Source organism: Rhodanobacter sp. FW104-R8, assembly GCF_001617365.1.
Taxonomy (GTDB): Bacteria; Pseudomonadota; Gammaproteobacteria; order Xanthomonadales; family Rhodanobacteraceae; genus Rhodanobacter.
In genome coordinates this window covers 1-50,326 of sequence record NZ_LVJR01000120.1, presented here as the reverse complement: position 1 = coordinate 50,326, position 50,326 = coordinate 1, and the positions used below count along the sequence as shown (strand labels likewise).

The following is a 50,326-nucleotide window of genomic DNA, read 5'->3' as shown; positions in this document are numbered from 1 at the left end:
GCTTGGACATGACACTCCTTTTTGACCATGATCGGTCTTCTTAGAAGTGTCCGCGTTAACGGGGTAGAACCCGGCTGTCGCAAAGGCTCCCCCGCAAGGGGTGAATCCTGAATACGCGCAAGACGCCTTCTTCAAGGCGTTGCTCAACGCGACGGTTTACGCCCATGTACCGATGGAGACCCCGCCTGAAGGTGTCATGCGTTTCATTCAGTTCATACGCCCTGACAACGGACAAACCATGCTGCCGTTCTTCAGTGACAAGGGGCAAGCAGAAGAGGCAGCGAGCAACGCAGCGCTCATCGTGGCGATGTCGGGCCGAGATCTGTTCGAGCTGACGCAAGGTGCCTCGCTGATGCTTAACCCGAACGTGGATGCGATCGCGCTCTACCCGCCAGAGATCACAGCCATCTTGGAGGGAAGAGCACTTGGCAGTTTCGCCATGGACGAGATACCTGCGGAGACCGAGGTCCTGATCGGACCACCGTCTGTGTCGACGGTTGCACTAAACATGATCCTACGCAATCTGTTCCAACAGGAGGCCACGGTAAAAGCGGCTTTCCTGACGGAGCTGCATCGTCAGGACGAGAGCGCAGCAGTCATCCTGCTCCTTACCGTCGTGGCCGCCAAGGCGCATCAGGAGCGCCTCCTCCAGCTGGTTGCACTCGCATTCAAAGCAGGAGCGCTGAAGCTTGCCCTGCCGATCGACATGAGGTTCTTGGAGCCAGGTGAGTCGCTCGACGAGATCTGCAACGGCGGTGTGCAGATTTTCGGAGCTTGATGGAAACACTGTAACCGCGCGTTTGCCGCATCTATAGGTTCAGTATCACTTCGGCGAGTTCATCCAGGCGCGCTTTGCGCTGCCGCCATGTCGGCATGTGCCGATCAAGCAGCTTGAAAAATCGCGGGCTATGGTTGTGCTCCTTGAGATGACACAGCTCATGGAGGATCACGTAGTCGATGCAATCGCGCGGCGCTTTCACCAGCCACGGATTGAGTGTGATCTTCCCCGTCGGCGAACAGCTGCCCCACTGGGTTTTCATGGCCTGCAAGCGCATCCGAGGCGCCAATTGCTTCCAGCGAATGGTCGCGAGCATATCGTCGACGCGTGCGGCGAAAACCGAGCGGGCACGGGCGCGATACCAGGCCTCCATGGCCTCACGAACCGACGTCGGCGTCGGCTCGACGCAGCGAACCTCAAGGTGGCTTCCGCACAACTTCACGCCGGCGTCGGCCGCGTTGGCAGGAATCACTTTCAGACGATAACGACGACCGAGGTACATCACGGCCTCGCCGCTGACGTATTCGCGTGGCAATACATGAACATACCGGCGGCGGAAGCTGGCGAGATGTTCATGCACCCACCGCGCACGCTTCCGCACCGCGGCGAGTACGGTCGGTCGCGAAGCATCAGCCGGGGCGTCCACGACGACGCAGCCAGACGGCTCGACGTGGATGGCGATGCTTCCGCGACGGCGCTGCGGCTGCCTACGTACTGCGAACCGGATGATCTCCTCACCGTACTGGATGCTCCAGCCGGCTTCATGAAGCAACACTTCACGCACGGCTTAAGCCCACCCGCACGATCTGGATGATCTGGTCGACCACGGCCTTCGCCTGATCCAGGCCCACTCGCGCGAAGAGCTTTGGCAGCAGCGCCTTGCGCACCGCCGCCTCGATGTTCTGTGGGTTGAGCGAGTTCTCGGCGATGGCATCGCGCACCACCTGATCTATCTCCACGACGAGATCGGTGTACGCCCGGTGCTCCGCTTCCCCCATGCCGTCAAAGGCTGCGTCGCCCAGCACCAGCTTCAGGGCGCCAAAGTAGGCCATCGCGTGCCGGTTCTTCGCCAGCGCGGGCGGCATGCCAGGGGTTTCACGTGCCTCGACCTTCTGCTCGAAGGCCTTGAACAGTGCGTATTGCTTCAACGGATGGTCGAACATGGCCTCCGCCTCGGCGATGGCCTGCCGCAACAGTTCACCGAAAACTTTCTGTGCGTAGGGGTCGTCGGCGAGCTCCTGCTCGATGGTCTTGCGCACGCGCGTCTTGATAAGGTCGGTTTCGTTGCGGGTCTTTTCTTCGGACCAATCCTGCGGATCCTCGATCTTGCCCAGCTCATGCACCAAGTACACACCTTGCGGATCGCGCACCTCGCGGCCGATCACCTGCCTGTCCACCAGCTTGCGGATCTGCTCCTCGTAGACGCTGTAGTCAATTGTCTCCATCGCGTCACGACGGGCAATCAGGCGCAGACTGGAAAAGAAGCGCAGGTCATCCTTGTAGCGACGAATCAGTTCCTCGGAGAAGCTCTGGTCTTCGAAAAAGCCGCGCGAGGACAACGCCGTCTGCAGGCACAGGCCGAATTCGGTCAGCGCCTCTGAAAAATCGTCACGCAGTTTCTGCCGCGCGTCATACTCCTCGCCATCGCCTCCCTTCACAAGATGCGGCTTCAGGATCTCGCGGTACTGCTCGGTGTCCTTGCGGTTGGCCACGCTTTTGAAGAAGGACCACAGACGCTCATGCAAGGCAGGCAGGCGTTTGTACTGCGTGCTGAAGTCTTGGTACAGGCCATCGAGGTCGGCCAGCTCATAGCCGCCCTGGGTGCGCGCCTCCAGATCCTGATATGCACGCACCGCCACATCCAGCTCCTTGAGGATTCCGCGGTAGTCCACCAGCACCCCGTAGCGCTTGGCATCATGCAGGCGGTTCACGCGCGCCACGGCCTGGATGAGGTTGTGACCCTTCAGCGGCTTGTCGATGTACAGCACGGTGTTGCGCGGCGCATCGAAGCCAGTAAGCAACTTGTCGACCACGATCAGCAGGTCGGGCGAACCATCGCCGCCGAAGTCTTGCAGCACCTGCTTCTCGTACTCCTCCGGATCAAGCTTCTGATCCACGATGTTCTGCTTCCACCACTTCTGCACTTCCGGCATCGCGTCTTCGTCGATCTCGGCATTGCCTTCTCGCGTATCAGGGGCAGAGATCACGACGGCGCTGCTTACCAGCCCGGTATCGTCCAGCGCCTTCTTGTAGCGGATCGCGTCCAGTTTGCTATCGGTGGCCACCTGGCCCTTGAGGCCCAGCTCCAGCTTCTTGATGTTTTCGTTGAAGTGGGTGGCGATGTCCCATGCAATCAGCTCGATGCGGTTGGCTGCACCGTAGATGGCCCGCTTGCTGGCAAACTTCTTCTTGAGATCCGAACTCTGTGCCGACGACAGCGCCGCGGTGATCTTGTCGAACCAGCGATTGACCGCTTCTTCGTTGATGTCCAGCTCGGGTACGCGTTCTTCGTAGAGCAGCGGTGCCACAGTTTCGTCCTCCACCGCGCGCTGCATGGAATATGCGTGCACGATGGCACCGAACTTGTTCGCGGTCTTTTCGTCCTTCAGCAAAGGCGTGCCGGTGAAGGCGATGTAAGCTGCCTTCGGCAGCGCCTTGCGCATGCGTTCGTGGGTTTCACCGCCGTGGCTACGGTGACCTTCGTCCACCAGCACAACCAGGTCAGCCGAGTCGTTGCGGCACTCAGGAAGTTTGGAAGCCGTGTTGAATTTCTGCACCAGCGAGAAGGTGATGCGTTCGGTGCCGTGGCCGATACGCCGCGCCAGCTCGCGACCGGATGTGGCCTTGCTATGCTCGCCTTCTTTACGTGTGGCGATGGCCGAACCGAACGCGCCGCCGGTAATGAAGTTGCGTGCCAGCTGGGTTTCCAGGTCGACGCGATCGGTCACCACCACCACCCGGCACTCCTTCAATCCGTCGTTCAACAGCAGTGCCTTGGTGAGGAACACCATAGTGAAGCTCTTGCCCGAACCCGTGGTGTGCCACAACACACCGCCCTCACGCCCGCCATCGGGCCGCTTCTGCGCGATGCGCGCCAGCAGCGCACGGATGCCGAAGAACTGCTGATAGCGAGCGACCACCTTGCCCACCTTGCGGTCGAACAGCACGAAGCCGCGGAGGAACTCCAACAGGCGAGCCGGCGCAAGCAGCCCCGCGAGCAGGCGATCCTGGTCGGTGGGTAGGATCGGCTGCGTCCACAGCGCCTCGAAATAGACGCGCAGCCTGGCTGGCCTGCCGTCGAACAAGGCGCGTTGCGTATCCAGAGGCAGCGCGCGGTTCTTGATCGCCGCCAGCTGCTTCTCGTCGAGCTGCTCCTCGCGCCAGCGCGCCCAGAACTTGGTGGCTGTATGCGTGGTGCCGTAGCGGCCATCGGTCTGGCTGATCGACAGCAGCAGCTGCGCGTAGGCGAACAGCTGCGGAATCTCGTCCTGGCGCTGATTGCGAAGGTGCTGGCTGATGCCCTCGGTCACCATCGCCTTGCCGACCTGGCCGGACTCGGGCCGCTTCGCCTCGATCACCACCAGTGGCAGGCCGTTGACGTAGCAGACGATATCCGGCGTGCGGTGATGCGTGCCTTGCGCGGACAGCAGCTCGCACTCCTCGGTGACATCCCACAAATTCGCCGCCGGGTCGGTCCAGTCGATGATGGCGATAGTCGGCTGGTGCTTTTTGCCGTCCGGCATGAACTCGGTGACGGTGATGCCCAGCGCTAACTTGTTGTACAGCCGCTCGTTCGCCGCCAGCAACCCTTCGGCCAGCGGCAGCGCGAACAGCTCGCGCACGATCTGGTCGATGGCGCTGGGCGACAGCGGGTAACGCTCGCCTTTGTAATCGAAACGGCGGCTTTTCAGCATTTCGATCAGGCGTGGCTTGAGCATCACTTCGCGGGTGCTGCCGCGCAGGCTCAGGCACTCGGCAACCGTGAGGTAGCGCCAACCGAGATTGACTAGCAGATGCAACGCGGGAATCTGTGCGCTGGTCTGTTCGCGGGTATCGGGGGCGCTGTCGTTCATGCGGACGCGGCCTCTGGTGAGGCAGGCAGACGCACGCGGCGCTTGCCGGTGAGGAGTTGTTGCATCAGGGCGGACTTTTCGGTTCGGAGCCTCGCGATCTGTGTTCTGATGAGGTGCTGTTCGCGTTCTGTCATGTTCAGCGCGACTGCGATACGGCGTTGGGTATCGACGTCGGGAATGTGTAGGCGAAGCTTGAAGAAATCACCTATCGGCACATTGAGCAGTCCGTGGTTGCGTGCCCCCTCCTGAGCGATGCCAGCAAGGCAGTCATCGAGCATGCCGGCATCGAAGTAGTGGCGAAAAAAGTCCGCGTCGACCGCGATGCCTTCACGGAAACGAAAGCAGAGGTAGAGGCTGGAAACCACGCCTGACGCATAGCGCGTCAGCGGCTTGATGGCGCCCATGGGGTAGTTGGCCGAGTAACTCTTGTTGTAGGCGAACTCTCCCTGTCGTAGCAGCGTGTATCCCGTCAGGTCTACGCTGGATACGGACTTCTTGAAATAGTCGCGTTGATTAACCAGTCCAAGCGCGCCAGAGATCGTCAACACGTTGGTGTTGCCTTCCGTGTTCTTACGCGAGACTCGCTCGAACACCTCGTCGAAATCGACAAACGACCAGCCGCGCTGCTTTGTATTCGCTTGGCGGTCGTGGATCAGAAGCCTTCCAAGCAACCCCTGCTTTTGCTCAAGGCTGTTTGCCAACAGCCGTTCGGTGGTGGCAATGGCGGCATCCCAGGTGGCCAATGCAGCTGCGATTCCACGTTGCTCTTCCAAGCAAGGGAGTAATACCGGGAAGGCCTTCAATTGGGTGGCGTTGATGCTTGCGAGGTTCGTGCTGCGTTTTGCGCAACTCAGAAAATAGTTCCGGCCGTACTCACTAGCCGCCATAGCGGCAAGAAACCCAGAATCGAGGCGGTTCTGGTCGGGTCGAACGACAAAAACGTGGTTTTGATGGAGGCACAATGGAATTTGCTCGCGCCAGACATCCCCCCGGCCGAGCTTGTCGAAGTCGCCACCTTCCGTCATCAAGACGTCGCCACGCTTCAATCTATAGCGGTCGATTTGGTCGCGTTCGACCCAGATCGTCTTGACCTTGGCCAGATTCAAATGCCCGTCTTGGACGTTCGCCACGCGGAGATAGGGAAGCTCTACTGGATCTTTCAGGCCAGTTTTTCCCTTTGCCAAACCGGTTCGCACGTCCGCAATGCTTTCCAGCCTGGTGCGCCACCAATCCTTAGGAAGCATGCTTGCCTCCCTTGCACCTGCATTCTCTACGGCCGCTAACGCCGCGGTTTTCCGCCGTTTCGTGTTGCACGCACTCATGCCTTGCCCTTACCGATGCGCTTGTTCCGCTCGCGTTCGATCTGCTTGATGCTTTTGTCTGGCACCGGAAGCTGTTCGGGCATGGTGCCGCCGATGTCGGCAATGGCCTTGCGGACCTTCGTGCCCACTTCGAAGTGGGTGCGATTGGCGGCCGATTTTCCCTGGACGCCCTCGTGCTTGAGCTTGTCTTCGGTCTGGGTGGCGCGGAACAGGTTGGCGGCCAGTTCGGTACTGCCCATGTGGTCAAGGATCTTCTGGCTCTTCTTCAGCCCCTTGCGCGCGTGAATCTCCTTGTTGCCGAGCCCGCCGTAAAGGCCCTGGTAGCCATGGTTCTGGAACACGGCGTAATCAACGGGAGTTGCCACGCCGGCTTGCTGTGCGGCGGCGGCAAGGTGTTTGTTGTGCTGCGAGAGCTCGTCGCGCAGCATGAGTCGTCGTTGATCCTCACTGAGTGCCGAGAATGCGTTGGCGGAATCCACCTGCTGGATGCGCTCGTAACCCACTTGCGCCAGCCAGCGCTTGAAAGGCTCTGCCTTGGGCGAGGGGATGGACTGAATGACCCGCAGCACGCCCTCCATGTTGGCGCAATTGAGCAGTTGCACGCCGCCCGGGGTGGTCAGACGAAGGGGGGAGGCAATTTGCCCCCACCCTTCGGCTAAACCCGCGTCCCGCTTGCGTAAATCTTTCAGATAGCCCTCAGGCTGAACCGAGTCGGTCAGAGCGCCGACCACGTCGACGATGGCGAACCACCATTCGCCTTCATGCCAGGTACGACGAACGACCTGGCTTTCAAACGCGGTTGGCGCGTTGTCGGCGGGTGTTTTCTCTTGCTTACTCATAGCCCAGCTCCTTCAGGTAACCGGCCATCTGCTCTTCCAGCCTGGCCAGCTCGGCCTTCAATTCCCGTCGTTCCTTGCGCACGGCCATCAGGTCGATTTCTTCCTCCTCCTCGAAGGTGTCGACGTAGCGCGGGATGTTGAGGTTGTAGTCGTTCTCCGCGATCTCGGCCGGCGTGGCGAGATAGGCGTACTTGTCGACGTTGGCGCGGGCCTTGACGGTGTCGAGGATGCGCTGCAGATCGATGTCACGCAGGAAATTCTGGTTCTTGCCGTCTTCGTAGTCGCGGCTGGCGTCGACGAACAGCACCTTGTCGTCCGTCTTCTTCTTGCGGAAGACGAGGACGGCGGCGGGAATGCCGGTGCCGTAGAACAGCTTTTCGGGCAGCCCAATCACGATGTCGAGCAGGTTCTCGTCGATCAACTGCTTGCGCAGTCGCCCTTCGGCCGCGCCGCGAAACAGCACGCCATGCGGAACCACCACGGCCATGCGGCCGGTGCGTGGCTTCATGGTTTCGATCATGTGCAGGATGAAGGCGTAGTCACCCTTGGTGCGCGGTGGAACGCCACGGCGGAAGCGGCCGAAGGGGTCAATGTCTGCACCTTCATGACCCCACTTCTCCAGCGAGAACGGCGGATTGGCCACGACGATGTCGAAGTGCTTGAGGCTGGCCGGCTTTGTTGAGTGCTGCGACGCCGATTTTGATTTCCCGCGTACCGCCGAGAACGGATCCCGCGTGGTTTCACCATCAAGCAGCTTGGGGTTGCGGATGGTGTCGCCCCACTCGATGCGATGGTTGTCCTCGCCATGCAGAAACATGTTCATCTTGGCCAGCGCCCAGGTGCTGCCTATGGCTTCCTGGCCATAGAGTGCGTATTTGCGCGAACCAGACCGCTCGCGGATCAGGCGGCCGACCTTGAGCAGCAGCGAGCCCGAGCCACAGGTGGGGTCGCTGATTTCGTCACCCTCCTGCGGGTCCATCAACCTCGCCATCAGGGTGGAGACTTCCGGCGGCGTGTAGAACTCGCCCGCCTTCTTGCCGCTGCTGGAGGCGAAGTTCTTGATCAGGAATTCGTAGGCATTGCCGATGATGTCCAGCGTGCCGACGCGACTGGGACGTAGGTTGAGCTCCGGCTTAGCAAAGTCTTCCAGCAGGTGGCGCAGGATATCGTTCTTCTGCTGCTCGTCACCCAGCTTGGTCGAGTTGAAACTGATGTCCTGGAACACGTCGCGCAGCTTGCCAATGTTGGCTTCCTCGATAGCGTGCAACGCCTTGTCGATGCGCTCGCCGTTGCCTGGCGAGTGCCGCTGCTCATGGAGCGCGTAGAAGTTGGCCCGTGACGGCAACACGAAACGCTCGTTCTTGAGCATCTCCTCAATCAACTCGGGATGATCACCGTACTCGGCCTTGTAGCCGTCGTAATGGTCCTGCCAGACGTCCGAGACGTACTTGAGGAACAGCATCGTAAGGACGTAGTCCTTGTAGACGCTTGGATCCACGGTGCCACGGAATGTGTCGCACGCCGACCAGACGGCAGCGTTGATGATGTCCTGGGCGATGTCTTTCACGCTCATCTTCGATCCTCTACTGATTCAACCGAGCAGCTGCTCGGCGACGGCTGCCAGTTCCATGTCACGATTCCGGAGCAGGGATTGCAGCACTTGTTGTTCGGCGGCGGCGAGCTTGGCCAGAGCGACGACCGCCTGTTGTTTGCCGATGGGGAACACCTTGATGGGGACGGCCTCGAGTACCGGCTTGCGGATGCTGAGCTGGGAACTGCCTTCGGCGGCTTGTGCCCAATAGCGCTGGACGGGCCCTTGGTTGAGTTGCCACGCCAGGAACTCCGGAAGCACTTGCCCATGCTGCTTCAGCCGCAACACATACAGGTGAGGGGTACAGACCGTGCGACCAGGTAGCCCGGTTACCACGCAGGCGTAGTTCGATGCCCCTCGGGCGGTGAACAGGAGATCCCCTTCCTGCAGCCAGTCGGGCTCCTTGCGCCCACGGATTTCGGTGCGTACCAGCTCGTCGCGATTTTTGAGACCAGTCGGCGATACATCTTTCATCTGAACCACGGCAACGGAACCGCCTGGTGTCTCGGTGATCGCACTTCGGAACGGGTGACCTTGGCGGATATCGGCCAAGGCTTGGAGTTCTGTTTGATATGCGTCATTCGACATGATGCGAATATTACTTGACATGCGCTAGATAGACAACTATGTTCTCGCATAAATTAAGCATCAATCGTATTGATGCATTTAGTGGTGATCGAGATGGCAAAGAGCGAAAAGACATCCAGCCGCGTGTCGCATGAAGCCTCAAGCGTCCTTCGGAATCCGGGTTCAAGCAGCACAGCCAAGTCCTTGGCCGGTAGCGTCCTGGCGCAATCGCGAACTAACAAGGAAACCTCGACCTCTGTTGCCAGCAAGGCCGCCAAGGCGCTGGACGACGGCCGGACAAATCGGGTCACGAAGACTTTGGCGGGTAGCGCGCTCACGCAGAGGAAGAAGTAGACGCTGATCCCCGGCCAAGCAATCGCACTTCTGATGATCAATTGAATCAACGCATGTGCACTGGATATCCAGGCCGCAGTGTGGAGCGACCGCCCGAGGCTACGGTGACTTTCCTACACAAGCATTGAGTTGGACGCTTTCGGGACTGATCACGGAGCCCGCCAGAATCCGGATCCCAACAAGATTACCTTCGGAGGAATTGTGCTAACGCTAATCAAAGTGCAGGTCTGGAAATACAAGTCCATTGAGGACTCGACGCCTGTGGCGCTCGCAGACGACGTGACAGTACTGGTCGGCAAGAACGAGTCCGGCAAGACCGCGTTCCTCGAAGCGCTGCACAAGGCCATGCCGCTCGGTACCGCCAAGTACGACTTCGTCGCCGACTACCCGCGCAAGGACTTGGTGCACTACCGGCCGCAGCACGACGCCGAGAATTATCAGCAAGTCGTCGAGCTGACATTCCGCATTGAGAAGGCACTGGCCGATAAGATCAACAAGGAAGCCTTTGGGGGCGCCGAGATCGTCGCTGCTGGTACCACGTTTACACGCGACACGACCATCGCCAACACGAGCAGCATCGGATTCCAGATTGACCAGAATGCGGCATTGGCTGCCCTGAAGCAGTCGCTCGGCGACTTGGAGCACAAGGACGAAGTCTTCGCCGGAGCGCGCACACTCGTCGATGTGCTGACAAAGATCGAAGCTCTGACTTTGCCAGCGGATAGCAAGCTCGCCACTTTCGTTACGCAATGGCGTGCTCGCGACGTCAAGGATTCCGGCTGGGATCTCGTCAAGGGATATATATGGAGAGCGTACCTTTCGCCGGCACTGCCGAAATTCCTCTATTTTGACGACTACAAGCTGCTTGAAGGCAAGATCAACTTGCCGGCGCTGCAACAGCGTGCAGCCGCAGGCAAACTGACGGATGCCGACGAAACGGCGCAAGGCCTCTTACAACTTGCCGGCACAACGCTACAGGAGCTGATGAGCGACGAAGGCTACGAAACCGCAAAAGCCAAGCTAGAGGCAATTGGGCTGAACATCACGCAGAAAATCTTCGAGTTCTGGAAACAGAATCAGGATCTGGATGTCGAGTTCGATCTCAAAAGCGACGCCAAGGATGTTGCGCCATACAACAGCGGCGTCAATCTTTACATTCGCATCAAGAACCGCCGGCACGGTGTGACAGTTCCGTTTGACCAGCGTAGCAAAGGCTTCATCTGGTTCTTCAGCTTCCTGGTCTGGTTCGACGCCGTTCAGTCGCGCGCCGCGACAAAGGATGCTCTCGTGCTGCTTCTCGACGAACCGGGCCTGAATCTGCACGCGTTGGCACAAGCCGACTTTCTAGCCTATATACGCGAGCTGTCGGAGCAGCACCAGATTATCTACTCGACGCACTCGCCGTTCATGGTGGACAGTGCGCGCCTTGAAGATGTGCGTGTCGTCGAGGATCGCATCAAGGATGGCACTAAAGTTACCGGCGACCTAGCTGGCTCGTCGGACGAAAGCGTGTTTCCCCTGCAGGCCGCGCTCGGATACTCCATTGCGCAGAATCTGTTCATCGCAAAGAAGAACATATTGATCGAAGGTCCCGCCGACCTGATCCTGCTGCAGCATGTGAGCGCATTGCTGGAAGCCGAAGGCAAACAAGGCCTGGGGGACGCGATCCTGGTGCCAGTCGGCGGCCTAGACAAGCTCGCCACTTTTGTCGCACTTCTCGGATCGAACAAGCTGAAGCTTGTGGTGCTACACGACCGCGCCGCCACCCCACACCAGAGGCTTGAGGACCTGGTCCGCCAGAAGCTCATCGAACGCAAACGTGTCCTTGACTTTTCGATGTTCCTTGAGTCGCAGGCGGGCGAGGCCGACATCGAAGACCTTCTACCGGCCGACGCCTATATCGCAGCGTTCAATCAGGCCTACGCCAAGGAACTCAACGGTGTCACTTTGACGGTCGCCGAGCTGAGCGAGCAGCCACGCATGATTGAACGCATCAACCATTGGCTGAAGACGAAGAGTATTACGCTGTTGAAGGATGGTGGCTTCAACCACTACCGTGTCGCCCAGGCCGTGCTACCGGCGCTGACGGCCACGGGACTCAAACCTGATGCGCTAGGGCGTTTCGAGCGACTTTTTGCAAAGGTCGTCGAGGTGCTGTAACTGCCTTCGCCAAGCCATCCAGCAACATACAGCACTAAGTGACACTCAGTCGTGGGCATTCCACGATCCAACGCTATGGACCATAACGAAAAAACGGCAATTCGTGTCAGAACCCGAGACGGCATAAAGCGTCAAAAGTGACACTTTATGGTGATTTGTCCACCGCGTCGGTTCGTTCGCAAAAGGATGGTGCGCCCGGCGGGATTCGAACCCACGACCCCTGCCTTCGGAGGGCAGTACTCTATCCAGCTGAGCTACGGGCGCATGCAAAGCCGCGCGCGGGCTGTGGCCGGAGGCCGGCACCGCGGGGGAGCGCAGTATAGCCGAGTTGCCGCCGGACGGCATGCGCGGCACGGCGCGGGGTGGCGCTTCGGCCGTGCCCTCGCTCCGGCGCCCTCTCCCGTCAGGGGAAGGGCGCAAGGCGCGGCATCAGCGGGCCTTGAGCAGCTCGCCCAAGGTATCGGGCCGGCTGGCGTCGCGGACCAGGTGCGGGTACTTCAGGCCGTCGTGGTAGTCGATGCGCACGGTCTGGTACTGGTCGAAGTTCTTCACCAGCAGCTCGACCGGCTGGTTCTTGTCCTTCGCGGCGGCGGTGACGGCATCCTTCAGCGCGTCGGGATCGTAGTCGTGGCTGTTGACGGCGACCACCGTCATGCCGGGCGAGATGCCGGCCTTGAACGCGGGGCTGTCCCACAGCACGTCGGCGATGCCGCCGTCCTTGCCCACCGAGAGGCCGAGCGAATAGGTGAGGTCGGCGACGTGCCGGCGCGCCTCGATCGCCTTCAACGCGGCGGACGGCTTGTCGGTGTAGACCAGCTTCCAGCCGTGACTCTCGATGCCGCCGGTCAGCGGACCGTGGCCGTCAAGGCGGCTGCGCAGGTAGCTGGCCCAGTCGAACGGCTGGATGTCGTTGAGCGTCTTCACCACGTCCTCGAAGGTGTAGGTGTTGACGTCCCACTGGCCGTTGTCCATGCCGAAGAACGCCTTGGCGAAATCGTCGATGGCATGCTTGCCCTTGCTGAGGTCGCGCAGCTTGGCGTCGACGTCGAGCCAGATCATCTGGCCGGCGGAGTAGTAGTCCTCGCTGCCCTGGTAGTTGCGGTACGGCAGCGGCGCGCGCTTGGCGATGATCGGGTCGTTGGTGGTGTCCTGCACGTTGCGCCAGCTGGCCAGGCCGGGACGGCCGCGGTCGTAGGTGGCGGCGACGAAGGCAAGCATGTCGTGCGCCTGCTCCAGGTTCCACAGGCCCGAGCGTGCCGCCATCACCTGGCCCCAGAACTGGGTCTGGCCCTCGTAGACCCACAGCAGCGAATCCTGCATCGGCACGTTGAAGTTCGGCGTGGCGAGGTCGGCGCCGCGGCGGTACTTGCCGTCCCACGAGTGGTTGAACTCGTGCGGCAGCAGGTCGCGGCCCAGGGCGTTCTTGTCCAACTCGGTGAAGTAGCCGGTGCCGGTGCCGTTCTCGCTGGAACGGTGGTGCTCCAGGCCATTGCCGCTCATCTTGTCGCTGAGCGAGAGCAGGAAGTCGTAGTGGTTGTAGTGATGCGCGCCGTACAGCTTGTACATCTGCTGCACCAGGTTCTGGTGCAGCTTCAGCTGCTGCGGGGTGATCTCCAGGTACTTCGGCGCGTCCGCCACGATGTTGAGGTGCACCGGCGCCTTCGCGCCCGGGTCCAGGTCCACGCGCTTGAAGTACTTGCCGGCGTAGATCGGCGAATCGACCAGGTCGTCGTACGCGATCGGCTTGAAGTGCACGGTGTCGCCGTCGCGCGAGGCCACTTCCAAGGCGCTGCCGAACTGCCAGCCGGCGGGGAAGGTCACGCTGGCCTCGGCCATGATGCGCCCGGCGAAATAGCCGGCCGGGTACACCGTGTTGGCGTTCCACTGCAGGTTCAGCATTTCCGGCGTCATCACCACGCGGCCCTGGCGGGTGCTCTGCGGCGACAGGAACTGGAACGACACCTCGACGCTGCTGGCGCCCTCGGGCACCTCGACGTGGAAGGCGTAGACGTCCAGCGTGTCGCGCTTCCACGGCAGCGGCTTGCCGTTCGCGGTCACCACCAGGCCGGCCAGCTTGTCGACCGGACCGCTGGGCGAATGGTTGCCGGGCAGCCACTGCGGATACAGCAGGGTCAGCGGCCCCGGCTGCGCCGGAATCACCTCGTGCACGCGGAAGATCCGGCGCGCCACGTCGGTAGCGTCCACTTTGATCTTCAAGGTGCCCTGATACGGCACATCCCGCGGCGCAGGGACATCGGCAAGCGCGGCGAAACTGGCCAGGCCGAGAGCGGCGGCGGCGAGGGCGGAAGCGAGGCGGGTGGCTTTCAATGCGTTCTCCGGGTGGAAAATGGGAGCCTGCCGGGCGAGCCGGGGTCTGCGTCGAGAGGCCGTCCAGGCCAGGCGGGCTCCGGGAATCCGTGCCGCAAAGACTGCCGCGGCAGGCATCCGAGGCGTCGATGCTAGACCGGCAACGCCGGGCTTCACCCCTGCCGAAGGTCACGAGCATGGCTCGCGCACGAACCCGTTCCGGCCCATGGCCGGGATCTGGCATCCATCTTGCTCGGCTTGGGTCGAGCCTCCCGGCTCTCCATCCGAAAGAACCCGCATGCACGCCTTGTTCAAGCACCTCCGGCAAGCCGACGACACGGAGCAGCGCCGCGAGTACAGCCACTACCTGGCACGGCAGATGGGGCCGATGATCCACGCCCTGATGCTGGTGGGCGCGCTGGCCTATCTGGTGGCGGTCACCGCCAGCACCCTGGTGCGCCACTCGCCGTTGCCGCTGTGGCTGCGCCTCGCGCCGCTGGCGCCGCTGCTGCTGGTGGCCGCATCGACCCGGCACGTGCGGCAGCCGCGCCTGCTCAGCGCGCTGACCTTGCTGTGCGTCCTGCTGCTGGAGATCGGCATCAACCTCAACGGCATGGACGACATACACCGGCAGTCCGTGGTGCTGCCCGGGCTGCTGCTGCCGGTGGCGTCGTCGGTGATCTGGCTGGGCCGCTGGGATTTCGTCGCCGCCATGCTGCTGTGCGCGCTGGGGCCGCTGCCGATGCTGCTGTTCGGCAACGCCGACAGCGCGCAGGTCTTCCAGTACCTGGTCTACATGGCGATCGCGATCGCGCTGTCGACGGTGCTGCGCGCGTTCATGGCGCGCACCCTGTTCGAGCAGTTCCGGCTTGAGCGCCAGCTGCGCGAGCAGGCCAACACCGATGGCCTCACCGGCCTGCTGGTGCGCAACCGCTTCCTGGAACTGGCGCGACTCGCGCTGGGCGATATCCGTCGCCGGCAGCAGCCGGTGTGCGTGCTTTACCTGGATGCCGACCACTTCAAGCCGCTCAACGACGACCACGGCCACGCCGCGGGGGATGCCGCGCTGATCGCGCTGGCCACGACGATGCGCCGGCAGATGCGCCAGGGCGACCTGATCGGCCGTATCGGCGGCGAGGAGTTCGCGATGCTGCTGCCCGGCCTCGACCTGCAGCAGGCCGGCGCACGCGCCGAGCAGCTGCGCCAGTCGATGCACGAGATCCGGCGCCCGGACGGCCCGTTGACCGTGAGCATCGGCGTGGCCGAATGCGGCCAGGCCGACGAAGCCATCGAAACCCTGCTGGCCCGCGCCGACCAGGCGATGCGCCAGGCCAAGCGCGACGGCCGCGACCGGGTCGTCATTGCCTGACCCCGGCCGGGTTCAGCCTCCGGCCGCCGCCAGCTTGCTGCGGCGGATGCCGTAGGCGAAGTAGATCACGCAGCCCACCGCCATCCAGACGATGAAGCGCTCGTAGGTGATCCACGGCAGGCCGTAGATCAGCGCGACGGAGAACACGATGCCGAGCGGCGCGGTGAACCACACCGCCGGGGTCCTGAAGTTGCGCTGCAGGTCGGGGCGGCGCACGCGCAGCAGCATGATCGAGGCGCAGATGATGATGAAGGCGCTGAGCGTGCCAATGTTGACCAGCTCGGCCACCTCGCCGATCGGCAGCAAGCCGGCGACCAGCGCGGTGAACACTCCCAGGATCAGGGTCGGCCGCGCCGGCGTGCCGAAGCGCGGGCTGACCCTGGCGAACCAGGTCGGCAGCAGGCCGTCGCGGGCCAGCGCGAACCAGATCCGCGCCGCGCCCAGCATGAAGGCGAACAGCACGCTGGTGACGCCGATCACTGCCGCCGCCGCGATGGTCACGCTGAGCCAGTGCAGGCCGATCTGCTCGAACGCGTCGGATACCGAGGCCTCGCCGCCCAGCCTGCTGTAGTGGCTGATGCCGGTCAGCACCAGCGACACCGCGATGTACAGCACCATCGCGATCGCCAGCGACAGCAGCACCGCGCGCGGCAGGTCGCGCTGCGGGTTCCTCGACTCCTCTGCCGCGGTGGTCAGCGTGTCGTAGCCGAACACCGCGAAGAACACCACGCTGGCGCCGGTCAGCACGCCCTGCCAGCCGAAGTGGCCGATGCCGGTGGCGGCGTCGACCACCCGCGCCGGCACGAACGGGTGCCAGTTCGCGGTGTCGATGTAGAACACGCCGACCAGCACCACCAGCAGCACGCCGATCACCTTGATCGCCACCACCAGCGTGTTGAAGCGCGCGCCCCACTCGGTGCGCACGGTCAGCAGCACGGCGACCGCCAGCGACACCGCCGCGGCGATCACGTTGAAGCGGTGGCCGTCGCTGGGCGCGGCGATCGCCGTCGAACCGTGCAGGCCGAACAGCTGCTGCAGGTAGTACTCCATGGTCTGCGCGCTCATGCTCTGCTGCGCCCACTCCGGCAGGTGCGCGCCGGCCGAGGCCAGCAGCACCTGCACGTAGCCGGACCATCCGATCGCCACCACCGCCACCACCAGCGCGTATTCCAGCAGCAGGTCCCAGCCGATGATCCAGGCGGCGAACTCGCCCAGCACGGCGTAGCCGTAGGTATAGGCGCTGCCGGTGACCGGGATCAGCCCGGCGAACTCGGCGTAGCACAGCGCGGCGCAGGCGCTGCCGAAGCCGGCGATCAGGAAGCTGATCGCCACCGCGGGGCCGGCGTTCATCGCCGCCTGCTGGCCGGCCAGCACGAAGATGCCGACGCCGATGATGCCCCCGATGCCGATCGCGGTGAGCTGCCACAAGCCCAGCACGCGGCGGAAATCACCACGCGTGCCGGCCTCCGCCTGCAACTGCTCGACCGTCTTGTGGCGCACCAGCTTGCTGAAGAATCCCATCGCCCGCCCCCCGAGTTGGCAAACGGCGATCATAGCGAATGCGCATGCGGGCACACAGCGCGGTGCAGCACGGTCGCCGCCGAAGGTCCACGCGAACCCGACAGGGCGGGCACGACTCGCCACCTTGTCAAGACAAACAGCCGGCGGGCCGTGCCCGCCCTACCGCAGCGGGGCGGTTGCGAGTTCAGCGGGAACGGCGGCCACGCCCGCGCGGGCCGATGACGAACGCAGCCATGGCAGTGCGACTGCACTGAGTCCGAACACCACCGCGATCGCCAGCGCGATCCGGCCGTCCAGATGGACGATGCCGAACCAGCGTCCGCTGAGCAGCGGTACCACGGCGGTGGCCAGCACGCGCACGCCTTCCGCCCATGGCGCCCAGCGCCGGCCTTCCATCAGCGCGCCGGTCACGCACAGGCCAGCCACCAGGTAGACCGCGTAGCCAAGCAGCGCCGGCAGGCTGGCCGTGCCGGCCATGCCGAGGAACTGCGTGGTCATGCCCAGCAGCAGGGCGAATTGCAGCAGCACGTAGAGCTTCAGCGACCGCGGCAACGGCGGGTCGTAGCGCTCGGTGGGCAGCGCGAATGCCGGCTTCGGGTAGCGCGCTGCCACGTCGGCGGGACGCCAGCCCGGCGGCTTGATCCACACCAGCAGCTTGTCGCGCCAGCGCCGCGCGTGCCAGGCGTCCACCGCGGCATGCCAGTACACCTCGGCGTTCGCCCACAGCGGATTCCAGCTGTGCAGCGGCGAACGGGTGCCGTACACCGGCGGGTCGCCGTCGTCCTCCTCCACGAAGGTGCCGAACAGGCGATCCCACACGATCAGGATGCCGCCGTAGTTGCGGTCGAGGTAGCGGTCGTTCACCGCGTGGTGGGCCCGGTGGTTGGACGGCGAGCAGAACACCCGGTCGAACCAGCCGAGCCGGCCGATCTGCTCGGTGTGCACCCAGAACTGGTACAGCAGGTCGATCAGCGCCACCACCACGAACACCTTCAGCGGCACGCCGAGCACGGCCAGCGGCAGGTAGAACAGCCAGCCCAGCAGCACGCCGCTGCCGGTCTGGCGCAGCGCGGTGGACAGGTTGTAGCGCTCGCTCTGGTGATGCACCACGTGCGCGGCCCACAGGATGTTCACCCGGTGCCCGCAGCGGTGCAGCCAGTAGTAGCAGAGGTCGTACAACAGCAGCGCGCCGAGCCACACCAGCAAGTTGTTCTCCGGCAGCGCGAACAACGCCAGGTGCCCGACGCACCAGGCATAGATGCCGATCGTCAGCAGCTTGCCGAACACGCCGACCAGCTGCGAGATCACCCCCAGCCCGATGCTGTTGATCGCATCGTTGGTGGCATACGCCTCGCGCCCGCGCAGCTTCGCCACCAGCAGCTCGATCCCGATCAGCAGAAAGAACACCGGGGTGGCCCAGGTGATGATGAGTTCCTGCGTATTCACTTCGCCGCCCCCGCCTTGCTCGCCGTGTCGACGCGCCGCACCGAGCGCGCGATCCACCACAAGGCCAGATAATACGCCGACAGCACCCACAGGCTGGACCACGGGATCGCACCGTGGAAGCGGTTCCACGCCAGCACGCTGTCACTGAGCATGAACGCCAGCGCGCCGAGCGCGGCCAGCCGCGCGGCCGGCGCCTGCACGTCGCCGCGCCGGGCGAACACCCGTGCCCGCCCCAGCGCCTGGCCAGCCATGGCCGCCAGCACCGCCACATAGACGATCACCGGCGCGCGCAGCGGCGCACCGATCGCATCCCACAGCAGGGCCAGGTTCGCCGCGCCGTAACCGAGGCTGGCCAGCAGCAGCCATGGCCGCGCGCCGAAACGGCTGTCGTCGAGGAACGCGGCGATGAAGCACAGGTGGCCGCACAGGAATGCCAGCAGCCCCGGCACGAACAGGTCGCCCGGCAGCATCAGCAATACATCGCCCGCCAGCGAACAGGCGATGCCGGCCAGCACCCGCCGCCGGTAACGCGGCGACGCCGCGGGCCGCGCGCGCCACGCCAGCACGAAGATCAGCGCGGTAGCCAGCGGCTTGCCGATCCAGTGCAACCACAGCCAGCCCTGGCCAGCCCCGCCCGTCGCCAGCAGCGCGCCGGCGATGGCCGCAGCCGCCGCGCACGAGGTGGCGAACGCGAGCCGGCGCATGCCGGCGGGCAACAAGGAGCGGGAAGCCGTCGCGACCATGCAGGGCACCGTGGACGATACCCGGCCGATCATAACGAGGGCGCCGCCATCGCAGTGGATGGCGGCGCCCGGCGCGACCGGCGACCGGTCAGAAGCGCACGGTGGCGGTCAGCATCGCCGCGCGCGGCGCACCCACCTGCAAGGTGGCGAACTCGCCGGTCGGGTCCGTCGCGGTGAAGCCGTTGGAGCCGATCGTGCCGTAGTAGTGCTTGCCGGCGAGGTTGGTGACGTTGAGCGCCAGTTTCAGGTCCTCGGCCACGCCCAGCTTGCCGAAGTCGTACGCCGCGGCGGCGTTGAACAGCCAGTACGACGGCACCGAGGCGTCGTTGACGTAGGTGTAGTAGCGCTTGCCGGTATAGTTGGCGGACAGGCGCAGGTCCCACGCGCCCGGCGTCCAGGCGATCTCCGAGGAGAACAGCTGCTTCGGGCTGTCGACCACGGTCTTGCCCCGGGTCGCCACCACGGTGGTGCCGTTGAGGTAGTCGCTGTCGTAGCGCGAGCGGTTGTACGACAGCGCGTTGTACCAGCGCAGGTCGCTGGCCGGCTTCAGGATGAAGGTCAGCTCGGCGCCGCGGCTGGTCACCGAGCCGACGTTCGCATAGGCAGACGGGCAACCCTGGATGCCGGACGAGCACTGCTGGATCGCCAGCAAGCGGTGGTCGAACTTCACGTCGTACAGTGCCAGCGAGCCTTCGAACAGCTCCTCAGCATGGCGCCAGCCGGCCTCGACGGTGCGCGACTGCTCGGGCTTGAGCTTGCCGCTGATCACGTCGAACGCAGCCTGGGTGGTGGCGAACGGCCCGCTCACGCCGGCCTGGAAAGCGGCGATGTTCTGCGCATAGGAGGCGAACAGTTCATCCTGTCCACCCAGCTTGTAGCTGGCGCCGAGCTGCGGAAGCAGCGATTTGTCCGCGGTCAGCTCGCCGTTCGCGTAGCTGCCCACCACGGCGTGCGTGCGGGTGCGCGTCTGCGGGCTCTTGACGCCCACGTCGACGTGCAGCCTGCCGTCGAGCAGGGTGATGCTGTCCTGCAGGTACAGCTGGTGCGTCTCGGTCTCGTAGTGCTGGTAGAACTTGCGGATGTTCGGGTTGTGCAGGAAGTACTGGTCGTCCACCGGGCCGGCGATGAAATAGAAGTTGCGCTGCACCGTGTGGTGGCTGTTCTCGTACCAGAAGCCGCCTTCGAGGTGGTGGTTGCCGAGGTCCCAGCCCAGCGAGGCGATCGAGCCCCAGCGGTCGATGCCGTACTCGGTGGTGCGGATCGAGATCGGCGTCTCCTGCGGCGTGCCCGCGAACGAGGTCTGGTACGGCGTGAACCAGTGCCCCTGGCCGCGGTTGCTGTGGTAGTAGCCGGTGGCCTTCAGGCGCACGCCCTCGGCCAGGCCGAAGTCGCCGAACAGGCCGGCCAGGCTGTCGTCGCGCAGGCCGCGGCCGGCGTAGTACGCATCGTCCAGGTTGTTGACGCCGCCGGTGAAGATGCCCTTCGCCGCGTTCACCGCGCGCTGCCAGTCCGGCGCGTAGTTGTCCCAGTTCCAGCCCAGCCGCCGCTGCATGTCCAGCGACAGGTCCTGGTAGTCGGTCTCGTTGCGGCTGGACGTATTCAGCAGCGCGGCGAGATGGTTGTCGCCGAAGTCGTATACCGCCTTGCCGTTGAACTGCTGCTGCTTCTGCGCGCCGTCGCCCTTCCACTTGTCGCTGTCGGCATAGGCGCCGGAGAGGTACATCGCGAAGCCCTGGTGGTCGCCGGTGTCCAGCCGCGCGTAGGTGCGCAGTGCGCTGTCGCTGCCGACGCTCTGCGCCAGCGTCACGCCGTAGTTGCTCGTCGGATCGGTCGAGTAGAACTGCACGGTGCCGCCGAGGTTGCCGGTGGAGGCGGTGCCCAGCGCGCCGATGCCGGCGGCCAGCTCGGCGCCGCCCAGGTTCTCGGCGATCAGCGCGCGGCTGATGTGCAGGCCGTTGTTGTTGCCGTAGCTCATGTCGCCCAGCGGAATGCCGTCCAGCGTGAAGCCGAGCCGGGTCTGGTTGAAGCCGCGCAGGCTGATGCGGGTGGACCACTCGTAGTTGCCGAACGAATCGGCCGATTCGAAATGCACGCCCGGCAGCTTCGCCAGCAGCTTCAGCGGGCTGGAGCCCGGCGGCAGCACCTTCACGTCCTGCACGGTGATGCGCTGGACCTGGCGGGTCTCGCCCTGCCCGATCACCGACACCGACTCCAGCGTGCGGGCCTTGTCGGTGGTGGGCGCCGGCGCATCGTTGTCAGCCGGTGCGGCCAGCGCCGCGCCATCCAGCACGGCGAACAGCGCCAGGGCAAGAGCGGTCCTGCGGAAGAAGCGTTTGTTGATGGACATGCGCATGCATCCTTTGGCGCAGCCGCCCGCGATCGCGGGAAGCCACGACATCAATATGTGGAATGGGATAACAGCCGCCCTCAGCGACCGTACGCACAAGCATGGCGGTGTTTTGTGTATGGAGCCTTACAGCCGAATGTCATCTTTTCGGATGGACGTCCGTATGGTCGACGCGAATTCAGCGATGATCGCGTTGTCGACCAGGACCGCGTGACGGCAGCCCGCACACGCGCCGGCGCGCCGATATCGGCGCGCGAGCCGGCGGGAAACGTTCAGCGCCCGTCCAGCGCCTTGCGCCCGATCGCCGGATCGTCGGTGAAGAACGCATCGATGCCGGCGTCGAGGTAAGCACGGATCTCGGCGATCGAGCCGGCCTCGTTGAACGTCTTCGGGTCGCTGCCCTGCCGGAAGTTCTTCGCCTGGAACTGGTTCTCCGGGCGGAATGTGTAGGGGTGCAGCTCCAGCTTCGCCGCGTGCGCGTCGTGCACCAGCGAGGTCGGCCGGCCGAGCGTGCCGTCGCCGGCCAGCGGGATGATCGCGCGGATGCTCGGGCCGATCGCATCGGCGTAGCCGGCGATCTCGCGCAGGCCGGCCGGCGTCGTCATCCCGCCGTAGGTCAGCCGGCCGCCGGCCGCGGCCACGTCGTACGGTTGCTGGTCGGCGTCGTCGATCAGCTGCAGCAGGCGGATGTTGCGGTGGTCGCGGCCGAGCTTGCTGCGCAGGTATTTGAGGTTGGCGATCTCGAACGACTGGATCTCCACCGGCACCGTGCGCGTGTACGCGTGCGCGGCGAGGATCGCCAGCACGCGATCCTCCATCGGCAGACCGGCCTTCTGGAAATACGTGCCGTGCTTGATCTCGGGAATGATGCCGATCAACCGTCCCTGCGTTGCCGACTCGGCGGCGACGAAGTCGATGATCTCGTCCAGCGTGGGGATCTGGAACTGGCCGTCGTAGCGGGTGCCGCGCAACTCCGGCAGGCGTTCGCGCGCGCGCAGCGTCTTCAGCTCGGCGAGAGTGAAGTCCTCGGTGAACCAGCCGGTGACCGGCTGGCCGTCGATGGTTTTGGTGGTCTTGCGCGCGGCGAATTCCGGATGCCGGGCGACATCGGTGGTGCCGCCGATCTCGTTTTCATGGCGCGCCACCGGCACGCCGTCCCGCGTCATCACCAGGTCGGGCTCGATGAAGTCGGCGCCGTCGGCGATCGCCTTGCCGTAGGAGGCCAGCGTGTGCTCCGGCCGCAGCGCGCTGGCGCCGCGGTGGCCGATCACCAGCACCTTGGCGGCCAGCGGCGTCTCGGCTCCCGTGGCGTTGGACATGCCGGCGAATCCGATCAGGAGGACGGCCAAGCATAAGTGTTTCGCGAACGAAGATGACGGCATGCGTGCGGTTCCTGCAGATCGGCGGGATGCCCGGCCTGGCGGCACGGGCAAGGCACCGACTCTGCCGGCCGCATGTGTAACGGTCTTTACAGCGGCGAGGCGGCCGCGGCGGAGCCGAGCTTCAGCCATTGCTGCCAGTTCGGCTGGTCCACCGGCACGCCGTCGGCGTTGCAGCTGCCGAGCCGGCACAATTCGGCGCGCAGCCGCGGCGTGTGCTGCACCATCACGTGGAAGATCACGTTCTGCTCCAGCTCGCCGTGGAACGCCGCGGCGCCGGGGCCGGTGGCGAAGATCGCCACGTCCTCGCCGCCGTGCGTCTCGGCCTTCAGCGGCACGGTCGCTTCCTGCATGTAGTCGGGGTCGGTGGTGTCGACCTTGCGCAGGTCGGGGCGGCCCTTGCCGATCGCGTCGTACTCGCGCGGGTTGTGCGGGTAGCGCTTGCTGCCCTCCGGCTGCCGCTCGCTGGCGCCGGTGTTGCCCGGGCCGTTGGCGAAGCCCAGCGTGGTGTACGGCAAGCCGGTGGCGTCACGCGCCATGCCCGGCGCGCTTTCGTCGTCGAAGCTGTCGGTGTGGCCCACGACCTTGCCCAGGATCGGGTTGCCGCGGCGCGGGTAGCCGGCGAAGGTCATGGTGTGGCTGTGGTCGGCGGTGACCACGATCAGCGTCTCGGCCGGGTCGGTGTGCTGCAGCGCGGCCTGCACCGCGTCGGCGAAGGCGATCGTCTCGTCCAGCGCGCGATACGCGTTGCCGGCGTGCAGCGCATGGTCGATGCGGCCGCCCTCGACCATCAGGAAGAAGCCGTTCGGGTTGCGCTTCAGCACTTCGATCGCGCTGGCCGTCATCTCGGCCAGACTGGGCTCGCCGGCCTTGTCGTGCGGGCGCTCGTGCTCGTAGTTCATGTGCGAGGGTTCGAACAGACCGAGCAGGCGCGGCGTGCGCGCAAGGTCCAGCGCCTTCAGCTGCGCCGCGTTCCACACGTACCTGCCGTCCGGGTGCCGGGACGTCCATTCGCCGATCAGGTCGCGGCCGTCGAGGCGCTGGCCCACGCTGGTCGGGTATTCCGGGTCGTCCGCGCCCGCCGGCATGAATTCGGTGCGGCCGCCGCCCATCGCCACGGTGAGGCCGCCGGCGACCGGGAAGTCGATCAGCTGCGCGGCAAAATCCTTGCACCCGGCGGCCTTCGCCGCCTCGCTGAGGTCGGCGTCCACCTCCCAGTTGCGCTCGGGCAGATGGCCGTAGGTGGCGGCCGGGGTGGCGTGGGTGATCCGCGTGGTGGTGACCGCGCCGGTGGCCATGCCGGCCGAGGCCGCCAGCTCCAGCGCGGTGACCAGTTCCTGTCCACGGCTGCCGGCGCAGTCCTGCCGCTTCGGCACCTGCGACACGCCGATGTAGCCGGCGCGGGTCTTCACCCCGGTCATGATCGCGGTCATGGTGCCGGCCGAGTCGGGCGTCTGCTGGTCGGTCTCGTAGGTGCGACTCAGCGCGCTGAACGGAAACTTCTCGAAGCTCAGCCGGTAGCTCTCGCCATCCGTGCCGGCGCGCTCGCCGGCCAGCACGTGCGCGGCGGCGATGGTGGGGATGCTCATGCCGTCGCCGAGGAACACGATCACGTTCTTCGCGCGCTGGCCGTTCGCGTTCGCCTGCGCGGAGGCCAGCGCGGCCTGCGCCGCGCCGCTGCGGAACCACCACGACGCCGTTTCGCCCTGCGGCCGCTGGATCGCCGGCACCGCGATCGTGGCCGTCGACGCCGACGGCGCGGACAACGGCTGGCTGGCGCAGGCGCCGAGCAGGGACAGGCAGGCGCCCAGCAGGGCCGGACGGAGGCAGGACAGGAAACGGGGCATGCGGATCTTCTTCATGGGGCGTCGCGTGAACAGCCACGCGAATCGCCCGCGATCCTAATCATGGCATGCGAACTTTCCGTGGCACCGGCGTGACCGGGGCCGACGCGCCATCGGCGCCGTACATCCTGCGATATGCCTCGCCCAGCTGCGCCTCCGCCCCGCCGTCCCGGTGCGCCTGCTCGAACACCTCGTTGATCTGCCGCTCGGCCGCGTGGAGGTGGCGCAGGAAGCGCCGGGTGCCGTCCGACAGGTCGCTGTCGGCCATCCGCTGTTCCATGCCTGGGTCGGAGGTTTCAGCGGATTCGGGCTTGCGCTTGTTCATGCCGGATCGCAAGCAAGACGCCTGCCAGCGTTGTCCGACGCCCGCGGCACGCGGTCCATGGCCGCCGCGACGGCCTGCCCCGCTGCCCGATCGCGGCCGAAACTGCCGCTCCCGGTCGCCCGTGGCGAGAGCGCGTCGCCGCCCGTTCACTGGTAGACGTGCAACCGCCCGATCGTCCACGCGTGGTAGGACGCCAGCAGGCCGGGCACCGCGCAGTCGTCGTAGCGGCCGTCGCAACGGTCGCGCAGCCCGGTCGACGCGGCGAAGTACGCGTCGGCCGGCACGCCGGCGGCCTCAAGCACCATGCTAGGCAGGAACGCGATATCGAGCAGCGGGTACTGCGGCAGCGGCGGCCCGGCGAAGTTGCTCTTCAGCATGTAGTAGGTGAGGTAGTCGCGGTACGGCTGCAGGTCGGCCGGCAACCGCCGCGGCAGGTTGCGGATCAGGCCGTTGAAGGAAGGCTGGTGGTCGCCGAAGTGCAGCAGCACGGTCGGCTGCGGACGGTCGAGGAAGGCGTGCTCCAGAGCGCGCATCGCCGTGTCCGAGGCGTGCAGGCGCGCCAGGTAGGCGTCGAAGTTCAGCGCCGCATCGCGCGACAGCCCGCGCAGCAGGTTGCGGTAGGGCTTGGGCAGCTTCGACATCGGCTGGTGGTCGTGCGGGCCGTGCTGGTTCAGCGTCAGGATCATCACGAATACCGGCTGCCCCGGCGTCTTCACCTTGTCGTAGATGCGTTTCGCCGCCGCGAACATCTGCGCGTCGCTCTCCTCCCACTCCTCCAGGCCCAGCTCGTCGGCGCCGTACAGGTGGTCGAAGCCATAGGCCCGGTATGCGTTGCGCCCGTTGATGAAATCGGCGCCGGTGGGATAGATGCCGATGGTGAGGTAGCCGAGCCGGCGCAGCTGCAGCGCCAGCGCGTCGCGTACGTTCGGCGCCAGCACGTAGGGCGCGTACATGCCGCCGGGGCCGAAGATGTCCTGCGGCATGCCGGTCAGCGCGGCGAACTCGCTGACCCAGGTACCGCCGCCGAAGGTATGCACGCGCAGCATGCCGTGCGCGCGGGTGCGCGCGTCGGGGCGGAACATCGCGGCACGGCACGCCGGCATGCCGCAGGCATCGAAGATCGACGGGTCGAACGTGCTCTCCTCCAGCACCTGCACGATGTCCGGGTACGGTGGCGCGCCGCCCGCGCGGCCCGATGCGGTGGCGCCCCAGTCGCCCTCGGCCGTGGCCTCGTCGGCCATCGGCGGCAGTTGCACGCCGGCGTCGTGCAGGTTGACGAAGAAGTTGGTCAGCTGCGCGTCGTCGGACATCTTCTCCCACGCGTTGCGCGAATGGACCTGCGCGAACGGCCCGGTGGGCAGCAGGCACAGCCAGAACGCCAGCGCATACAGCGCCGTGCCGCCGACCCGCATGCCGGCGGCATGGCGCGGCCGCAGCGGCGCCAGCACGCGCCAGTCCCAGCGCCATGCCAGGTACAGCAGCGGCAGCAGCGCGACCACGCCGAAGGCCGCGACATACAAGTGCGGATAATGCAGCAGCGTGTCGAGCAGGCTGCTGCGCACGTAATAGACGAAGTCCGACGGCATCAGCTGCGAGTCGAGGTAGCGCAGCTTCAGCACCGCTACGGACTTCAGCAGCAGGAACAACCCGCCGCCGACCAGCAGCGCAGTGGCGAAGCGGCCGAAGGCGAACAGCAGCATGCCGAAGATGCACAGCATCAGTCCCGCGATGAAGGCCCGCTGCAGCGGGAGCGGCTCCTGCCAGGCGGTGCACGCGACGCTGAGCGCGAAAAAGGCCAATGCGCACAGCGCCACCGCACCTGTTCGCGCAGCACACAACGGGATTCGAGGCATGGGTCGGAGTCCCCCTGCAGGACCGGATGTCACCTTGGCGTCATCCTACTGACTTGCAACGGCAACGGATCGGACACCGGGGCATGCCGTTCCACTGCCGTTGGGGATCGCACCGGGGTGCGGGCGGCCTCGCCCCGGGCCCGCGGGGGAAAGCCTCCGCGGCGCCGGCAACCCGTCATGCCGATCTGCTACCTTCCCGCGGCCTGGACCCCGCACTTCACGGAACCCCCATGTCGCCACGCCCGTTCCCGTTCGCCGCCCCGCTGCTCGCCCTCGCTGCCGCCGCCCTGCTCGCCGGCTGCGCCGGGCTGCCCTGGCAGGGCGGCAGGACGCCCGACGGCGCGCGCGCGAGCGTGGCGATCCTGGAGACCACCGACGTGCACGCGAACGTGCTCAGCTACGACTACTACAAGCTGAAGCCGGACGCCTCGCTCGGCTACGAGCGCACCGCCACGCTGATCCGCCGCGCCCGCGCCGAGTTCCCCAACACCTTCCTGTTCGACAGCGGCGACACCATCCAGGGCAGCGTGCTGGCCGACTACCAGGCGCTGGTGAAACCGGTGACCTGCGCGCAGGAGCTGGCGATCTACCAGGCGATGGACGCGATGGGCTACGACGGCGGCACCGCCGGCAACCACGAGTTCAACTACGGCCTGCGCTTCCTGTCGCAGGTCACCGGCACGCCGATGAACGTCGATGGCGGCCACCGCGAGCGCTGCGCCGGCCCGCGCTTCCCGCTGGTGCTGGCCAACGTCTACAGCGCGCGCGACGGCAAGCCGATCTTCCAGCCGTGGACGGTGGTGACAAAGCACATCGAGGCGTACACGGCCGACGGCAGCAAGCTCAGCGTGCCGCTGAAGGTCGGCATCATCGGCTTCACCCCGCCGCCGATCATGGACTGGGACAAGCAGAACCTGGCCGGCAAGGTCACCGTCAGCGGCGTGATCGAGGCCGCGCAAAAGTACCTGCCGGAACTGCAAGCGCAGCATCCCGACCTGGTGGTGGCGATCCTGCACGGCGGCCTGGACACCGCGCCGTACACCCCGGACATGGAAAACGCCGGCTGGCATCTGGCCGGCGTGCCCGGCATCGACGCGTTGCTGCTTGGCCACTCGCACGCCGAATTCCCCGGCCCGCGCTACGCCGGCCTGAAGGATGTCGACGCCCAGCGCGGCCTGGTGCGCGGCGTGCCGGCGGTGATGGCGGACTTCTTCGGCAAGGACCTGGGCGTGATCCGGCTGGTGCTGGACCGCAAGGAAGGCCGCTGGGTGGTCGACCACGCGGAAAGCCACAGCGAGGTGCGGCGCATCTGCCCGCAGAAGAACGCGTGCGTGCCGGCCGACCCCGCGATCGCGCCGCGGGTGCGGCAGGCGCACGAGGCGGCGATCGCCTACGTCAACACGCCGATCGGCGAAAGCGCGCTGCGCATGAGCAGCCACTTCGCCGACGAAGGCAACATGACCGCGCTGGCGCCGGTCAACGCAGCCCAGGCCGACTACGTGCGCAGCGAACTGCCGCGCTCGCACCCCGAGCTGGCGAACGTGCCGGTGCTGTCCGCCGCCGCCGCGTTCCGCACCGGCTTCGGCGGTCCCGACGACTACACCGACGTCGCGCCCGGCCCGCTCACCCTGCGCAGCGCCGCCGACCTGTACTTCTATCCGAACACGCTGGCCGCGGTGAAAATCGACGGCACCGGGCTCAAGGCCTGGCTGGAAAAATCCGCCGAACGCTTCAACCGGATCGACCCGGCGAAGGCCGGCGAGCAGGCGCTGATCAACAGCCGCTACACCGGCTACAACTTCGACCAGATCCAGGGTGGCATCCACTACGTCATCGACGTCTCGAAGCCGGTCGGCCAGCGCATCACCACGCTGACCTTCCAGGGCAAGCCGGTCGAGCCGAGCCAGCCGTTCGTCGTGGTCACCAACAACTACCGCGCGAGCGGCGGCGGCCATTTCCCCGGCCTCGACGGCAGCAACATCGTGCTGGCCGCCCCCGACGGCACCCGCGAGATCCTGGCGAAGTGGCTGGAACGCCACAAGCGGATCGGCGCGAAGGACCTCGAACCGACGTCATGGCAGTTCGCCCCGCTGAAGACCCGCGGCCCGGTCGTGTTCACCGACGCCAGCGGCAAGCAGGCCGTGGCGCGCGAAGCGGGCCTCGGCAACATCCGCCAGCTGAAGGATCACGGCGACGGCACCGCGACGTATGCGATTGACTTGTCGCACTGACGCTGGCGCGCGCGGGAAACCGCACTGACGTCCGGGTTGCTCGAACCGAGGGGCTGCATGGTTCGCCGCCCTTCCCTTCTGCGCTGGTATGCACACTAGAAGAGCAAGAGCTTTCGTCCTCCTTCGGAGGGCGAGTCACTTTCTCTCGCTTGCCCGAGAGAAAGTAACCAAAGAGAGGGGCACCCCGCTTGGCGCTTGCCGGGCTCCTGCCCGGCAAGTCCGTGAGTCGGGGCCGGGCTTTTCGAGCAGGCTCGGGCAACTGCTCCTGCGTTGCCTCAACTCCGGCATCCATGCCGTCGCCTGCCCGTGCGAAAAGGCGTTGCCATCCCTGGCAACGCCCGCTGGCGCGGCCTGTCGTCCCCAACTCACCGCCGCGCAAGGGACCCCGGGTAGAGCAGCGGGCCATCCTGGCCCGCACTTTTTAGAAAAGCCAAGGCCGCGCTGCCTGCGCCTTCAATGTTGTTGGCAATTGCCATCCCGCCGCGTCACACGCGCCAAAAACATCTCGCGCTCCGCTCGTTGAGTCGGCCTCAGGGCCGGCCTGCGGGAGATCCAATACAGTACAGACTTGATCGGTCCGGAATGTCCGCTTGCGACCCGGAGCGGACATTGGGGAAGCTGCCGATATTGCGTAGCGCGCTATGCTCCAAACCGCATCACAGCAACGTGGTCGCGTGCAGGGGGCAGGATGGGCACCGCAAGACAGGATTTTGAACGCTTTGTGCGCTGGTTGAACGACCCCGGACGCCTCGCCCCTGAAAGTTCGCGCAGGATGGCCAACCTGACGCTGGCGAACTTCGAGGCTGTGGCCGCGATGGCCAGGCAGCGCAACAACCGTTCGCAACTCCTGGCGCGCTTGGCCCGCCAACACCTTGCGACCACGAGCGCGGATCTTCCAGATCTCCCCGACGCGACCGCCCAAGGGCAATGGCCATGGCTTCGGCTGCGCTCCCTAACCCTAGGGCCGTTTCGCGGCTTTCGCGAGCCCCAGACCTTCGATCTGAGCAAACGAGTCACCCTCTGCTACGGGCCGAACGGCAGCGGAAAGAGCAGTTTGTGCGAGGCGCTCGAATACGCGCTGTGCGGAGCCGTAGAAGAGGCGGGCTCGAGGCGGATCGAGCAGCGTGATTACCTTGCCAATATCCACGCCGGTCGCTTCGCCAACCCAAATCTCACAGCTACTGATGCTGAGGGCGGTGAGGTCCGGGTCGCCGCCGACGAGGACGCGTTTCGCTTCTTCTTCGTCGAAAAGAACCGGATCGATAACTTCTCGCGGATAGCCGCGACGTCTCCCGGGCGCAAGACCGACCTGATCGCGACTCTGTTCGGAATGGAGCAGTTCAACAACTTCGCCTTGCACTTCAATGAGTCGATGGACGCTGCGCTCACGCTCACCACCGAGACGCAGGCACAGCTAGCCGGTTGCAGGCAAGCCCTGCGGACCGACGAACTGACGCGCGACGGCGAGGTGGAGCAGCTCCGTGCCCTTGATGAAGCCGCGGCCGACTACGCCACAGGCGTCGCCGAGAACCTCACCTATAACAATCTCAAGCTGTTGGTGTTTGGAAGCGAGGAGACGCCCAGTCGCCTGCAGGAGCTCGACACGAAGCTGCGCTCGCTGATACCGGCAGTCACGAATTGCTCGCGCCAGATTGTTGCCGACTTATTCGCCAACGCGGATATTGGCGTGAAGAACTTGGCAACCTCGCAACGCAGTCTCGACGAGCAACGCAGCCAAGTCTCTTTCCGACAGCTCTTCGCCGCAGTGCAGGCTCTGCGCGCAGAGCGCGAGGATCGCTGCCCGGCGTGCCTGACGCCAATCACCGAAGTAGCGAGCAACCCGTTCGAGCGGGCCGACGCGGGCTTGCGCGAACTCGAAGAGCTCGCGAGACTCGAAGCTGACCACGATAGTCTGCGGCGCGCAGCAGGCGAGGCAAGCCGCGCCCTGCGAACCGGCCTTCGCAATCTCGAAGAGTTTCTGGTGAGCGAAGGCAGGGCGGACACACTGGTCGGGGCCTACCTGCACGCCCTACCTCGCAACCCCGAGGCTCCCGATTGGTGGATAGCTGTGTACTCGCCGGAGACCGACGAGACCGGCGCGACGCCATCGCTTGAGCAGATTTTGGTCGTGGCCGATCAAGCCGCTGCGCGCGACGAACGCACACGCGAGGCATTGCTACGGCGCGACGAAGATATGGCAGAGCAGACGCGATTGAACGAAGCCCGCGTCTGGATGGCGGAGCACGACGGTCGCCGCAGCCAGGTCATAGAGAACGCCGCGCAGGCCCGAGGCCGCATCACGCTGTGGGAAGAAGCGAACGCCGACCTGATCAGGCGCGCGAGCGAGGAAGAGCAGGCCAACGTGCGCGATCGGCCTATCAAAGAGGCCTATGACAGCTTCTACGGTCTGCTTGGACGCTTTCGCGAGCAGCTTCCCGGCATGCTTATGGCGGACCTGAACGCTTCGACCATGGCGCTATACAACGAGTTCAACCACGGAGACCGCAGCGAGGACAAGCTAGCTGACCTCCGCCTGCCGCTCACTGGCGACGGCATCATTGACATCGCCTTTCGCGGTAACCCCCAGCAGCGAGTGAACGCGCTCGCCGCTTTGAGCGAGGGACACATCCGCTGTCTGGGTCTCGCGATCCTATTGGCGAAGGCTGAGGCTGTGGGCGCTCCGCTCATCATCTTCGATGACGCAATCAATGCGATCGACCACGACCATCGCAGCGGCATCCGCGCGGCGATTTTCGAGTCGGAGCGCTTTCGGCAGACGCAGATCATCCTCACCTGCCACAGCCCCGAGTTCGTCAAGGATATCGAGAACCACTTGCCGCGGGATCTCCGAGACGACTGCCACCAGTACGTGCTACTGCACCACCGCGGCGACTATCAGCCACGCGTAAACCCACCGGGGACTCAAAATTATCTGGCGCGCGCAAGGGAAGCAATCGACGAACGCTTCAACGCTCGCGATGCGCTCTCATTCGCGCGCAAGTCACTGGAGATGCTCACCCACAAAGCTTGGAAGTGGCTCGAATCGCATCGGGTGGGCAACATTTCGGTGCAAATCGAAGGGCCCGGCAAGGAGCCACAGCTTTATGGCCTGTGCACGGCGCTGCGCAAGAAGCTGATGGACGCGCAGACCTTCGCCCACGATAGTAAGGCGCCGCTGCTCGAGAACCTGAACACGATCCTGGGCATCCCGGAGGACAACTTGGTTTGGACGCTCCTCAACAAGGGCGCACACGAAGAGCCAAACCGGGACGATTTCGACATGGTCCATGTCGAGACCGTCCTCGCCGTCCTCAGCAACGTTGACGCATTGGAGCTCCGACCGAATCGGTGATTGGGGCAGTGATATAGCCGGCTTCTCGCAAACTCGGCAATCGTCTCTGCGTGGACATGTCCGCTCCTGGCCGAACTGAGACATTGGTGGCATTGAAAAGTCCCGCTCGCAGTCGGACTTTCTTGTTCTTGGCTTTACGGCTTTCGCCACCGCGCTCGCGTTGAAGCTGAAAAGCAACAGCCACAGCAAAGCGTCGATTTGCTGTGGCTTCGCTCTCGCTCTTGATCTGGCTCTTCTGAAGAGTGCGCGCAGGATGCGCGCTGCTCTTCCGGGTCCCCTCTGCAGCGGCGGGCGGGCGGAGGAAAAGCCCGAAGGGTGGTTCGCATGGATGCGAACCAGTTTGTCGTCAGGGCAGGATGCCCTGTCGACAAACCCCGGAGCCCGCACGCGAACTTTCCGGGCAGGATGCCCGGAAAGCGCGGAAGCGGGGTGCTCTTTCTCTTTGGTTACTTCCTCTTTGAGCACGCAAAGAGAAAGTAACTCGGGCGCCGGAGGCGCACGAAAGCTCTTGCTTTGAAAGCTGTTCGTTCCGGACGCGGAGACAAACCAGAGCATCGCCCGCGAGCGAGCTCCTACAGAGGCACGGGCCGAAGGCCCTGTGCGCGGGAGCAACAGCACGATGCGACCGGGCAAGAACCCTGCGGTGGCGATTCGACGGCCGCCTCAGCGAATCAACACGAACACCGTGACAATGACCAGCAACACCAGCGGATACAGGCTGGCGCGGTCGAACAGGCGCGCGGCCTGGCGGCCGTCCAGCGTGCGGGCGAGCCGGAACGCCGCCGGCAGCAGCAGGCCGGCGCCGGCGGCGAGGATGGCGAGCTGGAACGGCCAGCCGCCCGCCAGCGGCGACAGGCGCGGCAGCAGTGCGCTGGCCAGCACGGTCAGGCCCAGGCTGATCGCCACCAGCGCGCTGGCGGTGCGCAGGCCAAGGACCAGCGGAATGGTGCGCGCGCCGATGCGACGGTCTTCCTCGAGGTCGTTCCAGTCGGCCGGGATGTTCTGCCCACCGATTTCCCACAGCATCAGCCAGATCAGCATCCCCAGCAGCCCCGACCACGGCGGCGCGGGGATCACCGCGAACACGGCGGCGACCGGGCCGGCCGACTTGACCAGGCCGCTGACCACGGTGCGCCACCAGGTGACCTTCAGCAGCTTGACGTAGACCACTTCCAGCGCCGCCGCGGCGAACACGATGAGCAGGATCATCGGGTTCAGCAGCCAGGTACCGAGCACGGCCAGCGCGAACCAGAAGCCGAACCACGCCAGCGCGCCCTTCATGCTGATCAGGTTCTGCGCCAGCGGGTAGCGCATGGCGGACGCCTCCACCGCGTAGCCGGGGGTGATCCCGCCAGCGACCTTTTCCTGGTCGTCCTTCACCCCGATCAGGTCGTTCAGCGCGTAGATGGCCGTATAGCCGGCCAGCGCCGTCGCCAGGCACAGCGCCAGCACGGGCCACGACGGAAACCGCCCCAGCCACAGCAGCGCGACGAAGCCCGGCATGGCGATGTCGAGCACGCCGTGGAGGGAGCGCGACAAGGCGAGAAAACGCTGCATGGGATTTCAGCCCTTCCTGACGAAGCAGGCCATGTAGTTGATGTCTTCGCGATTCGGCGCGACGCGGAACCGGCGCGTGAGCGGGTTGTACATGAGGCTGTCCACCGCCTTGAACTCGAGCCCCGCGGCGGCGGCCCACGCGCGCATCTCGGTCGGCCGGATCAGCTTGCGGTAGCTGTGGGTACCGCGCGGCAGCAGGCCGAGGATGTACTCGCCGGCCACGATGGCGAAGGCGAACGCCTTGAACGTGCGGTTGATGGTGGAGAAGAACGCCACGCCGCCCGGCCTGAGCAGGGCGGCGCAGGCGGCGATGACCCGGTCCGGATGCGGCACGTGCTCGAGCATTTCCATGCAGGTGACGGCGTCGAAGCTGCCAGCCTCCTCGCGCGCGAGGGTTTCCGCGTCTAGGTAGCGGTAGTCGATGGTGAGCCCGCCGCGTTCGGCATGCTGGCGGGCGATGTCCAGCGACAATCGCGACAGGTCGATGCCGGTCACCCGCGCGCCGGTCCGGGCCAGCGCCTCGGCCAGGATGCCGCCGCCGCAGCCCACGTCGACGACGCGCGGCGCGGGCACGCCGATGCGGTCGGTGATGAAGCGCAGGCGCAGCTCGTTGATCGCGTGCAGCTGGCCCATCTTGCCGTGCGGGTCCCACCACAGCTGGGCGATGCGGTTGAAGTGGGCGATTTCCCCGGCATCAACATTCGGCGATTCGGTCATGGCTTGTCGTGGTCCGGTCATGCAAGGTTTGGATGGAAGCTTCGATTTCTGCGCGCGCGATGTCGTTGACGAACACGCATTCGCCGACCGCCGCGGGCAGCGGCACGCGCTGCTGGCCGTTGCGGTGCTCGACGCGATCCAGCAGCGACTGCCACATGAGTTCGGCGTCGAGCAGGGCGAGGTCGGGGGCGAGATCCAGGCGCCCGATCAGGGCGAAGATCCGCCCGGCCGCGGCGGCACCGAGCAGGCCGCGCCGCCGCGCGATCGCGGTCGACACCAGGATGTCCAGCAGCACCGCCTCGCCGTGCAGCAGGTCGTCCCCGTGGCGGGTTTCCAGGCCGTAGCTGAAGGTGTGGCCGAAGTCGACCTTGCGCGCCAACTCTTCCTCGTGCAGGTTCGGCGCCAGCTCCTCCAGCATGCCGCCGATGGCGCGGTCGAGGATGTCGCCGCCGCGCGCGTCCTGGAAGGCCGTCGCCAGCGAGGGCGCACCGTGCTGCTCCAGCAGGCGGAACAGCGCGGCGTCCCTGATCACGGCCAGCTTGACGATCTCGCACAGGCCGTTGCGCAGGTGGCGCGGCGGCAAGGTGCGCAGCAGGCTGCGATCCAGCAGCACCCGGCGCGGCGGCTCGAAGTTGCCCAGGCGGTTCTTGCGGCCGTTGAAATTGATCCCGGTCTTGATCCCCACCGCGGCGTCGACGTAACCCATCAGCGTGGTCGGCACCTTGATGTGCGGCACGCCGCGGCGGTAGCTGGCCGCCGCGTAGCCGACCACGTCGGTCAGCACGCCGCCGCCGATGGCGATGACCGGCTCGTCGCGGCGATGGATGGGAAAGCCGTCCAGCTCGCGCAGCACCGAGAGCCACGCCTCCAGCGTCTTGCCGCCCTCGCCGCCCGGCAGGGTGATGATGTGGGCGTCGACCCGGTGATGGGCGAAGTAGGCGCGGATGCGTTCGCCATGATGCGCGTGCACGCAGGCATCGACCACCACGAAGCGGCGCCCGTCCTGCACGCGTCCCATCGACAGCAGGGCGTCGCTGCGCGGATCGAACACGTCGGCCACGTTGAGCAGGTCGTACTCGATCCGACGCGTGGCGCTGACCTGCCAGCGCGAGCCCGGCGTGGTGCTCATGCCACGTCCCGCCACGCCGCGCGCCGCGCCAGCACCTCGCGCGCGACGGCTTGGGCGCGGGCCAGGTCGTGGTTGCGCCAGTGGCCGCACTGGTCGATGCGCGCATACGGCACGGCGTCGGCCGCGAGCACGCCTTCGAGGATCGCCGCCAGCGCGTCCTCGATGACGGCACGCCGGCCTTCGCCGAGCAGGGTGAGATAGAAGCCGGTCCGGCAACCCATCACGCCGATGCCGACGAAATGCTGCGGCAGCAGGCGCCCGAAGCCTTCGAGCAGGAAGTGCTCGATCGAATGCAGTTCGGTGTCCGACAGGCAGGCGCCGGCGTTCGGCCGGCGCAGGCGCAGGTCGACGGTGTAGACGATGTCGCCCGCGGCCCCCGCATGGGCGCCGCGCAGCTTGACGCTGGGCGCCTTCAGCCGGCGGTGGTCCAGTTCGCCGACGGTATCGCTGTGCCAGCCCAGTGCCTCGAAGTCGATCATGGTGGTTGCTCGGTGGTACGGCCGGGCGTTCACGCCGGCTGCGGGATCGCGGCCAGGTGGCGGTAGCTGTCGTCGAGCGCCTGCTGCCAGCCCTCGACGTGGTGGTAGAGCTCGACCGAACCGAAGCCGTCGAAGCCGTGCTCGTTCAGCGCCTTGAAGCTGGCGGCCAGGTCCAACGTGCCTTCGCCGGGAATCTCGTGGAAATGCACGATGCCGGTGCGGGTGTTGGCGACCATCCGGTCGAACAGCGCCGGGCCGCGCACGCCGCGCAGGTGGGCGACGATCGGCCAGGCCCGTTCGAGCACGTCGAAGCTCAGCCCCGGCACCGAGATCAGGTAGGTGAAGATCTCGTCGTCCAGCGGCGAGGCGCCGGCGTACAGGCTGCCGTAGTCGACCATGCCCGCCGGCCGGTCGATGCCGGCCTGCGCCAGCAGGGCCTCGATGCGTCGGCGCCGCGCCGGGTCGGGCGCGCGGTCGCCGAAGTACAGCGGATGGCGGCGATCCACCAGCAGGTAGTCCGCCGTGTCGGGAAAATAGACCAGGGTGCTGGCGGCATCCAGGTCGAAGTCCGCCACCGCATCGTCCCGCACGATCCTGAGATTGCGGCCCTCGCGCGCATCGGAGATGTGCAGGTAGCGGGCGAACGGCGCGGCCTGCGCCAGCGCGCCGATGTAGTCCGGCTCGGAGCAGTAGGCGTGGCAGATGTCGATGTGCAGCGCGAAACGGCGGGAGCCGACCGCGCGGATCAGTGCCAGCCCCTGCTCCAGCGTCTCGATGTACATGCCCGGCTCGGGCTCGATCAGCAGCGTGATGTCCTCGTCGTCGCGGATCTCGCGCAGGCATTCGCGGATGCTGTCCGCCAGCAGCTCGCCCGGATCGACCGCCGGCTGGCGCACGTGCTCCTCGCGCAGGAAGCCGCTGCCGAAGGTGACCAGCCCGACGCCCAGCCGGCGGGCCACGCGGATGCCGCGCTTGACCAGGTCGATGCGGCGCTTGCGCCCGGCCACGTCCAGCGTCAGCAGCGACGGCTCGTGCGGCCGCGACGGGGTGAAGAAGTGCGAGGCGGTGGCCACGCAGGCCGGCACGATCCGCGCCGTCCGCAGATGCCGCTGCACGTCGTCGAGGTCGGCCTCGCTGAGATTGAAGGGATTGAACTGCTCGCGGTGGAAGGAAAGCTCGACGCCTGCGTAGCCGGCCCGGGCCACCGCGTCGATGGCCGCCAGGAACGGCAGGTTGGTGAGGCCGAAGGTGCTGTAGCTGAGCTGGATCATGCCCGGGAACCGTGGTGAGCAAGCGATGGTGGAACTCGAGTGCGCCGTCTGCCCGACTCTGCGGCGGCAGCCGGCGCGGCATCGGTTCCACCGCGCGACAGCCGACGCCGGATCGGCATCCGCGCAGCGTGCGGGCGCGGCGGCGCGGGCGCCATGACTCACGTCAATCCGTGCCGGCCGCCACCTGCGTACGGATGCCGCAGCACGGGGCGGCCGGCCTGTCGCGCCGACGGCCCGCGAATCCCGTCGCCGAACCGCTATCATCGGCGGCAAGCATCCCCGGTCCGGCGTCACGGCTCCGGCACGGGCGGCAAATCCCGGCGTACCCATCGAGCAGCGAGCCGACGACTTGCACCTTCGAGCTGTCGCACCTGGCCTCCGCCAACGGCCTGCACGGCCGGCGGCCCCCCTGATCCCGCGTGGAAGCACCCGGCATGAGCAAGATTGACCCACCGGCCGGCCGCGCCCGCACCGTGACGGCGCTGCAGCGTCTCCCGAAAGGCATCTGGGCGCTGGGTTTCGTGTCCCTGTTGATGGACGTCTCCTCGGAGATGATCCACGCGCTGCTGCCGGTGTACCTGGTCGGCACGCTCGGCATCTCGACGCTGGCGGTGGGTTTCATCGAGGGCATCGCCGAGTCGACGGCGGCGATCGTGAAGGTGTTCTCCGGCGCGTTGTCGGACTGGCTGGGCCGGCGCAAGCTGCTGGCCGCGATCGGCTACGGGCTGGCGGCATTCACCAAGCCGGTGTTCCCGCTGGCGCACACGGTGGGCTGGGTGGTGACGGCGCGCTTCGTGGACCGCATCGGCAAGGGCATCCGTGGCGCGCCGCGCGATGCGCTGATCGCCGACCTGGCACCGCCGGGCATGAGCGGCGCGGCGTTCGGCCTGCGCCAGTCGCTCGACACGACCGGCGCCTACCTCGGCCCGCTGCTGGCGATCGGGCTGATGTGGCTGACCGGCGACGACATCCCGCTGGTGTTCTGGTTTGCCGTGCTGCCGGCGTTCGGCTCGTTCGCGCTGATCACGTTCGGGGTGCACGACGCGGCGCGCGAACCGGGCGCGCAGCAGGTGCGCATGCCGCTGTCGCGCGCCGAGCTGTCGCGCCTGCCGGCGGTGTACTGGTGGATCGTGGCGGTCGCCTCGGTGTTCACCCTGGCCCGCTTCAGCGAGGCGTTCCTGGTGCTGCGGGCGCAGGAGCTCAAGCTGTCGCTGATGCTGATTCCCGCGGTGCTGGTGCTGATGAACGTGGTCTATTCGCTGGTGGCCTACCCGATCGGCAAGCTCGCCGACCGGCTGGACCGCGGCGTCCTGCTGGCCAGCGGATTCGCCGTGCTGGTGCTGGCGGATCTCGCGCTGGCGCTGATCGGTGGATTGGCCGGCCTGGTGATCGGCGTGACGCTGTGGGGCCTGCACATGGGCATGACGCAGGGCCTGCTGGCCACCCTGGTGGCCGACGCGGCGCCGGCGTCGCTGCGCGGCACCGCGTTCGGCGTGTTCAACCTGGTGACCGGCGTGGCCCTGCTGCTCGCCAGCGTGCTCGCCGGCGGGCTGTGGGGCGCGATCGGTTCGCAGGCGACCTTCCTGGCCGGCGCCGCCTTCGCCGCCCTGGCGCTGCTCGGCCTGGTCGCGGTGTACCGGCACCGCCATCCGTCGACGCAACGGCCGGCGGCGCCGTGACGACGGCCCCGGCCCCGTTCAATCGAGTGGTGTGTTCCGGTACTTGCCCACGTCGGCCGGCTGCACGGCGGAGGCCTTGTTCGACCACGACTGGCGGACGTAGCTGACCACCGCAGCGACGTCGGTGTCGCTCAGCTGCTGCGCGAACGGCGGCATCGAGTACGGCTGCGGGTTGCCGGCGGTGGCCGGGGCGAAGCCGCCGAGCAGCACGCTGCGGATGGCGTTGATGCCGGTCGGCTCGGTGACCGAGATGTTGCCGTCCAGCGGCGGGTAGACGCCGGCCACGCCGCGGCCGTCCCTGCCGTGGCAGTCGGCGCAGCGTTGCGCGTAGAGCGTGCCGCCCAGCTCGTGGCTGGCCGCCGCCTTGAACGGCGCCGCATCCGCCTTCGGCGTGCGCGGCGGCAGCGCCTGCAGATAGGTCGCCACCGCTTGCAGGTCCGCTTCGGTCATGTGCTGGGTGCTCATGCGCACCACGTCGGCCATCGGCCCGAACGCGGTGCCCTTCGCCGACCGGCCGGTCCCGAGCAGGTCGACGATGTCCTGCGCGCTCCAGCCGGCGAGGCCGCCGCCCGGCTGCGTGTCGAGATCGGGTGCGTACCAGTCCAACTGCGGAATCCGGCCGCCGGTGAGCTGGCGGTCCTGCGCGATGCCGCCGAGCGAGTCGCGCGCGGCGTGGCATTCGTTGCAATGGCCCAGGCCCTGCACCAGGTACGCGCCGCGGTTCCACTGCTCGGATTTCGCCGGGTCGGGCTGGTATTCGCCCGGCGTGAAGTACAACGCGCGCCACGCAAGCAGGCTGCTGCGCACGTTGTAGGGAAAGCCCAGCCCCAGCTCGCCGTCCGCGCGGCGCACCGGCGGCAGCGATTTCAGGTAGGCGAAGATCGCCAGCGCGTCGTCGCGGGTCACCTTGGTGAACGAGGTGTAGGAGAACACCGGGTACAGCAGTTCGCCCTGGCGGCCCTTGCCTTCGTGCAGCGCGCGCCGGAAATCGTCGAAGTTCCACCGGCCGATGCCGGTTTCCGGGTCGGGCGTGATGTTCGGCGCCGGCACGTCGCCGAACGGCGTGGCCAGCGAGCGGCCGCCGGCGTAGCGCTGGCCGTCGCGCGCGGTGTGGCAGGCGGCGCAATCGCCGACCGTGGCCAGGTATTCGCCGCGGGCGATCAGCGCCGGATCGTGCAGCGCGGCGGCATCGGCGTCGCCTTGTTCCGGCGACGCCGACCGCGAAACACCCTGGCCGAAGTACAGCCAGCCGGACACCGCCAGCACCAGCAGCCCCGTCACCCACGCCCCACGTCGCCACCACGTCATCGACCCGCTCCGCTCTTGCCCATCACGCACCAGCCCGGCAACGGTTCGGTCTGCGTACTGGCCGGCGCCGGGCGCATGTCGGCCGGCGGCTCATGGCTGGCCAGCCACGCGGAAACGGCGGTGATGTCCGATTCGCGCATGCGGTTGGCGACCACGCCCATGCAGTAGGGCCCCTCGGCCGCACGCTGGCGCGTGCGCCACGACACCAGCTGGGTGTTGAGGTAGTCGTACGACAGGCCCATCAGGCCCGGCATCATCGGCTCCACGCCGGTGAGCCTGGCGCCGTGGCAGCTGACGCACGACGGCACGCCGCGGGTGGAGTCGCCGCGCATCACCAATTGCTCGCCGCGCCGCAGGGTCTCCACGGACACCGCCGGCACCTGCAGCTTCCGGTAGGGCACGTCCTGCCGCGCGAAGTACTCGGCGATCTCGCGCAGGTACGCCGGGCTCAGCTGGCGCACCACGTATTCCATCGGTGCGTGCCGGCGCTGGCCGCTCTGGAAATATTCCAGCTGCTGCAGCAGGTAGCCGGCCGGCTTGCTGGCCAGGCGCGGGATCGCCACGCTGTCCGGCGAGCCTTCGCCGTGCGCGCCGTGGCAGCTGGTGCACGCGGCCACGCGCTGCTGCATGGTATCGGGAACCGGCGCGGCACCGGCCTGGGGCCCGGCGGCCGAGGCCGCACCGCACATGCCCAGCGCGAGCAGCACGACGACCGCGCGAGGCACGCCGCGCAGGAAAACAGGACAGTTCATCCGCCGATTGTAGGCCCGCGCGCCCCGCTGCCCGGGCGCGGATCGGCCGATCGCGACAACCTGCCGCAGGTCGCCGGCCGTCGTCCGTCCCCATCCGGCATCCGCGAAAGTTGCAAATGCACCTGTTGACCGCAGTGCAGCAATCCGCTTATGGTCGACGCCATGTCGCCGCTTTCCATGCCCGCACGCACGCCTTCCGCACCGGCTCGCACCGGCTGCATGCCGTCGTGCACGGGCATCGTCGCCGCCGTCATTACCACCACGATTACCACCGGTACCACGGGTCCCGGGCGGAGCGTCGTGCGTAGCTGAGTTTTCCCACGCAACGGCCCGCCCTCGACGAGGCGGACCGGCCCATGCCGACACGCCAGCGAGAACGGGCCTCCACCGGAGAGGCCATCGTGATCACCTGTGCACCCGAGCAAGTCCAGCATTCCCCGTTGCCGCCGCCGTCGATGACCCGCATGGGCACGACCCGGCGGCGCGTGCTGGCGGTCGGCGTGATCGGCCCCGGCCGGGTCGGCAGCGCGCTGCTGGAGCAACTGCGCGCGGCGCAGCCGCGGCTGGCCCGCGACAGCGCGCTGGAGCTTAAACTCTGCGGCGTGGTGGCCAGCAAGCGGATGTGGCTGGATTGCGACGACGCCGAACTCAACGCCCGCCACGGCGGCGCGCAGATCTGGCGGCCGAACGACCTGGAGGCGTTCGCCGGGCACGTGCGCGGCAACGACGGCCGCCATGCCTTGCTGATCGACTGCAGCGCCAGCGACGCGGTGGCCGCGCACTACCCGCGCTGGCTCGCCGCCGGCCTGCACGTGGTGACGCCGAACAAGCTGGCCGGCAGCGGCCCGCTGCCGCGCTGGCAGGCGATCCGCGCCGCCTGCGCCAGCGGCGCGCGCTTCCGCTACGAAGCCACCGTGTGCGCCGGCCTGCCGGTGGTACAGACCCTGCGCGACCTGCTCGACACCGGCGACGAACTGTTCGCGGTGCACGGCATGTTCTCCGGCACGCTGGCTTGGCTGTGCAACCGCCACGACGGGCGCCAGCCGTTCTCCGCGCTGGTGCGCGAGGCGCACGCGCTGGGCTATACCGAACCCGACCCGCGCGACGACCTGTCCGGCCTCGACGTGGCGCGCAAGCTGGTGATCCTGGCGCGCGAGGCGGGCTGGCCGCTGTCGCTGGAGGACGTCGACCTGGAAGGCCTGGTGCCGCCTGCGCTGGCCGCGCTGCCGCTGGAGGCGTTCATGCAGCGGCTCGACGAACTCGACGCGCCGATGGCCGCGAAGCTGGCCGCCGCGCACGCCGAAGGCGGCGTGCTGCGCCACGTGGCGCAACTGGACCGGCACGGCCGCGCCAGCGTGCGGCTGCAGGTGCTGCCGGCCAGCCATGCGTTCGCGCACACCCGGCTCACCGACAACATCGTGCAGTTCAGCACGCGCCGCTACTGCGATAATCCGCTGTCGGTGCAAGGCCCCGGCGCCGGCCCCGAGGTGACCGCCGCCGGCGTGTTCACCGACCTGCTGCGCATCGCCGAGTCGCTGGAGGCGCGCGCATGAATTCCTCCTTGCTGGAACCCGTCATGGCCTCACCGCGCCGCGCCAATCCCCCGCAAGTCGCCCGTGCCTTCGCGCCCGCCAGCGTCGGCAACGTCGGCGTCGGCTTCGACCTGCTCGGCCACAGCGTGGCCGGCGCAGGCGACCGCGCCGAGGTGCGCCGCATCGACGAACCGGTGGTGCGCATCGCGGCGATCCGCGGCTGCGTCACCGACCTGCCCACCGACCCGCGCGCGAACACCGCCGGCACGGCGCTCCTCTCGCTGCGCGAGGCGCTCGGCCTGCCCCACGGTTTCGAGCTGACCCTGCACAAGGGCATCGCGCTGGGCTCGGGCATGGGCGGCTCGGCCGCCTCGTGCGTGGCCGCGCTGGTGGCCGCCAACGCGCTGCTGGCGCAACCGCTGCCGCGCGAGGCGCTGTACGGTTTCGCGCTGGACGGCGAGGCGGTGGCCAGCGGCAGCCGCCACGGCGACAACCTCGGCTCGATGCTGCTGGGCGGCCTGGTGCTGGCCACCCACGAGCGGCTGCTGCGCATCGACGTGCCGGCCGCATGGCACTGCGCGCTGGTGCATCCGCACGTGGTGCTGGAAACGCGGCGGGCGCGCGCGGCGCTGGCCGGCCACTACGCGCTGGGCGAGTTCGTGGCGCAGAGTTCCAACCTCGCCCTGGTGCTGGCCGGCTGCTGGCGCGGCGATGCCGCGCTGGTGCGCGCAGGCCTGAAGGACGTGCTGGTGGAACCGCGCCGCGCGCCGCTGATCCCGCACTTCGCGCGGGTGAAGCAGGCCGCACTGGACCACCACGCGCTGGGCGCCAGCATCTCCGGCGCCGGCCCCAGCGTGTTCGGCTGGTACGACAATCGCGCCGACGCCGCCGCGGCCAGCGTGGCGATGCAGGCCGCGTTCGCCGGGGCCGGGCTGGACAGCGATGCGTGGGTGTCGCCGATCGACGGCCCCGCCGCCGCATTGGTCGCAACCCTTGAGGCCGACGCATGAACGCCTTTGTAGGGCGGACACTGCCCGCCGCCCTTGTTCCTTATCGCAGGGAGCCGGCGGGCCGTGCCCGCCCTACGAGACCGCTTCATTCGGACGAGGTCGGCGCATGAACCAGCACGAGCCGATCCGCTACCGCAGCACCCGCAGCGCCGGTCCGACCGTGCCGATCAGCCAGGCGATCGCCGCCGGACTGGCGCCGGACGGCGGCCTGTACGTGCCGGAGCAACTGCCCACGCTCGATCCCGCCGCGTTCGACCCGCACGGCTCGCTGGCCGATACCGCCGCCACCCTGCTGGCGCCGTTCTTCGCTGGCGATGCGCTGGCCGGCGAGCTGGCCGCCATCTGCGCCGAGGCGTTCACCTTCGACACGCCGCTGCGCGCCTTGCCGGCGCATCCGCGCACGGCGATGCTGGAGCTGTTCCACGGCCCCACCTCGGCGTTCAAGGATGTCGGCGCGCGCTTCCTCGCCGCCTGCCTGCGCCGGCTGCCGCGCGCCGACGCGCGGCCGCTGACCATCCTGGTCGCCACCTCGGGCGACACCGGCGCCGCGGTGGCCGCCGCGTTCCACCGCCAACCGAACGTGGACGTGGTGATCCTGTATCCGGACGGCCTGGTCTCGCCGCGCCAGGCGCACCAGCTCGGCTGCTTCGGCGACAACGTCCGCGCGCTGCGCGTTGCCGGCCGCTTCGACGACTGCCAGCGGATGGTGAAAGCCGCGCTCAACGACGCCGGGCTGCAGGCGCAGCGGCCGCTGTCCTCCGCCAACAGCATCAGCCTCGGCCGGCTGCTGCCGCAGATGAGCTACTACGCGCACGCCGCACTGGGCTGGTGGCGCGAACACGGCACGCCGCTGAACTTCATCGTGCCCACCGGCAACCTGGGCAACGCGCTGGCCTGCCTGTGGGTGCGCGAGCTGGGCCTGCCGGTCGGCGAGGTGCGGCTGGCCTGCAACGCGAACGCCACCCTGCCCGAGTTCTTCGCCGGCGCCGACTACGCGCCGCGCGAAGCGGTCGCCACCCTCGCCAACGCGATGGACGTGGGCGCGCCCAGCAACTTCGAGCGGCTGCGCTGGACGTACCCTGACGCAGCCCGGCTGCGCCAGCGGCTGCAGGCGCACAGCGTGGACGACGCCGCCATCCGCCGCACCATCGCCGGCCACGCACGCGAACACGGCGAGGTGTTCTGCCCGCACACCGCCACCGCGATGCACCTGCTCGACCGGCTGCGCGCGGATGGCGACGACGCGTCGTGGGCGGTGGTCGCCACCGCCCATCCGGCCAAGTTCGAGAGCGTGGTGGAACCGCAGGTCGGCCATCCGGTCGACGTGCCCCCGGCGCTGGCGGCGATGCTGACGCGCAGCGCCAGTGCCGAACCCTTGGCCGCCAGCGACACCGCGCTGCGAAGCTGGTTGCTGCCAACGTAGGAGCGCACCCTGTGCGCGAGCTCTTCCGGGCATATAAAAAAGCATCGCGCACAGGGTGCGCTCCTACGCACGGGCTCGTGCAAACCATGCCGCGGGCCATACGCGCGCGCATCGCGAGATTCATCTGGCCATCTGGACGTCCAAATGCCCGCCGCATGGCCGATTCCGGCCATTTTGAAAAAAGTTGTTGACAGCCGTCGACGAACTGCTTTACGGTCGGTCCCATGTCGCAGCGCAACAGCCACCGCAGCATCGCCAAGGAAAACCGTCTCGTGACGGTTGCCGGCCTGCTGCGGGCTCGCGGCACGCTCATTATTACCCTCGTACTCGTACTCCTTATTACCAACGGAGGTGCGGGCTGAGGGCATGTGTCCAGGTAAATAAGAAAACCTGAAAACACCCGAAGAACCCCGCACCCGGTAACGGATGCGGGGTTTTTTTGTGCCTTCGGCGCCGCCCACAGCGGAGCCATGATGAAAAACCCCGGCCAGCACGACACCCCCGCCAGCGACGACGACGTAGTCGCCGGGCGCGTGCGCATCTTCGACACCAGCCTGCGCGACGGCGAGCAGGCGCCCGGCTTCTCGATGGACCGGCGCGCCAAGCTGCGCATGGCGCGGCAGCTCGAGGCGCTCGGCGTGGACGTGCTCGAGGCCGGTTTCCCGCAGGCCTCGCCGGACGATTTTGCCGCAGTCGCGGAAATCGCCGGGGCGCTGAAAAACACCACGGTGTGCGCGCTGGCGCGCTGCCAGGACGGCGACATCGACAGCGCCGCCCGCGCGCTAGCGGCGGCCCGCCACTCGCGCATCCACCTGTTCCTGTCGACCAGCCCGCTGCACCGCGAGCACAAGCTGGGCATGAGCAGGGCGCAGGTGCTGGACACCGCGGTGCGCGCGATCGAACGCGCCCGCGGGCTGTGCCACGAGGTGGAGTTCTCCGCCGAGGATGCCTTGCGCACCGAGCCCGAATTCCTCGCCGAGGTGTTCAGCGCCGCGGTCGCCGCCGGCGCCAGCACGCTGAACGCGCCGGACACGGTGGGCTACACCACGCCGACCGAGATCGTCGAGCTGTTCGAATACCTGCGCCGCCACGTCGTGGGCGCAGAGCGGGTGATCTTCTCCAGCCACTGCCACGACGACCTCGGCATGGCGGTGGCGAACAGCCTGGCCGCGGTGGGCGCCGGCGCGCGCCAGGTGGAATGCACCATCAACGGCATCGGCGAGCGCGCCGGCAACGCCGCGCTGGAGGAAGTGGTGATGGCGCTGAAGGTGCGCGCGCCGCACTTCGGCGTGGACACCCGCATCGACACCCGCCAGCTGTACCCCGCCTCGCGCCTGCTGACCGAGCTGACCGGCCAGGCGGTACCGCGCAACAAGGCGATCGTGGGCGCCAACGCGTTCGCCCACGAGTCGGGCATCCACCAGCACGGCATGCTGAAGCACCGCGGCACCTACGAGATCATGCGGCCGCAGGACGTCGGCATCGCCGAAACCCGCCTGGTGATGGGCAAGCACTCCGGCCGCGCCGCGCTGCGCCAGCGCCTGCAGGCGCTGGGCCACGCGCCGGACGACGCCGCGCTGGACGAGATCTTCGCCCGCTTCAAGACGCTGGCCGACCACGGCCGCGAGTTGCACGACGAGGACCTGGAAGCGCTGGCGCTGGGCCGCGACCCGCACGCCGGCGGCCCGTGGCGCCTGGTGCAGCTGCACGCCAGCTCGCACCTGGGCGGCAGCGCCTCAGCCTCGGTGAAGCTGGCCCACGACGACGGCCACGAGGTCGGCGAGGCGGCGATCGGCGACGGCCCGGTCGACGCGGTGCTGCGCGCGATCGAGCGCGCCACCGGCACGCCGCTGGCGCTCACCCGCTTCCAGATCGACGCGATGGGCGAAGGCGCCGACGCCCAGGGCCACGCCCAGCTGAGCGCGCGCCACGCCGCGCGCGACTGGCGCGGCCACGGCACCAGCACCGACATCGTCGAGGCCGCCGCGCTGGCCGCGCTGGTCATCGTCAACCGGATCGCGCAGCACCCGCCGCACGAGCAAGCCCCGTCCATTGAAGAGCGCGGTCAGGGAAGGCCGCTTGCCGATCCTCGCGCGCAGGGACGCCCGCACAAGGAGATCACCGCATGAACACCCCATTCCTGTGGCACAACGGCCGCATCAAGCCGTGGGCCGAGGCCAGCGTCCACGTCAGCACGCACGCGCTGCATTACGGTTCGTCCGTGTTCGAGGGCGAGCGCGTGTATGCCACGCCGCGCGGCCCGGCCTACTTCCGCCTCGCCGACCACACCCGCCGCCTGTTCGAGTCGGCGCGCGTGTACGAGATCGAGATCGGCTACAGCGAGGACGAGATCAACGCCGCCTGCCTGGAGCTGATCCGCGCCAACGCGATGCCGTCGGCCTATGTGCGGCCGATCGTGTTCCGCGGTGCCGGCGGCCTGGGCGTGCTGGCGAAGGACGGCGCGCCGGTCGAGGTGGCGATCATGGCGATGGCCTGGGGCGCGTACCTGGGCGAGGCGGCCGAGCGCGGCGCCGACATCTGCGTGTCGTCGTGGCACCGTCCCGCGCCGAACACCATCCCGAGCTGGGCCAAGGCCGGCGGCAACTATCTGTCCAGCCAGCTGATCGGGCTGGAGGCGCGCCGCAACGGCTACGACGAGGGCATCGCGCTGGGTCACGGCGGCCTGCTCAGCGAAGGCGCCGGCGAGAACCTGTTCCTGGTGAAGAACGGCCGGCTGCTCACGCCGCCGTCCAGCGCCGGCATCCTGGCCGGGATCACCCGCGACAGCGTGCTCGCGCTGGCTGCCGGCCTCGGCATCGCGGCGGAGGAGCGCGAGCTGCCGCGCGAGGCGCTGTACTCGGCCGACGAGGTGTTCATGACCGGTACCGCCGCCGAGATCACCCCGGTGCGTTCGGTCGACCGCAAGGCGGTCGGCAAGGGCGCGCCCGGTCCGGTCACGCAGCAGCTGCGGCAGGCGTTCTTCGGATTGTTCGATGGCCGTACCGAGGATCGTTGGTCCTGGCTGAGTTTGGTTAATGCGGTCGCCCCTGACCGCGAAGATCAAGAACCGGCCATCCATGGCCGGACTCCTCATCAACAGCCGGCCCCCATGGAGGCATCGGCATGAGTGCGCGGACCCTGTTCGAGAAGGTCTGGGACGCCCACGTGGTCGCCGCCGAGACCGCCGACACGCCGGCGGTGCTCTACGTCGACCTGCACCTGGTGCACGAAGTCACCTCGCCGCAGGCGTTCAGCGAACTGCGCGAGCGTGGCCTGCGGCTGCGCCGGCCCGACCGCATGCTGGCCACGCTGGACCATTCCACCCCGACCCTGCCGACCAACGCCGACGGCAGCCGTCCGTACGCGAACGCCGAGGCGCAGGCGCAGGTCGCGCAGCTGGAGAGCAACTGCCGCGAGTTCGGCGTCGAGCTGCACGGCTGGGACAGCGCCGAGCGCGGCATCGTGCACGTGATCGGCCCGGAGCTGGGCGCGACGCAGCCGGGCATGACCATCGTCTGCGGCGACAGCCACACCTCCACCCATGGCGCGTTCGGCGCCCTGGCGTTCGGCATCGGCACCACCGAGGTCGGCCACGTGATGGCCACGCAATGCCTGCTGCAGCGCAAGCCGAGGACCATGGCGATCCACGTGGACGGCCAGCTGCCGCCGGGCGTGGGCGCGAAGGACCTGATCCTGCATATCATCGGCACGATCGGCGTCGATGGCGGCACCGGCCACGTGCTGGAGTACCGCGGCGCGGCGATCGAGGCGCTGTCGATGGACGAGCGCATGACCGTCTGCAACATGTCGATCGAGGCCGGCGCGCGCGCCGGCATGATCGCGCCGGACGAGACCACGTTCGCCTGGCTGCAAGGCCGCCCGCGCGCACCGCAGGGCGCAGCGTGGGGCGCGGCGGTGGCGAAGTGGCGCACGCTGAAGAGCGACGACGGCGCGCGCTACGACCGCGAGGCGCGCATCGACGCCGGCGCGGTGAAACCCACCGTCACCTACGGCACCCACCCCGGCATGGCGATCGCCATGGACGCGCCGGTGCCGGCGGCGGCGAACACGCAGGAACGCCGCGCGCTCGACTACATGCAGAGCCGCCCCGGCCAGCCGATGCAGGGCACGCCGGTCGACGTGGTGTTCGTCGGCAGCTGCACCAACTCGCGCCTGTCCGACCTGCGCGAAGCGGCGCGCGTGCTGCACGGCCGGCGCATTGCCAGTGGTGTGCGCATGCTGGTGGTGCCCGGCTCCGAGGCGGTGCGCCGCGATGCCGAGCGCGAAGGCCTGCATCGCGTGTTCACCGCCGCCGGCGCCGAGTGGCGCGTGCCCGGCTGCTCGATGTGCATCGCGATGAACGGCGACCTGGCGCTGCCGGGCCAGCTGGTGGTCTCCACCTCCAACCGCAACTTCGAGGGCCGCCAGGGCAAGGGCGCGCGCACCGTGCTGGCCAGCCCCGCCACCGCCGCGGCATCGGCGATCGCCGGGCGCATCGCCGATCCGCGTGAGTACCTGGCGGAGGTGGCGGCATGAACGCCGACCGATTCGCTGGCCTCCCTCCCCTGCCGGCAGGGGAGGGTCGGGGTGGGGTCGCTCTTGCCTCCAGCTCCAGAGCTTTACCCCCTCCCAACCTCCCCCTGCACGCAGGGGGAGGAGCAAGGCGTGCTTCGTTGCACTTCCCTGCGAGCACCCGCCCCTCACCTCAATCCTCTCCCCACAGGGGAGAGGAGGCCAACGCAAGAAGCGAGGAATGTCATTGATGCGCCCCATCACCCGCCTCCACTCGCGCACCGCCGTGCTGGCCGACGAGAACATCGACACCGACCGCATCATCCCGGCGCGCTTCCTCACCACCACCACCCGCGCAGGGCTGGGCCGGCTGTGCTTCCACGACTGGCGCTACCAGGCCGACGGCAGCGACAACCCGGCCTTCCCGCTGAACCGCCCGGAAGCGCGCGGCTGCTCGATCCTCGTCGCCGGCCGCAACTTCGGCTGCGGCTCCTCGCGCGAGCACGCACCGTGGGCCCTGCTGGACTACGGCATCCAGGCGGTGCTGTGCAGCGAG

Annotated in this window: 37 protein-coding genes and 1 tRNA gene; 14 read left to right on the top strand and 24 right to left on the bottom strand. The window is 67.2% G+C overall.

The window, feature by feature from the left end; all coding sequences use genetic code 11:
- Positions 1-100: 100 nt before the first annotated feature.
- Complete coding sequence (locus RHOFW104R8_RS15825; RefSeq protein ID WP_082823667.1) at positions 101-778, top strand: enhanced serine sensitivity protein SseB C-terminal domain-containing protein; 678 nt, start codon at positions 101-103, stop codon at positions 776-778.
- Positions 779-809: 31 nt separating this feature from the next.
- Here the strand turns inward: RHOFW104R8_RS15825 and RHOFW104R8_RS15820 are convergent, their stop codons facing one another.
- From RHOFW104R8_RS15820 to RHOFW104R8_RS17645, 7 genes are all read right to left on the bottom strand, one after another.
- On the bottom strand, positions 810-1,562 hold the full coding sequence (locus tag RHOFW104R8_RS15820) for a M48 family metallopeptidase (RefSeq protein ID WP_153021702.1): 753 nt from the start codon (positions 1,560-1,562) through the stop codon (positions 810-812).
- Positions 1,555-4,851 carry a type I restriction endonuclease subunit R gene (locus RHOFW104R8_RS15815; protein ID WP_068094557.1) on the bottom strand — a complete coding sequence of 1,099 codons (3,297 nt, stop codon included), beginning with the start codon at positions 4,849-4,851 and terminating at the stop codon, positions 1,555-1,557. Before RHOFW104R8_RS15815 ends, RHOFW104R8_RS15820 begins: the two co-directional genes overlap by 8 nt.
- Positions 4,848-6,095 carry a restriction endonuclease subunit S gene (locus RHOFW104R8_RS15810; RefSeq protein ID WP_082823666.1) on the bottom strand — a complete coding sequence of 416 codons (1,248 nt, stop codon included), beginning with the start codon at positions 6,093-6,095 and terminating at the stop codon, positions 4,848-4,850. The genes RHOFW104R8_RS15815 and RHOFW104R8_RS15810 overlap by 4 nt, the downstream gene beginning before the upstream one ends.
- Before the next feature lie 74 nt (positions 6,096-6,169).
- Positions 6,170-7,012, bottom strand: a complete 843-nt coding sequence (locus tag RHOFW104R8_RS15805) for a BRO family protein (protein WP_068094547.1) — start codon at positions 7,010-7,012, stop codon at positions 6,170-6,172.
- Complete coding sequence (locus tag RHOFW104R8_RS15800) at positions 7,005-8,585, bottom strand: type I restriction-modification system subunit M (protein ID WP_068094543.1); 1,581 nt, start codon at positions 8,583-8,585, stop codon at positions 7,005-7,007. Before RHOFW104R8_RS15800 ends, RHOFW104R8_RS15805 begins: the two co-directional genes overlap by 8 nt.
- Positions 8,586-8,603: 18 nt before the next feature.
- The gene (locus tag RHOFW104R8_RS15795) at positions 8,604-9,191 is read right to left on the bottom strand and encodes a restriction endonuclease subunit S (RefSeq protein WP_068094541.1); all 588 of its coding nucleotides are present in this window, start codon (positions 9,189-9,191) and stop codon (positions 8,604-8,606) included.
- Positions 9,192-9,244: 53 nt separating this feature from the next.
- Positions 9,245-9,574 carry a hypothetical protein gene (locus RHOFW104R8_RS17645; protein ID WP_068098924.1) on the bottom strand — a complete coding sequence of 110 codons (330 nt, stop codon included), beginning with the start codon at positions 9,572-9,574 and terminating at the stop codon, positions 9,245-9,247.
- A gap of 151 nt (positions 9,575-9,725) precedes the next feature.
- On the opposite strand from RHOFW104R8_RS17645, the gene RHOFW104R8_RS15785 reads away from it, so the two are divergent.
- Positions 9,726-11,684: an AAA family ATPase gene (locus tag RHOFW104R8_RS15785; RefSeq protein ID WP_068094536.1), complete on the top strand. Its 1,959-nt coding sequence runs from the start codon at positions 9,726-9,728 to the stop codon at positions 11,682-11,684.
- Between the two features lie 187 nt (positions 11,685-11,871).
- On the opposite strand, the gene RHOFW104R8_RS15780 is transcribed toward RHOFW104R8_RS15785, so the two are convergent.
- Together RHOFW104R8_RS15780 and RHOFW104R8_RS15775 are read right to left on the bottom strand one after the other, a co-directional pair.
- A tRNA-Arg gene (locus RHOFW104R8_RS15780) sits at positions 11,872-11,948 on the bottom strand.
- Positions 11,949-12,113: 165 nt separating this feature from the next.
- A complete protein-coding gene (locus tag RHOFW104R8_RS15775; protein WP_068094534.1) occupies positions 12,114-14,012 on the bottom strand; it encodes a M61 family metallopeptidase in 1,899 nt (632 codons plus the stop codon).
- 277 nt (positions 14,013-14,289) lie between these two features.
- Between RHOFW104R8_RS15775 and RHOFW104R8_RS15770 the strand changes: the two genes are divergently transcribed.
- Complete coding sequence (locus RHOFW104R8_RS15770; RefSeq protein ID WP_068094532.1) at positions 14,290-15,360, top strand: diguanylate cyclase; 1,071 nt, start codon at positions 14,290-14,292, stop codon at positions 15,358-15,360.
- A 12-nt stretch (positions 15,361-15,372) separates the two neighbouring features.
- Here the strand turns inward: RHOFW104R8_RS15770 and RHOFW104R8_RS15765 are convergent, their stop codons facing one another.
- The 8 genes from RHOFW104R8_RS15765 to RHOFW104R8_RS15725 all read right to left on the bottom strand — a co-directional run bounded on the left by RHOFW104R8_RS15765 (position 15,373) and on the right by RHOFW104R8_RS15725 (position 26,818).
- Positions 15,373-16,881, bottom strand: a complete 1,509-nt coding sequence (locus tag RHOFW104R8_RS15765) for an amino acid permease (protein WP_068094530.1) — start codon at positions 16,879-16,881, stop codon at positions 15,373-15,375.
- A gap of 159 nt (positions 16,882-17,040) precedes the next feature.
- Positions 17,041-18,327: a sterol desaturase family protein gene (locus tag RHOFW104R8_RS15760; protein ID WP_068094633.1), complete on the bottom strand. Its 1,287-nt coding sequence runs from the start codon at positions 18,325-18,327 to the stop codon at positions 17,041-17,043.
- Positions 18,324-19,103: a lysoplasmalogenase gene (locus RHOFW104R8_RS15755; protein ID WP_068094527.1), complete on the bottom strand. Its 780-nt coding sequence runs from the start codon at positions 19,101-19,103 to the stop codon at positions 18,324-18,326. Before RHOFW104R8_RS15755 ends, RHOFW104R8_RS15760 begins: the two co-directional genes overlap by 4 nt.
- Before the next feature lie 55 nt (positions 19,104-19,158).
- Complete coding sequence (locus tag RHOFW104R8_RS15750) at positions 19,159-21,417, bottom strand: TonB-dependent receptor (protein ID WP_068094525.1); 2,259 nt, start codon at positions 21,415-21,417, stop codon at positions 19,159-19,161.
- A 272-nt stretch (positions 21,418-21,689) separates the two neighbouring features.
- Positions 21,690-22,736 carry a glycerophosphodiester phosphodiesterase gene (locus RHOFW104R8_RS15740; RefSeq protein WP_235604433.1) on the bottom strand — a complete coding sequence of 349 codons (1,047 nt, stop codon included), beginning with the start codon at positions 22,734-22,736 and terminating at the stop codon, positions 21,690-21,692.
- A gap of 149 nt (positions 22,737-22,885) precedes the next feature.
- On the bottom strand, positions 22,886-24,643 hold the full coding sequence (locus tag RHOFW104R8_RS15735; protein WP_068094631.1) for an alkaline phosphatase: 1,758 nt from the start codon (positions 24,641-24,643) through the stop codon (positions 22,886-22,888).
- 58 nt (positions 24,644-24,701) lie between these two features.
- The gene (locus RHOFW104R8_RS15730; protein WP_068094513.1) at positions 24,702-24,965 is read right to left on the bottom strand and encodes a DUF4226 domain-containing protein; all 264 of its coding nucleotides are present in this window, start codon (positions 24,963-24,965) and stop codon (positions 24,702-24,704) included.
- Positions 24,966-25,111: 146 nt separating this feature from the next.
- Positions 25,112-26,818, bottom strand: coding sequence for a sulfatase-like hydrolase/transferase (locus tag RHOFW104R8_RS15725; RefSeq protein ID WP_068094511.1), 1,707 nt, complete (start codon positions 26,816-26,818; stop codon positions 25,112-25,114).
- Positions 26,819-27,048: 230 nt separating this feature from the next.
- On the opposite strand from RHOFW104R8_RS15725, the gene RHOFW104R8_RS15720 reads away from it, so the two are divergent.
- Both RHOFW104R8_RS15720 and RHOFW104R8_RS15715 read left to right on the top strand, forming a co-directional pair.
- On the top strand, positions 27,049-29,049 hold the full coding sequence (locus RHOFW104R8_RS15720) for a bifunctional 2',3'-cyclic-nucleotide 2'-phosphodiesterase/3'-nucleotidase (protein ID WP_068094509.1): 2,001 nt from the start codon (positions 27,049-27,051) through the stop codon (positions 29,047-29,049).
- A gap of 688 nt (positions 29,050-29,737) precedes the next feature.
- Positions 29,738-32,401, top strand: coding sequence for an AAA family ATPase (locus RHOFW104R8_RS15715; RefSeq protein WP_068094506.1), 2,664 nt, complete (start codon positions 29,738-29,740; stop codon positions 32,399-32,401).
- A gap of 663 nt (positions 32,402-33,064) precedes the next feature.
- Here the strand turns inward: RHOFW104R8_RS15715 and RHOFW104R8_RS15710 are convergent.
- The 5 genes from RHOFW104R8_RS15710 to RHOFW104R8_RS15690 are packed head-to-tail and all read right to left on the bottom strand — an operon-like array spanning position 33,065 to position 37,554.
- Positions 33,065-33,958 (bottom strand): UbiA family prenyltransferase, encoded by an 894-nt coding sequence (locus tag RHOFW104R8_RS15710; RefSeq protein WP_068094504.1) that lies wholly within the window; start codon positions 33,956-33,958, stop codon positions 33,065-33,067.
- A 6-nt stretch (positions 33,959-33,964) separates the two neighbouring features.
- On the bottom strand, positions 33,965-34,675 hold the full coding sequence (gene ubiG, locus RHOFW104R8_RS15705) for a bifunctional 2-polyprenyl-6-hydroxyphenol methylase/3-demethylubiquinol 3-O-methyltransferase UbiG (RefSeq protein WP_068094501.1): 711 nt from the start codon (positions 34,673-34,675) through the stop codon (positions 33,965-33,967).
- Entirely contained in the window at positions 34,653-35,804 is a 1,152-nt protein-coding gene (locus tag RHOFW104R8_RS15700) for a sedoheptulose 7-phosphate cyclase (RefSeq protein WP_068094499.1), read from the bottom strand. Before RHOFW104R8_RS15700 ends, ubiG begins: the two co-directional genes overlap by 23 nt.
- Positions 35,801-36,283, bottom strand: a complete 483-nt coding sequence (locus RHOFW104R8_RS15695) for an S-ribosylhomocysteine lyase (RefSeq protein WP_068094497.1) — start codon at positions 36,281-36,283, stop codon at positions 35,801-35,803. The genes RHOFW104R8_RS15700 and RHOFW104R8_RS15695 overlap by 4 nt, the downstream gene beginning before the upstream one ends.
- A gap of 29 nt (positions 36,284-36,312) precedes the next feature.
- A complete protein-coding gene (locus tag RHOFW104R8_RS15690; protein WP_068094493.1) occupies positions 36,313-37,554 on the bottom strand; it encodes a sugar phosphate isomerase/epimerase in 1,242 nt (413 codons plus the stop codon).
- Between the two features lie 434 nt (positions 37,555-37,988).
- Here RHOFW104R8_RS15690 and RHOFW104R8_RS15685 point away from each other — a divergent pair, with 434 nt between their 5' ends.
- On the top strand, positions 37,989-39,233 hold the full coding sequence (locus RHOFW104R8_RS15685; RefSeq protein WP_068094490.1) for an MFS transporter: 1,245 nt from the start codon (positions 37,989-37,991) through the stop codon (positions 39,231-39,233).
- A gap of 18 nt (positions 39,234-39,251) precedes the next feature.
- Here RHOFW104R8_RS15685 and RHOFW104R8_RS15680 read toward each other — a convergent pair whose 3' ends face one another.
- Entirely contained in the window at positions 39,252-40,541 is a 1,290-nt protein-coding gene (locus RHOFW104R8_RS15680) for a cytochrome c (protein WP_068094488.1), read from the bottom strand.
- A complete protein-coding gene (locus tag RHOFW104R8_RS15675) occupies positions 40,538-41,293 on the bottom strand; it encodes a c-type cytochrome (RefSeq protein ID WP_068094483.1) in 756 nt (251 codons plus the stop codon). Before RHOFW104R8_RS15675 ends, RHOFW104R8_RS15680 begins: the two co-directional genes overlap by 4 nt.
- Before the next feature lie 401 nt (positions 41,294-41,694).
- On the opposite strand from RHOFW104R8_RS15675, the gene RHOFW104R8_RS15670 reads away from it, so the two are divergent.
- The 8 genes from RHOFW104R8_RS15670 to leuD all read left to right on the top strand — a co-directional run.
- Positions 41,695-42,846 carry a homoserine dehydrogenase gene (locus RHOFW104R8_RS15670; protein ID WP_068094482.1) on the top strand — a complete coding sequence of 384 codons (1,152 nt, stop codon included), beginning with the start codon at positions 41,695-41,697 and terminating at the stop codon, positions 42,844-42,846.
- A complete protein-coding gene (locus RHOFW104R8_RS15665; RefSeq protein WP_068094478.1) occupies positions 42,843-43,835 on the top strand; it encodes a homoserine kinase in 993 nt (330 codons plus the stop codon). Before RHOFW104R8_RS15670 ends, RHOFW104R8_RS15665 begins: the two co-directional genes overlap by 4 nt.
- Before the next feature lie 106 nt (positions 43,836-43,941).
- The gene (thrC, locus tag RHOFW104R8_RS15660; protein ID WP_201028737.1) at positions 43,942-45,258 is read left to right on the top strand and encodes a threonine synthase; all 1,317 of its coding nucleotides are present in this window, start codon (positions 43,942-43,944) and stop codon (positions 45,256-45,258) included.
- 224 nt (positions 45,259-45,482) lie between these two features.
- Positions 45,483-45,620 carry a hypothetical protein gene (locus tag RHOFW104R8_RS17640; RefSeq protein ID WP_161487761.1) on the top strand — a complete coding sequence of 46 codons (138 nt, stop codon included), beginning with the start codon at positions 45,483-45,485 and terminating at the stop codon, positions 45,618-45,620.
- A gap of 111 nt (positions 45,621-45,731) precedes the next feature.
- Entirely contained in the window at positions 45,732-47,387 is a 1,656-nt protein-coding gene (locus RHOFW104R8_RS15655) for a 2-isopropylmalate synthase (RefSeq protein WP_153021700.1), read from the top strand.
- Positions 47,384-48,385 (top strand): branched-chain amino acid transaminase, encoded by a 1,002-nt coding sequence (locus RHOFW104R8_RS15650; protein ID WP_068094472.1) that lies wholly within the window; start codon positions 47,384-47,386, stop codon positions 48,383-48,385. Before RHOFW104R8_RS15655 ends, RHOFW104R8_RS15650 begins: the two co-directional genes overlap by 4 nt.
- A complete protein-coding gene (leuC, locus tag RHOFW104R8_RS15645) occupies positions 48,382-49,794 on the top strand; it encodes a 3-isopropylmalate dehydratase large subunit (RefSeq protein ID WP_068094469.1) in 1,413 nt (470 codons plus the stop codon). Before RHOFW104R8_RS15650 ends, leuC begins: the two co-directional genes overlap by 4 nt.
- Positions 49,795-50,020: 226 nt before the next feature.
- Positions 50,021-50,326: 3-isopropylmalate dehydratase small subunit (gene leuD / locus RHOFW104R8_RS15640; RefSeq protein ID WP_082823668.1), on the top strand; the 306-nt coding region annotated here is incomplete at its 3' end.

What these genes read in the sequence shown, in the direction of transcription:
- RHOFW104R8_RS15695 (WP_068094497.1), bottom strand. Translation starts at nt 36,283, where the DNA reads ATGATCGACTTCGAGGCACTGGGCTGGCACAGCGATACCGTCGGCGAA.
- RHOFW104R8_RS15750 (WP_068094525.1), bottom strand. Translation starts at nt 21,417, where the DNA reads ATGTCCATCAACAAACGCTTCTTCCGCAGGACCGCTCTTGCCCTGGCG.
- RHOFW104R8_RS15665 (WP_068094478.1), top strand. Translation starts at nt 42,843, where the DNA reads ATGAATTCCTCCTTGCTGGAACCCGTCATGGCCTCACCGCGCCGCGCC.
- RHOFW104R8_RS15650 (WP_068094472.1), top strand. Translation starts at nt 47,384, where the DNA reads ATGAACACCCCATTCCTGTGGCACAACGGCCGCATCAAGCCGTGGGCC.
- RHOFW104R8_RS15810 (WP_082823666.1), bottom strand. Translation starts at nt 6,095, where the DNA reads ATGCTTCCTAAGGATTGGTGGCGCACCAGGCTGGAAAGCATTGCGGAC.
- RHOFW104R8_RS15700 (WP_068094499.1), bottom strand. Translation starts at nt 35,804, where the DNA reads ATGAGCACCACGCCGGGCTCGCGCTGGCAGGTCAGCGCCACGCGTCGG.
- RHOFW104R8_RS15690 (WP_068094493.1), bottom strand. Translation starts at nt 37,554, where the DNA reads ATGATCCAGCTCAGCTACAGCACCTTCGGCCTCACCAACCTGCCGTTC.
- RHOFW104R8_RS15795 (WP_068094541.1), bottom strand. Translation starts at nt 9,191, where the DNA reads ATGTCGAATGACGCATATCAAACAGAACTCCAAGCCTTGGCCGATATC.
- thrC (WP_201028737.1), top strand. Translation starts at nt 43,942, where the DNA reads ATGAACCAGCACGAGCCGATCCGCTACCGCAGCACCCGCAGCGCCGGT.
- RHOFW104R8_RS15710 (WP_068094504.1), bottom strand. Translation starts at nt 33,958, where the DNA reads ATGCAGCGTTTTCTCGCCTTGTCGCGCTCCCTCCACGGCGTGCTCGAC.
- RHOFW104R8_RS15800 (WP_068094543.1), bottom strand. Translation starts at nt 8,585, where the DNA reads ATGAGCGTGAAAGACATCGCCCAGGACATCATCAACGCTGCCGTCTGG.
- RHOFW104R8_RS15680 (WP_068094488.1), bottom strand. Translation starts at nt 40,541, where the DNA reads ATGACGTGGTGGCGACGTGGGGCGTGGGTGACGGGGCTGCTGGTGCTG.
- leuC (WP_068094469.1), top strand. Translation starts at nt 48,382, where the DNA reads ATGAGTGCGCGGACCCTGTTCGAGAAGGTCTGGGACGCCCACGTGGTC.
- RHOFW104R8_RS15770 (WP_068094532.1), top strand. Translation starts at nt 14,290, where the DNA reads ATGCACGCCTTGTTCAAGCACCTCCGGCAAGCCGACGACACGGAGCAG.
- RHOFW104R8_RS15805 (WP_068094547.1), bottom strand. Translation starts at nt 7,012, where the DNA reads ATGAGTAAGCAAGAGAAAACACCCGCCGACAACGCGCCAACCGCGTTT.
- ubiG (WP_068094501.1), bottom strand. Translation starts at nt 34,675, where the DNA reads ATGACCGAATCGCCGAATGTTGATGCCGGGGAAATCGCCCACTTCAAC.
- RHOFW104R8_RS15735 (WP_068094631.1), bottom strand. Translation starts at nt 24,643, where the DNA reads ATGCCCCGTTTCCTGTCCTGCCTCCGTCCGGCCCTGCTGGGCGCCTGC.
- RHOFW104R8_RS15655 (WP_153021700.1), top strand. Translation starts at nt 45,732, where the DNA reads ATGAAAAACCCCGGCCAGCACGACACCCCCGCCAGCGACGACGACGTA.
- RHOFW104R8_RS15740 (WP_235604433.1), bottom strand. Translation starts at nt 22,736, where the DNA reads ATGTCCAACGCCACGGGAGCCGAGACGCCGCTGGCCGCCAAGGTGCTG.
- RHOFW104R8_RS15730 (WP_068094513.1), bottom strand. Translation starts at nt 24,965, where the DNA reads ATGAACAAGCGCAAGCCCGAATCCGCTGAAACCTCCGACCCAGGCATG.
- RHOFW104R8_RS15755 (WP_068094527.1), bottom strand. Translation starts at nt 19,103, where the DNA reads ATGATCGGCCGGGTATCGTCCACGGTGCCCTGCATGGTCGCGACGGCT.
- RHOFW104R8_RS15720 (WP_068094509.1), top strand. Translation starts at nt 27,049, where the DNA reads ATGTCGCCACGCCCGTTCCCGTTCGCCGCCCCGCTGCTCGCCCTCGCT.
- RHOFW104R8_RS15815 (WP_068094557.1), bottom strand. Translation starts at nt 4,851, where the DNA reads ATGAACGACAGCGCCCCCGATACCCGCGAACAGACCAGCGCACAGATT.
- RHOFW104R8_RS17640 (WP_161487761.1), top strand. Translation starts at nt 45,483, where the DNA reads ATGTCGCAGCGCAACAGCCACCGCAGCATCGCCAAGGAAAACCGTCTC.
- RHOFW104R8_RS15725 (WP_068094511.1), bottom strand. Translation starts at nt 26,818, where the DNA reads ATGCCTCGAATCCCGTTGTGTGCTGCGCGAACAGGTGCGGTGGCGCTG.
- RHOFW104R8_RS15715 (WP_068094506.1), top strand. Translation starts at nt 29,738, where the DNA reads ATGGGCACCGCAAGACAGGATTTTGAACGCTTTGTGCGCTGGTTGAAC.
- RHOFW104R8_RS15685 (WP_068094490.1), top strand. Translation starts at nt 37,989, where the DNA reads ATGAGCAAGATTGACCCACCGGCCGGCCGCGCCCGCACCGTGACGGCG.
- RHOFW104R8_RS15765 (WP_068094530.1), bottom strand. Translation starts at nt 16,881, where the DNA reads ATGGGATTCTTCAGCAAGCTGGTGCGCCACAAGACGGTCGAGCAGTTG.
- RHOFW104R8_RS15675 (WP_068094483.1), bottom strand. Translation starts at nt 41,293, where the DNA reads ATGAACTGTCCTGTTTTCCTGCGCGGCGTGCCTCGCGCGGTCGTCGTG.